We start from the raw sequence: 54542 nt of genomic DNA, 5'->3' as shown, positions 1-54542 counted from the left end.
CCTTCGCCCCGATCGTGGCGCCGTCGCAGGTGCCCTGGGGCATCAAGGCGCTGACCGGCTATCTCGGACCGAACAAGGATACGTGGCGCGGCCATGACACGGTGGCGCTGATCGAGGATGGCGCGAAATACGCAGGCTTCCTGGTCGACGTCGGCGAGGCCGATAATTTCCTGAAGGAGCAGCTTCGTCCCGAACTGCTGCAGGCGGCCTGCAACAAGGCCAACATCCCGCTGACGCTTCGGCGTCAGCCGGGCTACGACCATAGCTACTATTTCATCTCGACGTTCATGAGCGACCATCTGCACTGGCATGCGGAGCGGCTGAAGGGGTAGCTTCTTCCTTCTCCCCCTGTGAGGGCTTTGCACCTACTCCGGCTTGCCGTAATTCGGCGCGAGCAGGCGGTTGCGGATCAGATAGCTCATCGTGCGCGACCAGGATTCGTCGGTGTTGCCGCGCATGTCGGCGCTTGCCGCGGTGATCATGTTGCCGGTCTTCACGTCGCGCAGATAGATGTTCAGATTGATGATCAGGTTCGAGACCTTCTGCACCATGCCGGTGATCTCGAGGTCAGCACCGAGCTCTCCGGCAAGCTTGAGGTCGCAACCGCCGCAGGCCTGCAGATTGGCGTGACTGGCGGCATCCCTCACCGGCGCGATATCGAGCAGCTGGAACCGGCCTGAGTCGGCCAGTTGCTTGCGCAACTGGTCGCTGATATGCGCGAGCCGCGCCTCTTCCGGCCGGGAGCCGTAGAACTCGCCGGGCAGGCTGGTGTCGATCAACTCGAAATCGAACACGGCAAGTTTTGGCGGATCGGCGGCTGCCTGCGAACCCATCAGCAGCAAAGCCGCGAAACATATCAGCGCTCGCATGATCGTGATTCCGCCTGTCGTGTCGCGACGACCAAATGCGGGGTTGCATGCCCGGCCAAATCGGTCATGCTTCAAGAGAGACAATTCTTCACCGACGGTCAAGCCGGGGAGGACGTCAGGAGGAAGCATGATCCGATGGTTGCTCGGCCCGATCGGCCTGTGTCTGGCAGCGATGCAAGCGCTCGCGGCCGACCCGGTCACGATCGGCGTCGGCTATCTCGGTGTCGCCGGCACCAGATCGACGCTCTCGCTGGTCGAGCAGCCCACGGACAATGATGGCGTCGCCGGCGCGAAGCTCGCGATCGAGGACAACAACACCACAGGGAAATTCCTGAACCAGCGCTTCACGCTGGAGGAGCGCCGCATTAGGGAAGGTGAGGACGTGGTCCAGGCCGCGACCGCGCTCGCAGAGCACAACGGCTTCATCATCACCGACCTGCCGGCCGATGCACTGTTGAAGGCCGCCGACGCCTTGCGCGACCGCGGCACGCTGCTGTTCAACGCCGGCGCAATCGACGAGCGGCTACGCGAGGCCGATTGCCGCGCCAATGTGATCCACGCCGCGCCGACACGCTCAATGCTGGCCGACGCGCTCGGCCAGTACCTGGTGTGGAAGCGATGGCCGCGCTGGCTGCTGGTGGTCGGCTCGCATGACAAGGACAAGCTATACGCCGATGCACTCCGTCGCGCCGCCACGCGCTTTGGCGCCAAGATCGTGCAGGAGCGGACCTTCGAGGACACCGGCGGCGCGCGCCGCACGGACTCGGGCGTGACGCTGATCCAGCGGCAGATGCCGGTGTTCACGCAAGCCGCGCCCGCCTACGACGTGCTGGTCGCCGCCGACGAGAGCGAGGTATTCGCAGCCTATCTGCCTTACCGCACCTGGGATCCCCGCCCCGTCGCGGGCTCGGCCGGCCTGGTGCCGCGCAGCTGGGACGCCGCGCAGGACCAATGGGGCGCGACGCAGATGCAGAACCGCTTCATGAAGCTCAATTCGCGGCGCATGACTGCGCTCGACATGCAGGCCTGGACTGCCGTGCGCATGATTGGCGAGGCCACCTCGCGCACCAATTCCGGCGACGTCAAGAAGGTCACCGATTTCATCAAGGGACCGGACTTCTCCGTCGCCGCCTTCAAGGGCACCAAGCTGACGCTGCGCGACTGGAATCTCCAGCTCCGCCAGCCGATCCTGCTGGTCGACGGCCGCATGGTGGTGTCGGTGTCGCCGCAGGAAGGATTTCTGCACCAGGTCTCCGAGCTCGACACGCTCGGCTACGATCGCCCGGAGAGCAAATGCAAGCTGAAATGAGGACACGGATGTTGCGTGTGGGATTGCTGTCCGGATTGGTGCTCGTCGCGGCGCCCGCGCATGCCTTCATCGCCTATGTCTCGAACGAGAAGAGCAACACGGTGTCGGTGATCGACACCGAGAGCTGGGCCGTGACAAAGACCATCAAGGTCGGCCAGCGCCCGCGCGGCATCGAGTTCACGCGCGATGGTAAATTCGTGATGGTCGCGGTCGGCGACGACGATACCATCCAGGTGATCGATGCCAAGACGCAAGCCGTTGTCGACACCCTGCCCTCCGGGCCCGACCCTGAATTGTTCACCCAGGATGCCGCCGGCAAGACACTCTATGTCGCCAACGAGAACGACAATACGGTGACGGTGATTGATCTGGAGAAGCGTGCACGCCTCGGAGACATCCAGGTCGGCGTCGAGCCCGAGGGCATGACCATCAGCCCGGACGGGAAGATTCTGATCAACACGTCCGAGACGACCAACATGGCGCATTTCATCGACACCGCGTCGCGCCAGATCGTTGCCAATGTGCTGGTCGATGCCCGGCCGCGCTTTGCCGAGTTCAAGCACGACGCGTCCGAATTGTGGGTGTCCTCCGAGATCGGCGGCACCGTGTCGATCGTCGACCCGCAGAAGCACGAGGTCATCGGCAAGGTCAATTTCGAGATTCCCGGCTTGAGGAAGGAGGCGATCCAGCCGGTCGGTATCGGCATGACCAAGGATGATAAAACGGCGTTTGTCGCGCTCGGCCCCGCCAACCGAGTCGCCGTGGTCGATGTCGCCACGCGCAAGGTGACGAAATATCTCCTGGTCGGCCAGCGCGTCTGGCACATGGCCTTCACGCCGGATGAAAAATACCTGCTCACCACCAATGGCGTGTCCAACGACGTTTCCGTCATCGACGTCGCCGCGCAAAAGGTGATCAAGACCATTCAGGTGGGCGAACTGCCCTGGGGCATCACGATCGCGCCATGACCAGCCCCGCTCCCATCGCCGAACTTCGCGAGACGCCACGGCCTGATCCGGCCGCGGTGCCCGCGCTGTCGATCGACGGCGTCAGCCATTCCTATGGCCCGCGCCGGGCGCTGATCGACGTCTCTTTCAACGTGCAACCCGCGAGCTTCACCGCCTTGCTCGGCCTCAACGGCGCGGGCAAGAGCACGCTGTTCTCGCTGATCACGCGGCTGTTCGGCATCCAGGCCGGCCGCGCCGGTATTTTCGGCCATGACATCAGCCTTACGCCCGGCGAGGCGCTGCGGCTGCTCGGCGTCGTGTTCCAGCCGCGCACGCTCGATCTCGATCTGTCGCTGACGCAGAACCTGCTCTATCACGCCGCCCTCCACGGCATCAGCCGGCGCGAGGCGGCTGCGCGCAGCGCCGAGCTGCTCGCGCGCATTGGCCTCGCCGATCGCGCCGCCAGCAAGGTGCGCGATCTCTCCGGCGGGCAGATGCGGCGACTGGAGATCGCCCGTGCGCTGCTGCACCGGCCGCGGCTGTTGCTGCTGGACGAACCGACCGTCGGCCTCGACGTCAAGGCACGCGCAGACATCATCAGCCATGTCCGCCAGCTCGTGACGGAGCAAGGCATCGGCGTGCTCTGGGCCACGCATCTGTTCGACGAGATCATGCCCAGTGACGACCTCGTGGTGCTGCACCAGGGCAAGGTGCTGGCACAGGGCCCGATGAGCCGCGTCATGACCGAGGCCGGCGCGCAGGACGTCAACACCGCCTTCATGCGCCTGACCGGTGCGCAAGTGATGCCGGGAGGCGGCGCATGAGCAGCATCACCACGCGCGACGCGCCGCGCGGCTTCTCGGCGTCCGAGTACATGACCTGCCTGACCGGCATCGTCTGGCGCGAGGGGCTGCGCTTCCTGCATCAGCGCGAGCGCTTCGTCTCGGCACTGGTGCGGCCGCTGGTGTGGCTGTTCATCTTTGCCGCCGGGTTCCGCCAGGTGCTCGGCATCTCCATCATCCCGCCCTACGAGACCTACATCCTCTACGAGGTCTTCATCGCGCCGGGACTGATGGCGATGATCCAGCTCTTCAACGGCATGCAGTCCTCGCTCTCGATGGTCTATGACCGCGAGATGGGCAATATGCGCACGCTGCTGGTGAGCCCGCTGCCGCGCGGCTTCCTGCTGTTCTGCAAGCTGCTCGCGGGAACCGCGGTGTCGCTGCTCCAGGTCTATGCGTTCCTGATCATCGCCTGGTTCTGGGACATCACGCCTCCCACGATCGGCTATCTCACCGTCCTGCCGGCGCTGATCCTGTCCGGGCTGATGCTGGGCTCGCTCGGCATGCTGATCTCGTCCGGCATCAAGCAGCTCGAGAACTTTGCCGGCGTCATGAACTTCGTGATCTTCCCGATGTTCTTTGCCTCCTCTGCGCTCTACCCGCTCTGGCGGGTGCAGGAGGGCAGCCCTTATCTCTATTATGTCTGCCAGGCCAATCCGTTCACCCATGCGGTCGAGCTGATCCGCTTCGCGCTGTATGGACAGATCAACTGGATCTCGCTCGCCGTGGTCGGAGCTTGCACAATCGTCTTCATGATCGCCGCGATCTATGCCTATGATCCCTCGCGCGGGCTGGCCCGACGCGGGCCCGCGGGAGGCGAAGGATGATGGTTCGGACACTTGCCGTGGCAGCCATTGCGTTCGCGGTCTCGACCGCCGCCGCACGCGCAGCCGATCCGCGCTATCCCGACTGGCCCTGTTCGCAGGCCAAGGTTCCGGACATCTCGCTCGCCGCCGTCTGGGCCGGTCCTGCGCTCGACGACGCCGAGAGCAAGTGGAAGGACGACAGCAAGGTCAGCGCGCTGGTCTCGAAGCTGGCAGCGCGCAAGACGCCGCTGGACGAGGCCGAGAGGTCGATCAAGGAATTTTTGGGCGGCTCCGCGGCCGACAAGACCGCCAACGCAAAACTGCTGTTCGCCGGCCTGTTCGACACGCTCAACGCCCAGCGCTCGCAAGTCATGAGCGGGCTCGAACGCGTCAGCCGCAAGCAACGCGAGGCCGCCGACAAGATCCGCGAGGAGACCATCCAGCTCCAGGCGCTCCAGGACGCAACGCCGCGCGACGACGCCAAGGTCGATGCCATGAGCAACCAGCTGATCTGGGAGACCCGCATCTTCGAGGATCGCCGCAAGGTGGTGCGCTTCGTCTGCGAGGTTCCGACCGCCATCGATCAGCGCCTGTTTGCGCTCGGCCGCGTGATCCAGCAGGAGATGGAATAGCGTCAGCCCTGCTGGCGGCTTTCACAAAAGTTCCCGCGATTTCAATGCGATCATTAATGTTTGCCACGCTATCTGCCGGAACCAAATCGATCTAGGATGGCTTGTCGATGTGAACATCCAATGCCGGGAGGCCTCGATGGGAACAGCAAGATTCATCCTCGCAGGCGCTGCAGCCATCAGCATGCTCGCGTCCTCCGCTTTTGCCGACGACATGACCGGAATGGTCACCAGCATCAATCGGCTCAACAATACGATCTCGATCCAGCAGACGCAGAAGGGCACGGTCGGCGGCAGTGCCGGCGGCGCCGGCGCGTTGCAGCAGTACAAGGCTAAGGACGCCGCGATGCTGGATACCGTCCATGCCGGCGATCGGGTGACGTATTCCGCGACCGACGCTGATGGCTCCGGCACACTGACGAAGTTGCAGAAGCAGTAGGGCTGGGTTTCGCTGCGGAGGTTGCTCGCCGCGGGTCGATCCGGCTGACGGATGCAATCGGCTTCCACATCGTCGTTGCGAGCGCAGCGAAGCAATCCAGAATCTTTCCGTGGAGGGACTCTGGATTGCTTCGCTGCGCTCGCAATGATGGAGGAATCGAGCCACTCACTGCTCCGGCCGTGGCTCCGGCTGTGCCTCCTCTGTTGGCAGCTTCGCATGCTCCCAGCCGTCGGTGCCCTCGGGATACCAGGCGACGTTGGCATAGCCGTAAGCGAGCGCGCGCTTGGCGGCGTTCCAGGACATCCAGCAATCGGCGAGGCAATAGATCACGAGCAGCGCGGCCTTGTCGCCATGCGACGCTTGCGCGAGACCGCGCTGGAGATAATCGTCCATCGCCGATGGCAACGCGCCGTAGCCGGTATCCGGCAGCCAGATGCTGCCGGGTATGTTTTTCCGGGGTGCATCGCGCCAGACCGTCCCTGCTGGAAGGTTCTTTGGCTTCGGCGCGCGCGGCAGCACGTCGATGAAGACGCCGCTCTTCGCGCGCCAGATCGCCTCGGCCTCCGCCGTCCTCAGCACGCGCGCGCCTTCCAGCGTCGCCGGCACCGGCGCGCGGTAATTGTCGGTGCGATAGCCTTCGGGCTCGAACGGCTCCTGCTGCTGCGCCAAAGCCGGCACCGCCAGGGCGGCGGCGACGAGCGCGCCGGCAAGAGGCCGCCTCATGGCGCCTTCTTGGCCGTCCCCGCACCGAGCGGCCGATCGTTTTCATCCAGCAGCGGCACGCCGAAGTCGAGCAGGATCTTGTTGATCTCGCCCTGGTTCTCCTGAATCAGCTTGTTGAGCTGCCGTTTCCAGTTCTGGTCGACGGCGCGCACGCCCATGCCGATACGGTACACCAGTTTTGGACCGGTGGTTTCCTTCACCAGCGGCGTCACGTGCAGCGAACCGACCTTCTTGGCGTAGTACCCTGCCATCGGTCCCCACAGCACGCCGGCGTCGATCTTACTGGCAGCGAGGTCGTCGATCATGGCCTGCGCCGAATTGTCGTAGCGCGTGTCGATCATCAACGGATAAGGTTTTGCATCGCCCATCAGGCCTGCGATGGCCATGTTGGTCGCGGGTGGCGTGCCGGCGACGATGCCCACATGCTTGCCCTTCAACTTCGGGTCTTCGAGCGTGTCGACGTCCTCCAGCCCGCTGCCCGCTTTCGCAACCAGCGCGTACGATGTGCGATAATACGGATTGGTCCCCTGGACGAGATCGTCGCCTTGCGGGAAGCCCATGATGACGTCGCAGCGATGCGCACCCAGCGTCATGCGCACGAAGCCCGTGGCCTGCGGGAAGAAGACGTAGTCGAGCTTCTTCTGAAGCTTGTCCGCGAACAGCTCGGCGAGCTTGTTCTCGATTCCCTCGCCCTTCTCGTTGGAGAATGGAAGGTTGCGCGGATCGGCGCAGACGCGCAGCACCTTGGGGTCGACCAGCTCGAACGAGAGGTCACCACTATCGGTCGTCTGCGCGCGGGCGACGTCGCCGATCGCACAAGATGCCGCCATCACACACAGTGAAAACAACCAGCGACGATGTCGTCCGGCCTCCATCGCGCTTCCTCCTCATTTCATTCGAATGCTATCCATGCAACGCAGGACGCACCATGTTTGCCAAACTTTGCGTTGGCTTGTTGTGCTGCAGTGCAATGCGGCAAGCCCTGAACTGAGGCGGAAACGTGTCGCATCTCACGTCAAAGATCGCAGCCCTGTCCCTGCTGGGACTCGCGACGGTAGCACGCGCCGGGGCGGCCGAATTGCCTGTGAGCGAAGTCGCACCGGGAATCTTCGTGCACTCCGGGACCATCGCCCTGATGACCCGCGAGAACGAGGGCGATATTGCCAATGTCGGCTTCGTCGTCGGCGAGGATGCGGTGGCCGTGATCGATACCGGTGGCAGCCTTCGTGAAGGCGAGGCGCTGCTGGCCGCGGTGCGAGCCCGCACCAGCAAGCCGATCCGCTACGTCATCAACACCCACGGCCATCCCGACCACGTTTTCGGCAATGCGGCCTTCATCGCGGACGGAACCAGCTTCGTCGGCCACAGCAAGCTGCCGCAGGCGCTGGCGACGCGCGGGCCGTATTATCTCGATAGTTTCCGGCGCATCATGGGCGGCGAACTGATCGATTCCGTGAAGATCGTGCCGCCCACTGTGCTGGTTAAGGACGTCATGGCGCTCGATCTCGGATCGCGCCGGCTGACCTTGCGGGCATGGCCGGCCGCGCACAGCGACAATGACCTGACCGTGTTCGACGAGACGACCAAGACGCTGTTCGCAGGCGATCTGGTCTTTCTCCGCCACATTCCGGTGGTGGATGGCAGCATTCGCGGCTGGCTCGCCCTGCTGAAGGAGCTGGAGGCGGTTCCGGCGGTCCGCGTCGTTCCCGGTCACGGCCCTGTGAGCGACTGGCCAGCGGCTTTGACCGATGAGCGGCGTTATCTCTCGACACTGCTGTCGGACGTCCGTGCCTCGAACAAGAAGGGCGAGCCGATCCGAACCGCCGCCGAAAAAGCAGCCGCGACCGAGCGGTCGCATTGGGAACTGTTCGACGACTACAACGCCCGCAACGCAACCGCAGCATTTTCGGAAATTGAATGGGAGTAGCGGACGCGCTACGTTGTCTCCGGGATCAGCTACGCTGACTCCGAGATCAGCTACGTTGACTCCGAGATAACTGCGTCGTCCGCACAGGACCATCATCATGGGCCATACACTCCGCCTCATCGCCGCACTGGCCGGCATCGCCTTCGCGTTGCCGGCGAGCGCCGAAGAGGCCTACGATCCCTGGCCGGGCCTGGTGCAGGATATCTTCAGCAACCGTCCGATGAACGATGGCAACAATGTCATCGCCATCGAGATGCCCTATCGCGCCGAGGATGCCGCCATCGTGCCGGTGACCCTGCGCAGCAAGCTGTCGCCGGGCGATGCGCGCCGCATCCGATCGATCACGCTGGTGATCGACCGCAACCCAGCGCCGATGGCCGCGAAATTCGAGCTTGGCGCGGATGCCAATATCACCGAGATCTCCACGCGCGTGCGTGTCAACAATTACACGGACGTTCATGCGGTGGCGGAGCTCAGCGACGGCCAGCTTTACGTCTCAAAGACCTATGTGAAGGCGTCGGGCGGCTGCTCGGCGCCGGCGGGAAAGAACGCGGAAGAGGCCCAGAACCGCCTCGGCCAGATGCGCTACCGGCAATTCGCCCGCGAGGAAGCGCCGGCGAGCCGCATCCGTGAAGCGCAGATCATGATCGGCCATCCCAACAATTCCGGCCTGCAGATGGATCAAGTCACGCAGCTCTATATTCCCGCCTTCTTCGTCAACCAGCTGAAGCTGACGCAGGACGACAGCCTTGTGCTGTCGATCGAAGGCGGCATCTCGATCTCGGAAGATCCCAATCTGCGCTTCACTTACGTGTCCAACGGCGCGAAGCGATTCCGCGCGGAGGCCAAGGACACGGATGGGCACATTTTCCGGAATGAGTGGGACGTGGAGAAGCCGGGGACGTAGGTCTCTATCTTCAGCTAGAAACACCTCACCTCAGCCTCAGCCTGCGCCCGCCGCAAATCATTCACGGCCGAATTCGCCTGCTCTGATGTCCGGAATTGGGTGCCGAGATTACCCTGGACCTGAGACATGCTGAGCGCGGTCTCGGCGGTGACATAGCGCTCGTAAGAGACAATCGAGGCGACCACGTCGATCGAGCAGGAGCATTGCTCGATCGCCTGCCGCGTCTCGCCATTGGCTTTCATGCAGCCATAGACATATTCCGCGCGCGCCGACGTCGGATAATCATTGGGCTCCTCGGCCCGCGCCGCGTAGACGGTCGCCGCGAGCACGATCATAGCGGCGACAATCGGTCGTACCTGTCCCGCAAAACTCATGAGCGTCCTCCCACTGGTTGCGATGGAAGCTATGCTATGCGTATTGTCCTGAAAAGCACTCCCTTCGAGGAAATGGCTCACAAGGTGATCAGAGTTTTGGCACGAATATTGGCGCTCGCGATGATGCTGGCACTGACGCTGGGCACCTCGGCTCGTGCCGCGGACACCATCCGCCTGGCGGTGCAAAAGACCGGAACATTCTCCTGGGAACTGGCCACCATGCGCGAGGCCGGGCTCGACAAGGAGGCCAACCTGGCGCTGGAAGTCACCGAGCTTGCGAGCCCCGAGGCCGGCAAGATCGCGCTGCGCGCCGGCAATGCCGACATCATGTTGTCGGACTGGCTCTGGGTGTCGCGCGAGCGCGCGCTCGGCGCCAAGCTCACCTTCTATCCTTATTCCAGCGCGCTCGGCGCGGTGATGGTGCCCGCGGCCTCGCCGATCAAGACGCTTGCCGACCTGAAGGGCCGCAAGCTCGGCGTCGCCGGCGGCCCCATCGACAAGAGCTGGCTGCTGCTGCAGGCACAGATGAAGCAGGACGGCATCGACCTCAAATCGGATGCAACCATCGCCTATGGCGCTCCGCCCCTGATCGCCGCCAAGGCGCTCGACGGCGAGATGGATGCGAGCCTGAATTTCTGGAATTTCTGCGCCCAGCTCGAGGCCAAGGGTTTTCGGCGCCTCGCCGGCATCGAGGAGATTTTGCCGAAACTCGGCGCCAAGGGCGCGGTGTCCGCCGTCGGCTACGTCTTCGACGAGAGCTGGGCCGCGAGCCATCGCGACGCCGTGGCGCGTTTCATCGCCATGGCCCGCAAGGCCAAGCAGCTGCTGGTCACCTCGGATGTGGCCTGGGACAAGATCGCCCCGCTCACCGGCGCGAGCGATCCGGCCATGCTCAAAACCTACCGCGACCGCTATCGTGACGGCATTCCACGCCGGAACATCAACGATGAGGAAGCGGATGCGCGCGTGCTCTATCGCGTGCTGGCCGAGATCGGCGGCCGCGACCTGGTCGGTCCGGCGGCCGAGCTCGATCCCGGCACGTTCTATCACGTAGTGCCCGGAGACTGAGGTGCTGCGCCTTCTCTCCTTCGCCCTGTTTCTCGCGATCTGGTGGACCGCCGCGCTGTTCGTCGGCGGCGCAAAGCTGCCCTCCCCGTCCGCCGTGCTCGATGTCATTATCGCGGAAGCGTCAAGCGGCGCACTGTTCCTGCATCTCGGTGCGACATTGGCACGCGTCGCGCTGGCTTTCGTCCTGGCGATGTCGCTCGGCAGCGCCATCGGCTATCTGATGGGGCGGGTGAAGCTCGCCGACCGGCTCGGCGATCCCTGGCTGATCCTGCTGTTGAACCTGCCGGCGCTGGTGGTGATCGTGCTGGCCTATGTCTGGGCCGGGCTCACCGAGGCCGCGGCGATCGCGGCCATCGCCATCAACAAGCTGCCGACTGCGGTCGTTACCTTACGCGAGGGCACGCGCGCGCTCGACCGTTCGCTCGACGAGATGGCGAGCGTGTTTGCGATGCCGCGCTGGCGCACGTTCCGCCATGTCGTGCTGCCGCAGCTTGCGCCCTATATCGCGGCCTCCGCCCGCTCCGGCCTGTCGCTGGTGTGGAAGATCGTGCTGGTCGCCGAGCTGCTGGGACGGCCGAATGGCGTCGGCTTCGAGATCGGCGTCGCCTTCCAGCTGTTCGACACGCCGCGGCTGCTGGCCTATTCCCTGACCTTTGCCGCGGTCGTGCTCGTGATCGAGACGGCGCTGGTGCAGCCGTTCGAGGCCCGCGCAACGCGGTGGCGCCCCCGTGCGGCTTGAGGTCGAGATCACAGGCAAGACGTTCAAAAGCGCTGCGGGCGGAACGCAGGAGGTGCTGGCGCCGATGAAATTCGCGCTGCAGTCCGGCGAGGTCGGCGTGCTGATCGGCCCGTCCGGCTGCGGTAAAAGCACGATGCTGCGCATCATCCTCGGGCTCGACCGTGACTTCGACGGCCATGTCGCGCGCCCACCGGAGGCGCGGATCGGCATGGTGTTCCAGGAGCCGCGGCTGTTGCCGTGGCGCTCGGTCGAGCAGAATGTGCGGTTGGCGGCACCCGACGTGAGCGACGCAAAACTCGCCGAGCTTTTCAGGATTTTGGAGCTGGAGGCGCATCGCAGCCACTTCCCCGGCGAATTGTCGCTGGGGCTTGCCCGACGGGTTGCGCTGGCCCGCGCCTTTGCGGTCGAGCCCGACGTTCTGGTGCTCGATGAGCCCCTCGCCTCGCTCGACGACGCGCTGGCCGGCCGATTGCGCGACGAGATCGCGACGCTGGTCGCCAGCCGGCCCGTCACGACGCTGCTCGTGACGCACAGCCTGGACGATGCGGTGCGTCTCGGCGACCGCCTGTTCTTCCTGTCGCCCCGCCCGGCGCGCATTCTGGCCGAGGTCCCCATCGGCATCCCTCGCGAGGCACGCAGCGACGCCGCGATTGCCGCGATCAGGGCCGGGCTTGCGCGGCGAGCCCAGGATGAACAAGGCGGCGAACGCGCCGGGCGGGATGTCTCATAGGCAGCCGCACGGTCCGTGTGCTAAACAGGCCGGCAGCGGAGCCTGACGATGAGACGAACCGTTGCTCTGACGACGCTTGGCTTCGCGCTCGTCGCGACCGTGGCGAGCGCCCAGGACATGATGCGTGACGTCGACCTCACCTCACCCGCCATGGTTTCCGCTGAAATGAGCCGGCAGGAGGTCGAGGCCGTGCTGGCCAAAGCGGGCGCCGGCGCGCCCGCGGACTTCACCGGCACGCGCTTGTCGGGGCTCGATCTCTCGGGGCTCGACCTTTCCAGGTCGGTGCTTCGCGCGGCACGGCTCAACAAGACAAAACTCAGCGGCGCCCGTCTTGATCGAGCGATCCTCGATCAGGCGTGGCTTCTCGACGCAGATCTCACGGGCGCGAGCCTGAAGGACGCCAACCTATTCGCCACGCAGATGGCGCGCGCCCACCTAGACGGCGCTGATCTGACCGGCGCGCGCATCGCAGCCGACCTCAGCGGCGCAAGCCTGGTCGGCGCCTCGATCGCCGACGCGCATCTCGGCGCCGACATGCGCAACCAATCGATGGGGCTGATGCGCGCCGTGCTGCGATCGGCCAATCTGGAACGGTTGAACGCGCGCAACGCCGACCTGTCGCGCGTCGATCTCGAGTTTGCTTCCCTCAGGGGAGCCGACCTGACCGGTGCGTCGCTCCGGAACGCCCAGCTCGGCGGCGCCGACCTGAGCGGGGCGACCGTCATCGATACCGATTTCGAGGGCGCCGATCTCGCCTCCGCCAGGCTGATTGCACCGATCGGCCTTGACCGCGCCAAAAATTTCGACAAGGCAAAGAACAGCGAGCGCCTGATCAGGCAATAGCGGCGGCGCTTTGGGAGGACGATTTGATGCGTTGGGGTCTGGTGTTGATCGCGTTGCTGGCGTTTGCCGACGAAGCCGCCGCGCAAAGCAAGGGCAAGGGCATCCGGCTCTGGAATCTGACCACGGAGACCATTTCCGGCTTCCAGCTCTCGCCGGCCGGCAAGACCGAATGGGGCCCGAACCAGACCTTGAACGACAAGGACAAGGAGGTCGACCACGACGAGCGGCTGCGCATCACCGGCGTCGAGCCCGGCCACTACGACGCCAAGGTCAGCTATCCCAATTCACGGCAATGCATCGTCCGCGACATCGAGATCAAGGCCGACGCGGTGTTCTCGATCGCCGACAAGGATTTGAAGGACTGCACGAAGTAGCGCGGCAACTTACGCCTTGTCGCTCGAGTGCGGATATTCGCAGCGCCAGCGCACCGCCTGCCACTTCGGATGCTCGCCGACCCATTGCGCGATATAGGGCGGCGCGGCCATCGCGCATTGCGTCGGCGACCCCGCATAATTGAACACAATATGCTGCTCCTCGCAGGTCGCAGGCGAGAGCACCGCACACACAGTCACCACCAGGTCGATCGGATTCATGCCGGGATCCTCGCGCGGAAGCAGTTCAGGCTAACACAAAGGGATACGTTCCAAGGAGCCGGAAGTTTCAATCCGGCGTGAGAAGTAGGCGGGAACCGCTTTGCTAGAAGTTAATCCCGAACACCAGCCTTGCCTGATGCCGCTCGAAATTGACGAGGTCGAGATTGGCTCCCGCTCCGGCCGGACGGCCCCAGGCCTGCATGCTCCAGCTTAGGGTGAGCCGCGATTGCTCGGAGAGCTGGAAGTAGGCGGTCGGTCCGACGAACAGCGCCTGGCCCGAGAACCCGCCGAGGCCGATGCCCTCATACTGGCGGAAGTAGCGCAGCTCGCCGCCGAGCAGGACATTAGGGCGCACGCGCACCATGCCGGCAAAGGCCGCGCCGATGGTGGAGCTCTTCTCGGACAGCCCGCTCACCTCGAAGCGCGTCCATTCCGGCTGGTAGATCAAATTGAGCGCGCCGATCGCAAAATTCGGGATCAGCTCGCGATCGAAGGCGAGCGTGAAGGCAGTGCCGTACATCCGTCCCTTGGCGCCGCTGACTTCATCGATGCGGTCGCCATGGGTCTCGGTGGCGATCGTCATCCCGAACGGGGCCCTCTCGCGGTCGAGCAGGCGATAACGCAGGTCGAGCGAGAGGCCCTCAAAATTGAACTGGCGGCGGTCGTCGATATCGGGGACGCCGGTGATGTCATGCAGCGTGGCGGTGCCGCCGACCTCGATACGAAAATTCGGCAGCGGCACGATTTCGATCTCGACCTCATGGCCAAGGGCGCGATAGCTGCCACCGCCTTTGCCGAAGCGTCCCGTCGTCTCGGTCTGAAATTCGCGCTCGCCGGGATTGCCGACATCGCTGCCGATCATGAAGCCGAAGATATGCTCGGTGTCGAAGCCCTCTTCGGCCCTGGCGCACATTGGCACGAGCGTGAGCGTACACGCGACCGCCGTCCAGATTGTGTGGGCTCCAATGCGCATCACGAACACTACCACGGCTTCGACGGCATCCGCCATCAAAGCCGCGGCAGGTCGTCAGTCTTACTTGCGCGCAGCGCAGGCGTACATGTTGATTTCCATGCCGACCGGCACTTCCACGATCTTCGGAGCTTTCCAAGCCATTCGGGTCTCCCCAAGTATTGAGCGCGACATCGCGCCGGGCAAAACCTAGGGCTGCCTCAGCAACTGCGCAAGTCTGGAATCGGACCACGAACACAGCGAACTGTCGCGTCACACGCGTACAGTTCACTCTCGGGCAAACCGCCTTCGCTCCCAGTCAAGCGCTTCTGTTCTCAACGCAATAGCCGCAGCAGTGCGCGACCCGCGCGCGAGTTCAGCTCCTTCGCATCCAGCGTCCCATCCTTGTCGGGATTCGCCGCGTTGAAGCGCTGCTCCACCACGGCAAGATATTCGTCGAGCGTCAGCGTCCCGTCGTGATCGGGGTCGGCGGCGGCGAGTTCTTTCGCCGTTAACCGTCCGCGCAATTCACGCACGTCGAGCGTCCCGTCATGGTCGCGATCAAGCTTTGCGAACAGCGCGGCAGCCGCCTTCTTCACCTCGGCCAGATCGAGCGTGCCGTCATTGTCGGTGTCGAACATTTTGACCGCGCCGCCGGATGCCGACCAGGCCGGACCGGAGACCACAGCGAGCGTGAGCGCAAGCGCAACTGAGCGACGCGATATCATTTGGATCTCCCTGACCATAGGCCCCGATTCGCCGGGGATAGCGACAAGATAAGTCCGCAAGCCAGCCCCGGTTCAAGCCGAATTGCGATGCTTCGCCCGGGATGGAAACGGGTTGGGCCAAAATTCTCGCGCTGCGCCAATCTTCGCGCCGTGGAAATTGGTGCAGCGCATCCGCGCAAGACGCGCAACATTTCTCGAGGATTGGCGCATCAAGCCTGGCATCTGGCGTCTAACATATCGGCAGCGTGCTTTCGACTTTCGTATTGACGGGTTTTGCTTTCGGGCGGAGTGTTGCAATCGCAGCGTCAAAAGGCGCGCATATTGGGAGGAACGGATGAAACGCTTTGCGATGGCCGCGAGCCTCGTCATATCCGCATGCTCGGTTGCGAGCGCACAGACGACCGATCAACTGGTCAAAGGCGCAACCGATACGTCGAACGTTCTCAATTACGGGATGGGCTACAATCTCCAGCGCTTTTCGACGCTGAACCAGATCAACAAGGATACCGTCAAGAACCTCGTCCCGGTTTGGAATTATTCCTTTAATGATGATCGCAGCGAGGAATCGCAGCCGCTGGTGTACCAGGGCGTGATCTACGTGACCTCTCACAACGCGACCATGGCGGTCGACGCCAAGACCGGCAAGCAGATCTGGAAATCCAAGATCGAATATCCGGCCGAGACACCGCGCATCGTCTGCTGCGGCATCATCAACCGCGGTGCCGCGCTGTTCGACGGCAAGCTGTTCCGCACCACGCTCGACGCCAACGTGATCGCTATCGACGCCAAGGACGGCAAGGAGCTGTGGCGGCAGAAGGCGGCCGACATCAAGGAAGGCTATTCGATGACGGTGGCCCCGCTGGTCGCCGACGGCGTCGTCATCACCGGCATCTCCGGGGCCGAATTCGGCACCCGCGGCTTCATCGATGGCTGGGATCCGGCAACGGGCAAGCATCTCTGGCGCACCCATTCGGTCCCCTCGCCGGACGAGCCCGGCGGCGACACCTGGAAGGGCGACACCTGGAAGCTCGGCGGCGGCTCGACCTGGATCACGGGCTCCTATGATCCCGAGCTGAACACGGTCTATTGGGGCATCGGCAATCCCGGCCCGTTCAACGCGGCTGTGCGCCCCGGCGACAATCTCTACACCTGCTCCGTGCTGGCGATGGATCCAAAGACCGGCAAGATCAAGTGGCACTACCAGTTCTCGCCGAACAATCCGTTCGACTATGACTCGGTGGCCGAGATGGTCCTCGCCGACATGAACGTCGAGGGCAAGCCGACCAAGGTGCTGATGGATGCCAACCGCAACGGCTTCTTCTACGTGCTCGACCGCACCAACGGAAAGGTGCTCGCGGCCAATCCTTACGTGAAGGTGAATTGGGCAACCGGCGTCGACCTGAAGACCGGCCGTCCGATCGAGACCGACGTCGTCAAGGATGCGCGCGAGGGCAAGAAGGTCGTCGTCTATCCGTCGATCCTCGGCGGCAAGAACTGGGAGCCGATGTCGTTCAACCCGCAGACCGGATTGGCCTACGCCAACACGCTCGCCTTCGGCGGCAGGTACAAGTCGGAGCCGGCCACCTTCAAGCAGGGTGAATGGTATCTCGGCATGGACCTGACCGATCCCTGGGAATGGGGTGACGGCGCGCGCGGCCATCTGAAGGCGATCGATCCGATGACCGGCAAGGCGAAGTGGGAGGCGGCAAGTGACATCCCGCGCTTCTCCGGCGTGCTGTCGACCGCGGGCGGCGTCGTGTTCACGGGCGCGCTGACCGGCGAGTTCGAGGCCTTCGACGCCGACACCGGCAAGAAGCTCTGGCAGTTCCAGACCGGCTCCGGCATCGAGGGACAGCCGGTGACCTGGCAGCAGGACGGCGTGCAGTACATCGCCGTCACGAGCGGCTATGGCGGCGTCTACTCGCTGTTCTCCGGCGACGAGCGGCTGGCCAAGGTGCCGCCCGGCGGCTCGCTGTGGGTCTTTGCGGTGAAGCAGTAACGGCAAGAGACGTTGAGAGACAAGAGACGTTGAGAGACATGGCTCACAAGGCGGTGGCGATCCTTGCCACCGTCGCAGTGCTGACGGTCGCGCTTGCGGCGACCGTTCGTGCCGCGGACGATTCGAACGGCAATCCGCTGCAAGCGCAGATCGACCACGGCAAGTCGACCTATACCGAAAAATGCTCGCACTGCCACGGCCCCAACATGATGAACTCCGGCACCATCACGCCGGACCTGCGCGCCTTTCCCGACGACAGGACGCGCTTCGTCACCACCGTGAAGAACGGCAAGAACAACAAGATGCCGCCATGGGGCGACATTTTGAACGACGACGAGATCGGAAATCTCTGGGCCTTCATCTCCAGCCGGAGGAAGCCATGACAGGCCGGCTGGCAGCGCTCGGTCTCGCCATCATGCTTGCGGCTCCGGCAATGGCGTGGGCGGCAGATCCCCTCGGCATCTGTCTCGACGAGGACCGCCCGCCGCTCTCCGCGCATCACCGCGGCAAGCCGGACTCGGGCTTCGACGTGCTGCTGGCGCAGGCGCTCGCGGAGGGGCTGGGACGCCCGCTCAGGATCCAGTGGTTCGAGAGCAAGCTGGATGAGGATTCGAGTCCGCAGCTCGAGGCCAATGCGCTGCTGTCCGACGGCCGCTGCTCGCTGGTTGGCGGCTACGCGCTGACGACGGATTCCCTCGTCAAACCCGGCCTGAAGACAGCGCGCTTGCCGGATTTCGCCGGCGCCACGCGCGATGACCGGCGCCGCCGCGTTGCGCTCGGCGTGCTCGCCCCGAGCCGGCCTTACGTCTATTCGCCGATGACGGTGGTGCTCGGGCCGAAGGCGCGCGACCGCAAGATCAGCGATATCGGCGACCTCGCCGGCCTGCGCCTCGCGATCGAAAGCGGATCCCTGGGCGACGCCATCCTCATGACCTTCGACAGGGGGCGGTTAGTCGACAACATCACCCATCTCGTGCCCGCCCGCGACGACCTCCTGGGCGCGCTCGATCGCGGCGATTATGATGCGACCCTGATCGATCTCGCGCGCTACGACGCCCATCGCGACGCGCATCCCGACACCGCGATATCAGCCTCCGGCTATTATTATCCGATCGGGGCCAATCGCGGCTATGTCGGGCTTGGCAGCGATCCGGCCTTGATCGAGGCCGTCAACAAAGCGCTGACGGATCTTGCGGCCGAGGGCAAGATCGCCGAATTCGGCAAGCAAGCCGGCCTGACCTATCTGCCGCCGCGCGAGCCGGCGATCCTCGGCGACGTCTGGACGAAGATCATGCAGCGGTGAGCCGAGAACGCCCGCCGCAACCCGTCCGCTGGCCTAGCGGCACCGGCCGCCCTATGATGCCGCCGGAAGCCCTTGCCGTCCCGAACGAGAAAGGCAGCCCTCATGAGACCTGATGCCGTCGCCGTTGCCGCCCTGGTCATCCTGCTTTTCCCGATGGGCTATTTCCTGCTTGCGTCGCCCGCTTTCCTGCTGGTGAAGCTCGACATCCCGCCCGTCACGCAGCTATTGCGCGGGATGTTCAACATCCAGTTCAGGATGGTGAGCGTCGCCGGCGTGATCGGGACAGTAGCTTTCATCTTCGCCGGACGACCGCTGTTCGCGGCAGGCGTCGGCCTGATAGCGGTCGTCGCGATCTGGGGCCGCCCGTGGTTCATGCAACAGATAGACGACCAGCTTAGTGCCAGAGATGCGGGCGATGCGGACGCGGTGCGCCAGCTGCGTCATTTGCATTGGAAAGCAATGCTGTGCAACGCGGCGCTGGTCGCCGCTCTCGTGGCCAGCATTCCCTACGTCGCCATATCGGCGTGAGCTATCGCGTGTCCAGCAAGCCGCTACGAGCAGCAGCGTGAGGCGCGCTTAATTCTGATCCACGGCAACAGCGCCCTGTTGCCCCTTGTGGATCGAGGACGGCACCACACCGAAATATTTCCGGAACACGCGGCTGAAATGCGATGAGCTGGAGAAGCCCCACGAGAACGCGACGTCGGTGATGGTCTTGCCGCCGTGAGCTTCGAGCTCCTGGCGGCAGTTCTGGAGGCGCGCCTGCCAGATGTAATCGCTCACCGTGGTGCCACGCTCTGAGAACAGCATGTGCAGATAGCGCTTGGAGCAGCCGAGCTCGGCGGAGATCTGGTCGATGCACAGATCGGGATCGCGCAGGTGCTCGCGGATGAAAAATTGGGCACGCACATACATCGCCTCGGGCCCGACCCGATCGAACATCGTGTCGGCTTCGCGCAGCGGCAGCAGCAGCAGGTCGATCAGCGAATCGGCAACACCGACCGCGCTGTTGGCCGACAGCTTCGCCGCCTCGTCGAACGTGGCATGGACGAAATCATGGGCGATCCGTCCTGTCCCCGTCTTCGCCGACAGCTTGCAGGCCGGCATGCGCTGCGACGGGAAGCCGCGATCGCGCAGCAGCGCCTTCGGCACGATCACCACGTCGTGGCGCGTGAAGGCGGGACTGACGATCAGATGCGGACATGAGACGTCATAGGCGATGATGTCGCCCGGGTTCAGCTCGATGTGGCGGCCTTCCTGCTCGAAATAGGACACACCATATGTCTGGAAGTGAATTTTGATGTAGGGGTGCTCATTGGCCTTGGCGCGCGCCAGCGTGTGCGCGATGCGATGCTGGCTGACCTCGATCTGACAGAGCTTCAGGCGCGAGACGCTGGTGTAGTCGATGCGTCCCTCGAGCGAGGTTGCTTCCAGCGGATCGACATCGAAGTGCCCGCACAGACTCGTCAGCCCGTCGATCCAGCTCTGGATCTGTCGCTTCGGCGTTAGTCCGGTCGTCGAGAGCGTGTGAATTGTGTCGGACATTAATCCAGCCACTGGTGATACCCGGAGATCCGACGCGAATCGCGGCCAGCGCCTGCTGGAGCCCTCAGCCTTGATTGCGTGACGTTTACCTCAACTTTGGGCGGTCTTTGAAACGAGCGCCATCGTTCCTTTGCTGCCCTTGAAAGTTAATCCTCCGCCTTAGTTGCAACGCCGTCAAGCGGAACCTGAGCGTTGGCGCGCGGCGCCAAGCCGCGCGGAAGCCGCTGAATTCGCTACTGCAAAATCAAAAACTTTGCCTCCGTGCGCTGTCGAGCAAAGCGGCTTCTCTCTTGGGCAAGTTTCCCGATAGCGAAGTCGTTAGGAATTACGGCAGGAACAAAAAAAACGGGCCGCTCCTGCACGCGGACCTGTAGCTCTCATCCTGAGGAGGAAACAGCCCAGCATCGTTTCTGGTCCCCAACGTGACCGCCCTGCACGAGCAGACGCCGGACGAAAAGCCCGGTGATTAAGCAATGCTTCGGAAACAATAAAACGCGACCAACGGAGGAATGACTATGCGCAAGGTGCTACTGGCGACCTTTCTTGGCTCCGCAGCGGCTCTCGCCGTCGGCGGCGCCTCTGCCAATGACGAGCTGAACAAGATGTCGCAGAACCCGAAAGATTGGGTGATGCCGACGGGCGACTATGCCAATACCCGCTACTCCAAGCTCAACCAGATCAACGCACAAAATGTCGGCAAGCTCCAGGTCGCCTGGACCTTCTCGACCGGCGTGCTGCGCGGCCACGAAGGTGGCCCGCTGGTCATCGGCAACATGATGTACGTCCATACGCCGTTCCCGAACAAGGTCTACGCCATTGACCTTTCGCAGGAGAACAAGATCGTCTGGAAGTACGAGCCAAAGCAGGATCCGAACGTCATCCCGGTGATGTGCTGCGATACGGTTAACCGCGGCCTGTCTTACGGTGACGGCAAGATCTTCCTGCATCAGGCCGACACAACCTTGGTTGCGCTCGACGCCAAGTCCGGTCAAGTTGCATGGACCGCCAAGAACGGCGATCCCAGCAAGGGCGAGACCGGCACCTCCGCGCCGATGGTCATCAAGGACAAGGTGCTGGTCGGCATCTCCGGCGGTGAGTTCGGCGTTCAGGCCCACATGACCGCCTACGACATCAAGACCGGCAAGGTCGCCTGGCGCGGCTATTCGGAAGGGCCGGACGACCAGATCCTGGTTGACGACAAAACCACCGCACTCGGCAAGCCGGTCGGCAAGGACTCCAGCCTGAAGACGTGGCAAGGCGATCAGTGGAAGATCGGCGGCGGCGCGACCTGGGGCTGGATCTCCTACGATCCCGAGCTGAACCTCGTCTATTACGGATCGGGCAACCCCTCGACTTGGAATCCGAAGCAGCGTCCCGGCGACAACAAATGGTCGATGACGATCTGGGCACGTAACCCGGACACCGGTGTGGCCAAGTGGGTCTACCAGATGACGCCCCATGACGAATGGGACTATGACGGCGTCAACGAGATGATCCTCTCGGATCAGTCGATCAACGGCCAGCCGCGCAAGCTGCTGACGCATTTCGATCGCAATGGTCTTGGCTACACGCTCGATCGCACCAACGGCGAACTGCTGGTCGCCGAGAAGTACGACCCGAAGGTGAACTGGACCTCCGGCGTCGACATGGACAAGAGCTCCGCCACCTATGGCCGTCCGAAGGTGCTCGACGCAGCTTCGACCGACAAGGCGGGCGAAGATCACAACGTGAAGGGCATCTGCCCGGCGGCGCTCGGCACCAAGGACGAGCAGCCGGCGGCCTACTCGCCCGACACGCAGCTGTTCTATGTTCCGACCAACCACGTCTGCATGGACTACGAGCCGTTCAAGGTCAGCTACACCGCGGGCCAGCCCTATGTGGGCGCGACGCTCTCGATGTATCCGCCGCCAGGTGAAACCAATATGGGTAACTTCATCGCCTGGGACGGCAAGACTGGCAAGATCGTCTGGTCGAACAAGGAGCAGTTCTCGGTCTGGTCGGGTGCGCTCGCAACCGCCGGCGGCGTGGTGTTCTACGGCACGCTCGAAGGCTACCTGAAGGCAGTCGACGCCAAGACCGGCAAGGAGCTCTACAAGTTCAAGACTCCCTCCGGCATCATCGGCAACGTCACCACCTACGAGAACGGCGGCAAGCAGTATGTCGCAGTGCTCTCCGGCGTGGGCGGCTGGGCCGGTATCGGTCTGGCAGCCGGCCTGACCGATCCGACCGCAGGTCTCGGCGCGGTCGGTGGCTACGCGGCGCTCAGTAACTACACGGCACTCGGCGGCACGCTGACCGTGTTCTCGCTGCCGGCGAACTAGCCTCACCTCCGTATCGCTCCGGCGCGTGGATCAACTCCACGCGCCGGCTCGTCTCCACCGAACGCCTTCGAGGAACACCTTTTGCGTAAAATCTGCTCTGTCATTGCTGCGATGATCTTCGTTGCGTCCGGAGGAATTGCTGTCGCGGACGGCTCGGGCGACCCGACCGCCGTCAAGCAGAACGAAACTGGCGAATGGCTCGATAAGGAGGGTAACCCGACCTACAAGATCAACGGCGACTCCGTCGACTGGTACACCTATTCCGGATACCGCCGCTATCACTCGGACTGCCATGTGTGTCATGGCCCGGACGGCATGGGCTCGACCTATGCGCCCGCACTGAAGGATTCGCTCAAGACGATGAACTATGCCGATTTTCTCGGCGTCGTCGCCTCGGGCCGCAAGAACATCTCCACCGCCGCAGAGAACGTGATGCCGGCCTTCGGAGATAACCCGAACGTCGCCTGCTACATGGACGATCTCTACGTCTATCTGCGCGCCCGCTCCGATGAGGCCTGGGGCCGCGCCCGTCCCGGCAAGCATGAGGACAAGAACGACGCCTATACCAAGACTGAAGACTCATGCATGGGCAAGAAGTGAACGTTGCAGCCCGGCCGAGGCTTAAGTCTTGGCATCCTGCGAGAATCTGAGGAGTTACCGATGAAGACACGTGCCGCTGTCGCTTTTGAAGCCAAAAAACCGCTCGAGATCGTCGAAGTCGATCTGGAAGGGCCGAAGGCCGGCGAGGTCCTGGTCGAGATCAAGGCGACGGGCATCTGCCATACCGACGCCTACACGCTCGACGGTCTCGACAGCGAAGGAATCTTCCCGTCGATCCTCGGCCACGAGGGCGCCGGCATCATCCGCGAGATCGGCGCGGGCGTGACCTCAGTGAAGCCCGGCGATCACGTCATTCCGCTCTACACGCCGGAATGCCGTCAGTGCAAAAGCTGTCTGAGCCAGAAGACCAATCTCTGCACCGCGATCCGCGCGACGCAGGGCAAGGGTGTGATGCCTGACGGCACCAGCCGCTTCTCCTACAAGGGCAAGCCGATCTACCACTATATGGGCTGCTCGACCTTTTCCAACTTCACGGTGCTGCCCGAGATCGCGGTGGCGAAGATCCGCGAGGACGCCCCCTTCGACAAGAGCTGCTATATCGGCTGCGGCGTCACCACCGGCGTCGGCGCCGTCGTCAACACCGCGAAGGTCGAGCCGGGCTCCAACGTCGTCGTGTTCGGCCTCGGCGGAATCGGGTTGAACGTGATCCAGGGCGCCAAGATGGCCGGCGCCGACAAGATCATCGGCGTCGACGTCAACGACTCCAAGGAGGAATGGGGCCGCCGGTTTGGCATGACCCACTTCGTCAACCCCAAGAAGATCACCGGCGACATCGTCCCGCATCTGGTGACCCTGACCGACGGCGGTGCCGACTACACCTTCGACTGCACCGGCAACACCACGGTGATGCGCCAGGCGCTGGAAGCCTGCCATCGCGGCTGGGGTACATCGATCATCATCGGCGTCGCCGAAGCCGGCAAGGAGATCGCAACCCGCCCATTCCAGCTCGTCACCGGCCGCAACTGGCGCGGCACCGCCTTCGGCGGCGCCCGCGGCCGCACCGACGTGCCGAAGATCGTCGACTGGTACATGAACGGAAAGATCCAGATTGACCCGATGATCACCCACACGCTCAAGCTCGAAGACATCAACAAGGGCTTCGACCTGATGCACGAGGGTAAATCAATTCGTTCAGTCGTCGTGTTCTAGCTCGCAAGCGTCACCCCCAAGGAGGATCGACCCATGACTGCACTCCATCCCTCGATCGACAACGGTATCAAGCAAGGCACAGGCCACTTCGCCGGCGGCACGCTCGCCTGCAAATGCAAGGACCACCAGGTCAAGGTCGGCGTGAAGGGCGACGTCGCCCACAACCACGCCTGCGGCTGCACCAAGTGCTGGAAGCCGGCGGGTGCGACCTTCTCGGTCGTGGCCGTCGTGCCGCGCCAGAACGTCACCGTGCTCGAGAACGGCGACAAGCTCCAGATCGTCGATCCCTCGGCGGCGATTCAGCGTCACGCCTGCAAAGCGTGCGGCACGCATATGTTCGGCCGCATCGAGAACAAGAACCATCCGTTCTACGGGCTCGACTTTATCCATCCGGAGCTGTTCCAGGAGCAGGGCTCGCAGGCGCCGCAATTCGCCGCCTTCGTCTCCTCGGTGATCGAATCCGGCGTCAAGCCGGAGCAGATGGCCGGCATCCGTTCGCGGCTGAAGGAAATTGGGCTCGAGCCCTATGACTGCCTGTCGCCAGCGCTGATGGATGCGATCGCGACCCACACGGCGAAGGCCAAGGCCGCCTGACAAGGCTGCCAGAACCTTGTCCGTCCCCTCGCTGGTCCCCAGAGAGGGGACGGACAGCTCTCGAATGGTTTGCGGCGAGCTTGCCGCCAGTGCACTTTGCGTATGCGAGCGCGTTCCGCTCCCTCAGTCCTGGTCTCTGAATGACTGCGCAGTGCCGCCCACTTCCTGCTTGAAGTCAGCGTCCCTGCGATTCTCCCTCCCTCGACTGAGGCATACTGCTTCGTCCGCGCAGTCCCTCTGGCGGACGAAGCTTTTTTCACCGCGCCTCAGATTCCGTGATTGTGCGACGCGCGACCTGTTGCCGCGCCCTGCTTTTGACAAACCCCGGATGCAATCTGTTCACGTCGAGAACACCCGGCTGTGAATGCCGGTCCGGCGCGATCTCTGCTACGGTCGCGCCGTCACGATGCCGCGCGAGCTCAATCAATCAAGAACAAAACGGGAGGTATCGAGCACATCCGGACATTGCGATTCGTATTCCAGCTTCATGCCGGGATTTGCCCGCGCAGGACAACCGGCTGGAGTGCGGTTGCGACAGCGCACGGACCATTGTGCCGACAGACATCGGCCAGTCCAACATCGGCAAAGCTTATGAAGAGCGAGGGACGATCATGATCAAGGTGAAGATCAACGGCCAGGAACAGAGCTGGGACGGCGACCCGGATCTCCCGCTACTCTGGTTCCTGCGCGACGAAGCCGGGCTGACCGGCACCAAATTCGGATGTGGCCAGGCCCTGTGCGGCGCCTGCACCGTCATCATCGACAAGGAGGCGGTCCGCTCCTGCATCACCTCGATCAACGACGTGGCGGGGCGCGAGGTCACCACGATCGAGGGGCTGCATCCGGATGGCGATCATCCCGTCCAGAAGGCCTGGCGCGAGGTCAATGTTCCCCAATGCGGCTTCTGCCAGGCCGGCCAGATCATGCAGGCGGCTGCGCTGCTGATGGAGAACCCCAAGCCGTCGCATGACCAGATCCGCGAGGCGATGTCCGGCAACATCTGCCGCTGCGGCTGCTACCAGCGCATCGAGAACGCCGTCCACCTCGCATCAACGGGAGTGTGACATGAATTTCATCGACAATCCGCGGAAGCTTCGTGGCTTCGAAAAGAATCTGAAGGTCGAGAAGATTTCGCGCCGCAGTATCCTGAAGGGGCTCGGCGTCACCGGCGGCTTCGTGCTCGCCGCACCCGTGATGACGCGCCGGGCCTTCGCCTATGAGACCGGCGCCGGCAAGATGCCGCATGGCGTTGTGGTCGATCCGCGCGTGTTCGTCGCGGTCGCGCCTGATGGCACCGTCACCATCCTCGCCCACCGCGCCGAGATGGGCACCGGCGTGCGTACCAGCCTGCCGCTGATCGTGGCCGAGGAGATGGAGGCCGACTGGTCCAAGGTCAAGGTGCAGCAGGCCCATGGTGACGAGGTCAAGTTCGGCAACCAGGACACCGACGGCTCGCGCAGCACGCGGCATTATCTCATCCCGATGCGCCAGATCGGCGCCTCCGCCCGTACCATGCTGGAGCAGGCCGCGGCAAAGCGCTGGGGCGTGCCGGCGACGGAAGTGAAGGCAGTCAATCACGAGGTCGTCCACAGCGCCAGCGGCCGCAAGCTCGGCTTCGGCGAGCTCGCAGCCGACGCCGCCAAGGAATCGGTGCCGAGCATCGAAGGCCTCAAGCTGAAAGACCCCAAGGATTTTCGCTATCTCGGCAAGGGTCAGGTCAGCATCGTCGATCTCCACGACATTACCACCGGCAAGGCGCGCTATGGCGCCGACGTGCGACTGCCCGGGATGAAATACGCCGTGATCGCCCGCCCACCGGTGACCGGCGGCAAGCTCACCTCGTTTGATCCGGACGCTGCACTGAAAGTGCCCGGCGTCGAGAAGGTGATGCAGGTGCGCGGCTGGCCGTGGCCGTCGAAATTCCAGCCGCTCGGCGGCGTCGCGGTGATCGCGCGCAACACCGGCGCTGCGATCAAGGGCCGCGACGCGCTGAAGCTCGTCTGGGACGACGGCGCCAACGGCAAATACGACTCGGTTGCCTATCGCAAGGAGCTCGAGGAGGCCTCGCGCAAGCCGGGCCTCGTCGTGCGCCAGGAGGGCGACGCGGACGCCGCGCTGAAGGCGGCGGACAAGGTCGTGATCGGCGAATATTACCTGCCGCATCTCGCTCATGTCAGCATGGAGCCGCCGGTCGCGGTCGCCGATGTCAAGGGCGACAAGGCGGAGATCTGGGCGCCGGTGCAGAGCCCGGGCGGCACGCGCGAGGACGTCGCCAAGACGCTCGGCATCCCCGAGGGCAATGTCACCGTTAATGTCACGCTGCTCGGCGGCGGTTTCGGCCGCAAGTCGAAATGCGACTTTGCGCTCGAGGCGGCGCTGCTGTCGAAGGAGCTCGGCACGCCGGTCAAGGTGCAGTGGACGCGTGAGGACGACCTCCACCACGACTTCCTGCACACGGTCTCGGTGGAGCGGATCGAGGCGGGGCTGGACAAGGACGGCAAGGTGATCGCCTGGCGCCACCGCAGCGTGGCGCCGACCATCGCCTCGACCTTCGCTGCCGGTGCCAAGCATGCGGCGTCCTTCGAGCTCGGCATGGGCCTCGTCGACATGCCGTTCGAGATCGCCAATATCAGTTGCGAGAACCCGGAGGCAGCCGCATTCACCCGCATCGGCTGGTTCCGCTCGGTCTCGAACATCCCGCGCGCCTTCGCGGTGCAGTCGATGGTCGGCGAGATCGCAAATGCGACCGGACGCGACCAGAAGGAGACGCTGCTCGCACTGATCGGCACACCACGCATCGTCAAGCCCGCCGTCAAGGACATGTGGAACTACGGCGAGCCCTATGACAGCTACCCGATCGACACCGCGCGCCTGCGCAAGGTGGTCGAGCTGGTCGCCGAGAAGGGTGAATGGGGCCGACAGGTCCCGAAGGGCCACGGCCTCGGCATCGCCGTGCACCGCAGCTTCGTCAGCTACATTGCGACCATTGTCGAAGTCGCTGTCGACGACAAGGGCAAGCTGACGGTGCCGCGGGTCGATACCGCGATCGACTGCGGCACCTATGTCAACCCGGAGCGCATCGCCTCGCAGATCGAAGGCGCCGCGATCATGGGCCTGAGTCTCGCCAAATATGGCGCGGTCACTTTCAAGGACGGCAAGGTGGAGCAGAAGAACTTTGACGACTTCCAGGTCATCAGGATGGACGAATCTCCCGTGGTGACCAATGTCTACATCGTCCCGCCCGGACCCGACACGCCGCCGAGCGGCGTCGGCGAGCCCGGCGTGCCGCCGTTCGCGCCTGCACTGATGAACGCGATCTTCGCCGCGACCGGAAAGCGCATCCGCGCATTGCCGATCGGCAAGCAATTGGAGGCTTGACGGAACAGACGCGGCCTCGCGCCGTTTCCATCGATCTGACTGGAGCAGATCGATGACAGACATTCCAAGGGCGCTCGCAGTCTCGCTGCTGTCGAGCGTCTTTCTTTTGACGAATGCAGCCGCGTTCGCCCAGAGCACCGCCACGCCGCCGAGCACGGCGACGCGCCCCACCGCGCCGGAGCAAAACTCGCTTCCCAACGCCAGCGCGCCGCCCGCCTCGACCACCCAGACCACGGGGCAAAGCAGCGCCGATCCGAAGGTTCAGGAGATGAACCAGAAGGAGAAGGACAAGGTGGATCGCCAGGGGAAGTAGCGACGTTCACACACGCAAAATGCGGCGGACGTTGCCGTCCGCCGCATTTGCCCCCACTCGCTCCGCCGTCTTCGATCCGCCTGCGGAGCTTATTTCTTCAGTGCGAACACCCAGATCACGCCGCCTTGCGGCACGTTGGACTCGATGCCGATATTGTTGGTCGCGAGCGCGTCCTGGATGCGCTGCGCGTCCACGCCCCAGCCCGACTGGATCGCGATGTATTGCGTGCCGTCGATCTCATAGGACATCGGCATGCCCATGATGCCGGAGTTGGTCTTCTGCTCCCACAACTGCTCGCCGGTCTTGGCGTTGAAGGCGCGGAAGTTGCGGTCGTTGGTGCCGCCGGCGAAGACGAGATCGCCCGCGGTTGCCGTGACCGAACCGAACATCTGCGATTTCGGGAAGTTGTGCTGCCACACCTTCTTGCCGGTCGCGGGATCCCAGGCCTGGATCTCGCCGAAATGATCGGCGCCCGGCTTGGTCTTCAGGCCGATATCCTCCGGCTTGGTGCCGAGCCAGAGCTCCCCTGGCTTGAGCGCGATCTTCTCGCCGGTGAAGCCGCCGCAGAAATTCTCGTTGGCGGGAACATAGACGAGGCCGGTCTTCTGGCTGTAGGCCGCCGACGGCCAGTCCTTGCCGCCCCACAGTGACGGACAGAACTCGACGCGCTTGCCGACCACCGGCTTGTGCGCGGGATCGAGGATCGGCTTGCCGTTCTCGTCGATGCCCTTCCAGACGTCGGTCGAGACGAACGGCCAGCCGGCAACGTAGTTGATCTTGGTCGGTGTGCGCTCGAGCACCCAGAAGATTGCGTCGCGGCCCGGATGAACCAGGCTCTTGATGCTGCGGCCGTCACGCTGCAGGTCGATCAGCATCGGCGCATCGACCTCGTCCCAGTCCCAGGAATCGTTCTGGTGGTACTGGTGATAGGTCTTGATCTTGCCGTTGCCGGGATCGAGCGCAAGCACCGACGAGGTGTAGAGATTGTCGCCGGGATGCATCTCGCCGGGCCACGGCGCGGCGTTGCCGACGCCCCAATAGACCGTCTTGGTCTCCTTGTCGTAGGTCCCGGTCATCCAGGCCGAGCCGCCGCCATTCTTCCAGTCGTCGCCCTGCCATGTGTCGTGGCCGGGCTCGCCTTCGCCGGGAATGGTGAAGGTCCGCCACAGCTCCTTGCCGTCCTTGGCGTCGAAGGCGGCGACATAGCCGCGCACGCCGAACTCGCCGCCGGAGCCGCCGACGATGACCTTGCCATCGACGACCAGCGGCATCAGGGTCATGTATTGACCCTTCTTGTAATCCTGCACCTTGGTGTCCCACACCACCTTGCCGGTCTTGGCATCGAGCGCGACGACGTGGTCGTCGGTGGTGGCGAGATAGAGCTTGTCCTCCCACAGGCCAACGCCGCGGCTGGTCGGATGCAGCTGGAACAGATCATCCGGGAGCTGCCGCTTGTAGCGCCAGTATTCATCGCCGGTTTTCGCGTTCAGCGCGATCACCTGCCCCATCGGCGTTGCCACGAACATCACGCCATTGTTGACGATCGGCGGCGCCTCATGGCCTTCGACCACGCCGGTGGCAAACGTCCAGACCGGCGCGAGATCCCTAACGTTGGAGGTGTTGATCTGGTCGAGCGGGCTATAGCCCTGCCCGTCATAGGTGCGCCGATAGAGCATCCAGTTGCCTGGCTCCGGATTCTCGAGGCGTTGCTGGGTGACGGGCGCGTAGCTCTCGATCGGTCCGGCGATTGCAGCGGTCGAGACAAGGCACGTGAAGGCGACGAAGCCGGACAGCAGTATTTGCTTCCTGGTGATGGACGTTTTCTTCGACGTTTTCATGGACGTTCCCCTTTTTCATCCGTTTGAATTCTTGTTTTGAATTCTTGTCGTTCGTCCCGACGTCCGCCCCTCGGCGGATGCGGCCTCTTGTGACGCGGGCACGACCCGCACGTCCATCATCCCGGCTGCGCGCCACCTACCTTTCCGATGAATCCACCCGCGACGCTGAGCGAACCGTCAGCGAGCGCAAGCGGCAGCGCGGCGAGCCGCCGCGGCGCCGGCCCGAACACCACCTGCGCGCTGGCGCGGGGATCGTATTCGGAGTTGTGGCACATGCATTTGAACACCTCCTTGTCGCCGACATCGCTCTTGACCCAGGCGGTGACGGGACAGCCGGCATGGGAGCAGATCGCCGAATAGGCGATGATGCCGTCGACGGCACGCGCGCGCGTTTGCTCGTCGAGCTCGGCAGCATCGAGCCGGATGATCAGGATCTCGTTGAGCCGCGAGGCATTGCGCACCACCGATGTCTTGGGATCCTGCGGCCAGGCATGCACCGGCGGGCCGCCAGCCGTCAGATCAGCCGGTTTGATGAGCTTTCCTTCGTGATCGCCTTCGGAGAACACGAGCATGTCGCCCTTCTGCGGACGTTCGTCGGAGCCGGGCGGATCTTCGCCCGCACGCGCTGGCGCGGAACAGCCGAGACAGGCGGTGGTGGCGAGTGCACCGAGCAGCAATGTTCGCCGCGTTTGCTCCGCGCTCACATCGGCTTCGGGTTCCGCAGTGCTGCCGGGGGATGATAAAGTGATATTGAATGATGCGCGCGACATGCACGGTAGCAGGCGCTGGAACTCTGCCGAAATGAAGGCGAAGAATTGGCGCCGCAATGCATCAATATGGCTTTGCTCGCTTTGATTGAACGCGATTGAACGCATTCAAACGGGTTTTTGCCATTTCAACGTCATGCCGCGCGATCGGCATGATCATTTTGCAGATCAGACCGATCATGTTGGAATTGGTGCCAGGCGCTTTTAACAGCGCGACGCAACCAGTCGTGTTCAGGACCTGAGCACGTGACGCGGCGACGCGATGCGGCCGGCGATGGTGGCCGACGCCATTTCAAAACTGTCGGCGATGCGACGCGCCTTGTCGATGAACAGCGCAGCCGCCGGCGGCGGGCAGACTTCGCGCGCGGTTTGTTCGAACAAATCGAGCCAGCGGTCGAAATGATCGCCGACCAGGCTCAGCGGCATATGCGCCCGCATCGGCGAGCCATGGTAGCGGCCGGTCATCAGCACCACCGACGACCAGAACCCCTTGAGCTTGGCGAGATGCTCGTCCCAATTCTGCACGATCGCGAATACCGGTCCGAGCAGCGTGTCCTCGCGGACGCGGCCGTAGAAACGGGTGACGAGTTCCCCGATCATCTCCTCGGTGATCCCGGTGCGCTCGATCGCATTCAGGGTTAGCAGGTTCCGCCGTTCGGCCGCAGCTTCCCGCTCGGCCTTCAGTCGATCCGACATGTCCTTTGTTTTCCGTTTTTTGTTGTTCCCGCGAGCCGCCCGTTCGACATTGTCGGACCAATTGCACGCGGCGTCTTTGTCGCAGCGCAAATTGCGGGAGTGAGCGACGGGTGCTAAGCCCGCCGCCCGCGCCAAATCAGGCGCCGTAAGTGTAAAAGCCCTGCCCGGTCTTGCGGCCGAGATGGCCGGCATCGACCATTTCCTTGAGCAAGGGGGCCGGACGGTATTTAGGGTCGTTGAAGCCCTTATAAAAGACCTCCATCACCGACAGCATGGTGTCGAGCCCGACCAGATCGGCCAGTGCCAGCGGGCCGATCGGATGGTTGCAGCCGAGCTTCATGCCGGCGTCGATTTCCTCCGCGGTCGCGATGCCCTCCTGGAGCGCGAAGATCGCCTCATTGATCATCGGGCACAGGATGCGGTTGACCGCAAAACCCGGGCTGTTCTTGGCCGTGATCGCCACCTTGCCGACGCGCTGGGCGAAATCAAGCGCCTGAGCGTGGGTGTCGTCCGAGGTCTGCAAGCCGCGGATCAGCTCCAGCAGCGCCATCACCGGAACTGGATTGAAGAAGTGCATGCCAATGAAGCGGTCGGGGCGATCGGTGGCGGCGGCAAGCTTGGTGATCGAGATCGACGAGGTGTTGGTCGCAACCAGCGTGCGCGGCGACAGCGCAGCGCAGAGGTCCTTCAGGATCTTGACCTTGAGCTCCTCGTTCTCGGTCGCGGCCTCGATGACGAGATCGCAATCGGAGAGTTTTGCGCGATCGGTCGTGCCGGTGATACGCTTGAGCGTCGCCTCGCGATCGGCCGCCGACATTTTCTCCTTCTTGACCAGGCGCTCGAGGCTGCCGCCGACGGTCGAAATGCCGCGGTTCACTGCCGCATCGGAGATGTCGACCATCACGACCGAAAGCCCGGCCGCGGCGCAGATCTGGGCGATGCCGTTGCCCATGGTGCCTGCTCCGATGATGCCAACGGTATTGATCATAGCCTGACGTCCTTCTCGTTGAGCGAGCCCGCAATCGACTACGGCGTGCCCGGTTTGACCCGACTTTCAATCCGCGGCCGCCAAAGTGCTGCGCCGCATCCAGGCTCTTCCTTAAAGCATCCGTGGCGAGAATAAAGTCGCCTTTCCGCTCGCGAAGGGCATGATTTCGCTGTCTCGCGACCGTTTTGGCCCGAGTTTTGCGGCTCGTTTTCGCCCCCGGGATTGCCGAGGGCGCAGGGAAGGCCGGGCGCCGGCTGGCACCCGCGGTCCGCTGTGCGCGGGTAGCGCAGTGGAGAACTGCACAGCGGCGTACAGGGCAGCCGAGACATCCCGACCTTCCCTGCGCGAGTGGTTTGACGGCTTATGCCGTGCCCTCCCCGGAGCCGAATTCCTTTGGCCTCCGTCGCCTTGCGAAAAGATGGCGACGAGGAGCCGGTTGGCCCGCTGCCGCCTTCCGCAAGGCTTGACTGTAGCGACGACAGTCAGGACCACACGGTTTTGCCGTACGCAGCACGCGCCGTTCGTCACACGCGGCCGAGTGCTCACGAGGTTCGGCTCAATCCTCCGCTCGCCCTGCTCCCGACCCCTGCGTGCCGACGCGCGCCGGCGTCCACCGCAACTCACCCACGTACCGGACGACTCGCGATCCGTCCCTCGTGCCGGGTAAGCTGGAACGATACATACGCCAATTCCGAATTTCGGTAAAGCGGTATATTTTCGTGATACTGGCTTGACAATCGGGAGCTCGCTGTTGGCAGAGTGTTTTGCCCGTCGGAGGAGACCTTGTATTCTCTAACCTGTCGGCACGAACGGCAGGGACCAAGTGTGAAGCAACTTCGCAGCCACGACATCGACCATTCCAGGACATTCGGCCCTGCACCGGGGCATCAGGCCGGATGAACGACTTCGCACGATCCGTCGTTGCTGCCTTCACGCTGATTGGCGAAGCCGATCCCGAGCTGGTCGGCATTGTCGCCCTCTCGGTGCGCGTCAGCCTGACGGCCAGCATCGTCGCACTGCTGATCGGCGCGCCGTTCGGGGCCTTTCTTGCGATCACCCGCTTCCGCGGGCGGCAGGTCGTCATCGTGCTGACCAATGCGCTGCTTGGCCTGCCGCCGGTCGTGGTCGGACTGGCGCTCTATCTTCTGCTGTCGCGATCCGGTCCGCTCGGCGCCGCCGGCCTGCTGTTCACGCCGGCGGCCATGGTGATCGCACAGACGCTGCTGGCGACCCCGATCGTGGTCGCGCTGGTGCACCGGCCGGCGAGCCTGCTGTGGGCGGAATATGGCGACCTTGCGCGGATCGACGGACTATCGACGCTGCGCAGCATCGGCCTACTGTTCGCACTCGGCCGGACCTCGCTGCTGACAGCCTTTCTCGCGGCGTTCGGACGCGCCATCGCCGAAGTGGGCGCCATCATCATTGTTGGCGGCAACATTCGTGGCTTTACCCGCACGATGACCACCGCGATCGCGCTGGAGACCAGCAAGGGCGACCTGCCGCTGGCACTCGGGCTCGGGCTGATCCTGCTCGCGCTCAGCGTGGCGGTCTCGACACTCGCCTTCCTGCTAGTGGGACGCATTGGGGAAAAATAGCTGCTCGCCGCCGACCTTGTAGCCGGCGATCGCGTCCTGCCCCTTGGGCGAGATTAGCCAGTCGATGAAGGCTTGCCCGTCCATCGCCTTCACGTTCGGATGCTTTTCCGGATTGACCAGCATGACGCCGTACTGATTGAACAGCCGCTTGTCGCCCTCGGTCAGGATCGCAAGCTCGCCGCGGTTCTTGAACGACAGCCAGGTGCCGCGGTCCGACAGAAGGTAGGCGCTCGACGACGACGCCATGTTGAGTGCCGGGCCCATGCCCTGGCCGATCTCGCGGTACCAGCCGTCCTTGCCGATCGCGACATCGACGCCGGCCTCCTTCCACAATCTCAGCTCGGCCGCATGCGTGCCGGACTTGTCGCCGCGCGAAATGAACGGCGCCTTTGACGCCGCGATTTTACGCAGGGCCTCAGCGACGTCCTTGCCACCGGCGATTTCTGCGGGATCGCTCCTTGGGCCGACGATGATGAAATCGTTGTACATGACGTCAAAACGCTTCACGCCCTGCCCCTCGGACATGAACTTGTCTTCGGCCGGCCTGTCATGGACGAACACCACATCGGCATCGCCGCGCCGGCCGATGTCCAGCGCCTGGCCGGTGCCGACGGCCACGACCTTGACCTCGATGCCTTCGGCCGTCGAGAACAGCGGCAGCAAATAGCCGAACAGCCCCGACTGCTCCGTCGATGTCGTCGAGGCCACGGTAATGCTGCGGTCTTGCGCCGGTGCACATGTCGACCAGACCAGAACCGCTGCGATGGCGGCAAGCTTTTTCATTGCGTCGTCCTTACGCCCATGGACTTTCAAATTAGTCGGGAAGGATGACGTAGGAAAGCTCGACGTTCGGCGTCGTCGGCAGATCGAGCAGATCGCGCGCCGGACCGGTTCGCGAAGGGAACGCCCTCACGCCTGCCTCACGGCCGCTAAACCTCGCGTGAGTTGCCGCACGATCATGTGGCAACGCGGAATATTGTCCGTTTCGCCCGATCCATTCGATAGAACGGTTTGGAGCGTCCCATGACAAAGACAAGCATCGTCGCGGCCTTGCGGATCATTTTGTCGCTTGCGATCGCCGGCCCGGCGCGGGCCTGGCCCGGACAGTTGTCAAGCCTCGACTGCACGTGGGGCGGCAAGCATGCGGAATGCGAAGCGCTCACCATGGCGCTGGTCCGCAAGCACGCCCTCGCGCATCCGCACATCCGCAAGACCGAGCACGCGGCCATCCGGCTTGTGCCAACGCGCCAGCCCGATCGCAACGAAGATCCACTCGCATCGATGCATTTCGAATGAACGCCGCGGCGCGCGAGACTGTGCAGATGTTCTGCAATTGGTCCCGCCTAGATTGACAGGGGTGTGACGGCCGGGGCAGTTTTTCACATTGCTGGCGAATCAGCGATGGCCTACGGCCTGAGTATCTCTTGGACAACTCCCAGTGCTTTCGAGACTGATATCGTTGCTGAGCCGCATTCCTGCGGTGAAATGGGCGTTCAACCGGCTACGGCCTCTGCCGCACAGCGGCAGTCTCGAGGTGGCGCGTAGCGCTGCGGATGAAGAGTCGGTCATCGAGGAAGAAGCTTCGATCTCTTCGGTTGGTGTTGCGAGCGGGACGGTCGACGCGCCCGAAGTCATCAGCAGTGATCCGCCTGCGGAACACTCGACGGATGTTGAACCCGACGTCGTCGAAGAGGTCCCGGTCTCGACTGTCGAAGTCGAAGCCGTCGAGGCGCCTGAGCCCCTTATCATCAGCGAGGCATCTGCGGAACTTCCGGCCAATGTCGAGCCGGGCCTTGAGGAGCTGGTCTTCATCGCGCCTGTCGCGACGGAGACGGTTTCGGTCGAGCCCTCCGAGCTCGTCACGGAAGACGAACCCGCATCCGTCGCTTCCGTGGAGCCCGAACCGGTTGCCGTCGATGAGACGCCCGTCCCGGCCGTTGTCGCAGAGGAGACGATCGCCGACGCGCCGAAGGCTCGTGCAATGGCCGTGGAGCCCGCCGATCGCGCCGCGCTGATCCGGCAACGTTGGGCCGGGACCGGGATCAGGATGTGGAATCCGCGGCTTCACGGCACCGGCGATGCCACGCTGAACATCCAGGGGCGCATCGGACTGCTGCCGCCAGAGCCCGGCGAGACGATGCCGCGCTACGACAAGCTCGAATTCAGGATGCTCGGCGGCCAGATCGTCTGCGAAGGCGTGATTGTCGAGGCTCCCGTGCATGCCGGCCAGCGCAGCTTCACCCGGCTCGCCGAGCCGCGTGGCGCCGATCGCACCCGCGAGGCGGTGCGGGAACGTCAGGCCGCCCTCGCCTGATCCTTCTGCGATGACTCAAGGGATCGGATAGCCCTTCCAGACCCACTCCAGCGCCGAAGGCAGCGTTTGCGCGATCGTCGGACGATCGACGTGCTTGGCATTGCGCACGAACAGGAACTGGTAGTGGTAACCCTTCGCCGCCAGCACCTTCGCCATCACGGCGTTCGACAAGGTCCAGTCGTGCATGCCGTCGGGAATGGTTGGGTTGGGATAGAACAGGTCCTGGTCGCCGCCGAAATACCAGAAGCGGATCGGCTTGGTCGGCGCGGCGACGATCAGCGGCACGCCAGGCGGTTCGGCCGGCGTCAGCACGCCCGCCTTCGAGATCAGGTTCGGGCCCGCCGGTCCCGCCCACGCGCTGTGATATTCCCAGGCGCCGCCACGCAGTGACGGATCATGCGGCCATTGCTGGTTGACCATGGTCGGCGAGAACGCCAGCACGCGATGATAGAGATCGGGATAGAACCAGGCCATGGTGAAGGCTGCCACGCCGCTCGAGCTCAGCCCCATGGTCGCGCGTCCTTCGGGGTTCCTGGTGAGCTTGACGCCGGCGTTCTGCTCGACGAGCGGCAGCACCTCGCGCTCGACGAACTGCGCGTAGGCCCCCGACACCGCGTCATATTCACGGCCGCGCTGACTGCCCTGCGCATCCTGCCCGCCATTGCCGATCTGGATCGCGATCATCGGCGGCACGCGGCGCTGCGCGATCAGATTGTCGAGTGTGGCCGGGAGATCCTTGTAGGCGGCAGAGCCGCCGTCGCCGATCACAATGAAGGGCGCCTCGGTACCGGGTACGTATTGCGCCGGCACATAGACGTCGATCGTGCGCGACCAGATGCCGGGATGGCTGGTGGTGACGATCATGTTCGACTTGTCGTCCGGCGCGGTCACGGTCGTCATGATCGAGGAATTGGTGCAGCCGGCAACGTCGTCGCGGATCAGGCCGGGATTGTAGATCGTGCTGTCCTTCGACGAGAGCGTGAAGGATTTTGTCGTGCCGCGCGGCACGCCCTCCTTCGCGATGGTCTCGGGCGCGGGATTGTGGGTGGGGCCAATGATGAAATTGCCTTCCGCACCCGGTGGCGGCAGCGTGCCGTCGGGCAGCTCGGTCGCGCGCGGATAGTTGGGATTGGAGGGATCGCGCGTCGGCGGCGTGGTCTTGAAATCGAGGCCGGTGGTGTCGATGAAGAACGGCGCCGCCTTGTCGGTGGTGTTGGCGCCCGGCGGCACGGCCATGTTCTGGGTCACGCAGGCCGGCTGCGCGAAGGCTGTCGAAGCCAAGCAGACGAGGGACATCAGCGCCCCCGTCAGGACGGACAATGATTTGGTCATTTCAGCTCCCGGTGCTGACGAGTCCTTGCTGGCTCGTCTTGAGGCAAAGTATGGCGGCCGGCCCGCACGCGGTCAAACGCGATCGGCGCAGTGCAGCAATCGCCGCCATGCTCAAACCGGACAGCGACCGTTATTCCGCGCATGACGCAGAATTTTTCGAGCATCAGGCCGTTGCTGCCCCACCGCGCAGCATTTAGCGTGCGCCTGGTCGATCCGCGGGCGTCACCTGCGGTCGCAACGACAACAACAACCGGGAGGACAATCCATGAGAAAGCTCGCGGCCGCGCTGTGCGCGCTGGCATTCTTCGCACCTGCCGCGCAGGCCCAGACCATCAAGGACTTCCTGGCGGCGGTCATGGTGAAGTGGACGGCGCCGTTCGAGCCATTCCAGCTCATCGACAACATCTATTATGTCGGCACCGACGGCATCGCCGTCTATGTCATCAAGACGTCGCAGGGCCTGATTCTGATTGACACCGCGATGCCGCAGTCGACCGGCATGATCAAGGACCACATCGCCAAGCTCGGCTTCAAGGTCGCCGACATCAAATACATCCTCAACAGCCACGCCCATCTCGATCACACCGGCGGCTTTGCCGAGATCAAGAAGGACAGCGGCGCGCAGCTTGTCGCGGGCGAACGCGACAAGCCGCTGCTCGAAGGCGGCTACTATCCGGGCGACGAGAAGAACGCGGACCTCGGATTTGCCCCGGTGAAGGTCGATCGCACGGTGAAGGAAGGCGACAAGGTGACGCTCGGCGACACCACGCTGACGGCGCATGAGACACCCGGCCATTCGCCGGGCTGCACCAGCTGGGAGATGACGGTGAAGGACGGCGACCATGACCGCCAGGTGCTGTTCTTCTGCAGCGGCACCGTGGCGCTGAACCGGCTGGTCGGCCAGCCGACCTATCCCGGCATCGTCGACGACTACCGCGCGACCTTCACCAAGGCCAAGGCGATGAAGATCGACGTACTGCTCGGGCCGCATCCCGAGGTCTACGGCATGCAGGACAAGCGCGCGCAGCAGATCAAGAGCGCCACGCCAAATCCGTTCGTCAAGCCCGGAGAGCTCGCGACCTACGCCACAGGCCTGTCGGAGGATTTCGACAAGCAGCTCGCCAAGCAGACGGCCGCGCTTCAAACGGCGAAGTGAAGGCCGCCGCTACTTCGTCAGGCTCGGCAGCTCTAGCCCCTTGTCACGGGCGCAGTCGATCGCGATGTCGTACCCCGCATCCGCATGGCGCATGACGCCGCTGGCCGGATCGTTCCAGAGCACGCGCGCGATGCGCTTGGCGGCCTCCGGCGTGCCGTCGGCGACGATCACCATGCCGGCGTGCTGCGAATAGCCGATGCCGACGCCACCGCCGTGATGCAGCGAGACCCAGGTCGCGCCGCTGGCGCAATTGAGCAGCGCGTTGAGCAAGGGCCAGTCGGACACGGCATCCGATCCGTCCTTCATCGCCTCGGTCTCGCGGTTGGGGCTTGCCACCGAGCCGCTGTCGAGATGGTCGCGGCCGATCACGATCGGCGCCTTCAACTCGCCGCGTGCCACCATCTCGTTGAAGGCAAGGCCGAGGCGATGACGATCGCCGAGACCAACCCAGCAGATCCGCGCCGGCAGCCCCTGGAACTTGATGCGCTCCCTGGCCATGTCGAGCCAATTGTGCAGATGCTTGTCGTCAGGCATCAGCTCCTTGACCTTGGCGTCGGTCCTGAAGATGTCCTCGGGATCGCCCGAGAGCGCGGCCCAGCGGAACGGCCCGACGCCGCGGCAGAACAGGGGACGGATATAGGCGGGAACGAAGCCGGGGAAATCGAAGGCGTTCTTGAGGCCCATGTCCTGCGCCATCTGGCGGATGTTGTTGCCGTAGTCGAGCGTCGGGATTCCCAGCGCGTGGAAATCCAGCATGGCCTGAACGTGCTCGACCATCGATGTCTTCGACGCAAGCTCCACCGACTTCGGATCGGACGCCCGCCTGGCTTCCCAATCGGCCAGCGACCAGCCCTTCGGCAAGTAGCCGTTGATCGGATCATGCGCGCTGGTCTGGTCGGTGACGATGTCGGGCTTGACGCCGCGACGCACCAGCTCCGGAAAAATCTCCGCGGCATTGCCGAGCAGGCCGACCGAGACCGCCTTCTTCGTCTTCGCGGCCTCCGCCATGATCGCCAGCGCTTCGTCGAGCGTTGCGGCCTGACGATCGAGATAGCCGGTACGCAGGCGCATCTCGATGCGGCTCGGCTGGCATTCGACCGCAAGCATCGAAGCGCCGGCCATGGTCGCCGCCAGCGGCTGCGCGCCGCCCATGCCGCCGAGACCGGCGGTGAGAATCCATTTTCCGGCAAGGCTGCCGCCATAATGACGACGGCCGACCTCGACAAAGGTCTCGTAGGTGCCCTGCACGATGCCCTGGCTGCCGATATAGATCCAGGAGCCGGCCGTCATCTGGCCGTACATCATCAGGCCCAGGCGATCGAGCTCGTTGAAATGATCGAGCGTCGCCCAATGCGGCACGATGTTGGAGTTCGCGATCAGCACACGCGGGGCATCGGCATGGGTGCGGAAGACGCCAACCGGCTTGCCGGACTGAACCAGCAGCGTCTGGTCGGCTTCCAGCGTGCGCAACGAAGCAACGATCCGGTCAAAGCTCTCCCAGTCGCGCGCGGCGCGGCCGATGCCGCCATAGACGACGAGCTCGCTCGGGCGCTCGGCGACATCAGGATCGAGATTGTTCATCAGCATGCGGAGCGGTGCTTCCGTCAGCCAGCTCTTGGCACTGATGTCGCTGCCGCGGGGGGCGCGGATGGTGCGGTCATTGTCCAGTCGGCGGTTCATGAAGGCCTCTTCAGACGAGTCTTGTTCAGTCAAGTTTTGGGAACGGATCGGTTGGAAGCGCCGTGAGCGCCGCGGCCGGCAGCGCATCGGCTTCGATCAGCGCGGCGGCCTTGGCGAGATCGCCGGCCATATAGCGGTCGGCACCGAGCGCGGGCACCTGTTCACGCAAGGCCGCGATGACGGCGACGAGCGGCGCGCTGGTCGCATGCGGCGCGCGCAGCGTGATGCCTTGCGCTGCGACCAGAAGCTCGATGCCTAAAATCGCGGCGAGATTGTCGGCCATGTCGGAGAGCCGCCGCGCGGCATGCGCGGCCATGGAGACGTGGTCTTCCTGGTTGGCGCTGGTCGGTGTCGAATCGATCGAGCAGGCCGCCGCGCGCTGCTTGTTCTCGGCGTAGAGCGCGGCGGCCGTCACCTCGGCAATCATGAAGCCGGAATTGATACCGGGATCGGGGGTGAGGAACGGCGGCAGGCCAAAGTTGAGCGCGGGATCAACCAGCGTCGCGATGCGCCGCTCGCTGATCGCGCCAATCTCCGACAGCGCCAGCGCGATCGTATCGGCGGCAAAGGCCACCGGCTCGGCGTGGAAATTGCCGCCGGAGACGATCTCGCCGGTCTCGACCAGCACCAGCGGATTGTCGGTGACGGCGTTGGCCTCGGTGATCAGCGTGCGCGCGGCCTGCGTGATCAGGTCGAGCGCGGCGCCCGCGACCTGCGGCTGGCAGCGCAGGCAATAGGGATCCTGCACGCGCTCGTCGCCCTCGAGATGGGACAGGCGGATATCGCTGCCGTCGAGCAGCGCAGTCAGGGTCGCAGCCGCGGCGATCTGCCCGGGATGACCGCGGAGCGCCTGGATCTCGGGACGGAACGGCGCCGTCGAGGCCATCGCCGCATCGACCGACAGCGCGCCGGTGACAAGGGCGGCGCGCAGCAGGCCAAATGCGCGCAGCACGCCGGCAATGGCATAGGCAGTCGAGAACTGCGTGCCGTTGATCAGCGCGAGGCCCTCCTTGGGGCCGAGCGTCAACGGCGCAAGGCCGGCCGCGGCGAGCGCCTCACTGCCCGGCACCGCCTTGCCGTCGACGATCGCCTGCCCGTCGCCGATCATCACCGCCGTCATGTGGGCAAGCGGCGCGAGATCGCCGGAGGCGCCGACCGAGCCCTGCTGTGGCACCAGCGGATACACGCCCCGCGCCAGCATGGCCTGGAGCTGCTCGATGACCTCGCGGCGTACGCCGGAGGCACCGCGCCCGAGCGAGACGATTTTCAGCGCTATCATCAACCGCACGATCGGCTCCGGCGTCGCCGGGCCGACACCGCAGCAATGCGAGACGATGAGGTTGCGCTGAAGCAGCGCGGTCTGGTCCGGCGGAATCCGCTTCGACGCCAGCTTCCCGAAGCCGGTGTTGATCCCATAGACGGGAGCAGCGGCCTGCGCGGCCTTCGCAACGATCTCCGCGGCCGCCTCGACGCGCGGCCAGAACGCGGCATCGAGTATCACGGGCGCACCTGCCAGCACGCGCGCGAGGTCGTGGAGGCTCACCGTTCCCGGCTTGACGACGATCGCTGCGCGCGGCTCCATCATTGGCCCCTCCACACCCGGCGGTGCAGCGGATTGAAGCCGATGCGGTAGACGAGCTCGGCGGGACGCTCGATGTCCCAGATCGCGAGGTCGCACCATTTGCCGGCCTCAAGCGTGCCGGTCTCATCGAGCACGCCGAGTGCCCGCGCGCCTTCACGGGTGATACCGGCGAGACATTCGGCCACCGTCATCCGGAACAGCGTCGCACCCATGTTCATGGCGAGCAGCAGCGAGGTCAGCGGCGAGCTGCCGGGATTGCAGTCGGTCGCGAGCGCCATGGGAACGCCATGCTTGCGAAAGGCTTCGACCGGCGGCTTTTGCGTCTCGCGGATGAAGTAGAAGGCGCCGGGCAGCAGCACGGCCACCGTTCCGGCCTTCGCCATCGCCGCAGCGCCGGCCTCGTCGGTATGCTCCAGATGATCGGCCGACAGCGCGGAGAATTTTGCAGCGAGCGCAGCGCCGCCGAGGTTCGAGAGCTGATCGGCATGGAGCTTGACCGGCAGCCCAAGCGCCCTCGCCGCCTCGAACACACGTGCCGTGTGCTCCGCCGAGAACGCGATGCCTTCCATGAAGGCATCAACGGCATCGGCAAGGCCCGCCTTTGCGACAGCCGGCAGCATCTCGTTGCAGACGAAATCGATATAGCGATCCTTGTCGCCGTCGGCCTCCACCGGCAGCGCGTGCGCGCCGAGGAAGGAGGTGCGGATCGAGACTCTCCGTTGACGGCCGAGGCTGCGGGCGGCCGCGAGCTGGCGCATCTCGGTCTCGGTGTCGAGCCCATAGCCGGACTTGATCTCGACCGTGGTGGCACCCTCGCCGATCAACGCATCGAGCCGCGGCAGCGCGCTCGCGGCCAGGTCGGCTTCGCTCGCCTTGCGCGTCGCGGCCACCGTCGAGACGATGCCGCCGCCGGCACGCGCGATCTCCTCGTAGCTCGCGCCCTTCAGGCGCAGCTCGAACTCGTGCGCGCGGTTGCCGCCATAGACGAGATGGGTGTGGCAGTCGACGAGGCCCGGCGTGATCCAGCGCCCTTCGCAATCGATCCGCTGGACGGCGTCCGCATCCACCGGAAAGTTTGCGGCCGCGCCCGCATAGACGATGTGGCCGCCGCGTATGGCGATCACGCCATGCTCGATCTCGCAGAGATCGGGACGGTCGGCCCGCATCGTGGCGAGCCGGGCGTTGTGCCAGATCCGGTCGAAGCGCTCTGCCATGCCACTGTCCCTTCGCGAAGTCCCTGCGCCCTGGGATGCTTGACTTATATGTCTAGACATATAATCGTAAGCCGGTTCTGTCCAGCCGGCTTGTCATCATGTCCCGACTGCATTTCACCTCCGCGCTCCTGCCCTCGGGCTGGACCAATGACGTGCAGGTGGTCATCGCCGCCGGCGCGATCGCGGAGGTGACGCCGGGCGTGGCGCCGGCCGCGGGCGACGAGCGCCACGCCATCGCGCTTCCGGGACTTGCGAGCCTGCACAGCCACGCTTTCCAGCGTGGCATGGCGGGACTTGCCGAGCTGCGCGGCGACTCGGCCGATACATTCTGGACCTGGCGCGAGACAATGTATCGCTTTGCGCTAGCGATGACGCCGGACGATGTTGCCGCTGTCGCGACACTGCTTTATGTCGAGATGCTGGAGCAGGGTTTTACCCGCGTCGGCGAGTTCCATTATTTGCATCACGATCGCGACGGCTCGCCCTACGCCGATCCCGCCGAGATGGCCGCGCGCATTGCAGGGGCTGCTGAAGCCTCAAGCATCGGCCTGACACTGCTGCCGAGTTTTTATGCGCACGGCTCCTTCGGCGGCGCCGCGCCTCACGATGGTCAACGCCGCTTCATCTGCTCGGTCGATCGGTTCGCCACACTGATGGCTGCCTCGCGCAAGGCCATTGCGGCATTGCCGGGCGCCAATATCGGCATCGCGCCGCACAGTCTGCGCGCGGTGACGCCGGACGAGCTCGCGGCGATCATTCCGCTCGCCGAAGGCGGGCCGGTACACATTCATGCCGCTGAGCAGGTGAAGGAAGTCGAGGACTGCCTGGCCTGGTCGGGACGACGCCCGGTGCAATGGCTTCTTGAGCATGCCCCGGTCGATCAACGCTGGTGCCTCATTCATGCGACCCACATGACAGATGTAGAAGTCAGCGCATTCGCGAAGACCGGCGCAGTGGCAGGTCTCTGCCCTGTCACCGAGGCGAGCCTCGGCGACGGCATCTTTCCGGCACGCGAATTTCTTGACGCTGGCGGCGCGTTTGGTGTCGGCACCGATTCCAACGTGCTCGTCGGCGTCGCCGACGAGCTGCGCCAGCTTGAATATGGCCAGCGGCTCAAGCATCGCGCGCGCAACGTGCTGTCCGGCGGCGCCGGCCGTTCGACCGGGCGCACGCTGTTCGACGACGCCCTTGCGGGCGGAGCCCGGGCGCTGGCGCAGCCGGCTGCGGGCCTCGCGCCGGGCGCGCGTGCCGATATCGTCACGCTCGACGCCGCGCATCCGTCGCTGGGGGGGCGCGCGCGAGACGCCGTGATCGACGGCTGGATCTTTGCGGCACGCCTCGGCGCGATCGATTGCGTCTGGGCCGGCGGCAACAAGGTCGTTGAAGGCGGGCAGCACAAATTGCGCCGGTCCGCGCGCGAACGCTTCAATGCATCGGTGCGGAGGCTCGTCGCATGACCCTCGCGACTGATGCTGCAGACAAGCCGACGCTCTACAAGCGGATCCGCGCCGATATCGAAAAGCGTATCCTGACCGGCGAATGGCCGCCGGGCCATCGCATTCCCTTCGAGCACGAGCTGGTCGCACGTTACGGCTGCTCGCGCATGACGGTGAACAAGGCGCTGTCGGAGCTGGCGCAGGCCGACCTGATCGAGCGGCGGCGGCGTGCCGGCTCTTTCGTCCGCCGGCCGCAGCATCAGTCGGCCGTGCTCAAGATTGCCGACATCCGCGCCGAGATCACCGCACTCGGGCGCGGTTACGGCTACGAGTTGATCAGCCGCAAGCTGCGCGTCGCGACCGCTGCCGACCGCGAGCGTCTTGGCGTCAAGAAAGCCGGCAAGGTGGTCTCGATCGCGTGCCGTCACAGCGCCGACAATGTGCCCTTTGCGGTCGAGGACCGGCTGATCGATCTCGCCTCTGTGCCGAATGCTGCAACGGCGGATTTCTCGCGCGAGCCGCCGGGCTCGTGGCTGCTTCATCATGTCCCGTGGACAGAGGCCGAGCATACGATCAGCGCCATTGTCGCGGATGATCGCACGGCGGAGGCGCTCGACATCGCCGTCGGCGCGCCCTGTCTCGTGATCGACCGCTATACCTGGCGCAGCGCGCGCACGATCACCGCCGTGCGCCTGCTCTATCCCGGTGACTCTCACCGCCTTGTCGCCCGATTCAAGGGAGGTTGAGAGAACGATGTCGGCACAAATCGTGCAACGCTTCGGGCAACGGTCCCCACAGACCGACGGAGATCAACAGGACGTCAATCCATCGATCGGCAAGAGGACGACAATCATGCGTAGTTCGAAAGTATTTGCGACAATCATTGCGCTTACGGCCGCCACTCCCGTGCTCGCCGACGACGTCAAGGTCGGTGTCGGCATCTCCGGATGGACCGGCTTCGCGCCGCTGACGCTGGCGAAGGAAGCCGGCATCTTCAAGAAGAACGGCCTCGACGTCACCATCAAGAAGATCCCGCAGAAGGACCGCCACCTCGCGATTGCCTCCGGCGACGTGCAGTGCGCGGCGACCACGGTCGAGACCTGGATCTCCTGGAACGCCAACGGCGTCGCGACCAAGCAGATCTTCCAGCTCGACAAGAGCTTTGGCGCCGACGGCATGGCCGTGCGCAACGACGTCACGTCGATCAAGGAGCTGAAGGGCAAGACGGTTGCGGCTTCAGCGCCCGGCACCTCGCCCTATTTCGCGCTGGCCTGGATGCTGAAGAAGAACGGCCTCACGGTGAAGGACGTCACCGTCGTGAACCTCGAGCCGGCCGCGGCCGCGCAGGCCTTCGTCTCCGGCCAGAACGACGCCGCGATGACCTACGAGCCGTATCTGTCGACCGTGCGCGCCGCACCCGACAAGGGCAAGATCATCGCGACCACGCTGGACTACCCGATCGTGATGGACACGTTCGGCTGCACGCCGAAATTCCTTACCGAGAACCCGAAGGCAGCGCAGGCGCTGGCCGACAGTTATTTCGAATCGCTCGAGATGATCGCCAAGGACCAGGCCAAGGCCTATGAGATCATGGGCGCCGACGTGAAGCAGACCGGCGAGGCGTTCGGCAACTCGGCAAAGTACCTGCGTTGGCAGGACAAGGCCGCGAACCAGAAGTTCTTCGCGGGCGACTTCCTCGCCTTCAACAAGGATGCCGCCGAGCTTCTGCTCGAGATCGGCATCATCAAGGCCGCACCGAAGGTCGAAGACCTCTACGACGCGAGCTTCATCAAGTAAGCTTCAACGAGCTGCCGGTCCCGCCGCGAGGCGGGACCGGAGCCTGATCGACCATTCGGATAGATAGTTGATGCGTCCCCTGGATTCCGTGACATCGAAGCAGCGCGTGGCCTACGGCCTCGCGTTCTTCGTGCTGTTCGTCGCCCTCTGGTCCTGGGCGACCTTCGGCGGCCATGTATCGAAGACCTTCCTCGCCAATCCGCTGACCATGGTGCTGGAAGGTTATGACCTCCTGGCCAAGCAAGGCTTCCTTTACGACATCGGCATGACGATCTGGCGCGTTGTCGGCGGCTTTGCGCTGGCCGCGATTATCGCGGTGCCGCTCGGGGTGCTCATGGGCGCCTACAAGCCGGTCGAAGCCTTCCTAGAACCATTCGTCTCCTTTGCGCGCTATCTGCCTGCCTCCGCTTTCATCCCGCTCCTCATCCTGTGGGCCGGGATCGGCGAGTTGCAGAAGCTGCTGGTCATCTTCATCGGCTCGGTGTTCCAAATCATCCTGATGATTGCAGTCACCGTCGGCGCGACGCGGCGCGATCTGGTGGAAGCCGCCTACACGCTCGGCGCCAGCGACCGCGGCATCATCCGCCGCGTGCTGCTGCCCTCCTCCGCCCCTGAGATTGCGGAAATCCTGCGGCTGGTGCTGGGCTGGGCCTGGACCTACGTCATCGTCGCCGAGCTGATCGGCTCGTCCTCCGGCATCGGCCACATGATCACCGACAGCCAGGCGCTTCTCAATACCGGCCAGATCATCTTCGGCATCATCGTGATCGGGCTGATCGGCCTCCTCTCGGACTTCATGTTCAAGGCATTCAACGCCTGGCTGTTTCCATGGAGGCTCGCATGACCACGCTGAAGATCGAGCAGGTCTCGCGAACCTTCCCGGCACGCCACGGCAATGCGCCGACCAGAGCGCTGGAGCCGACCGACCTCATCATCGGCAACAACGACTTCGTCACGATCCTTGGGCCCTCCGGCTGCGGCAAGTCTACGCTGCTTCGCATCGTCGCCGGCCTCGACCGTCCGACCAGCGGGCGCGTCACGCTCGACGGGCGCGAGGTCACCGGCCCAGGCGCCGATCGCGGCATGGTGTTCCAGTCCTACACGCTGTTTCCCTGGCTCACCGTGCGCGCGAACATCGCCTTCGGCCTGCGCGAGCGTGGCGTGTCCGAGGCGGAGCGCAACAAGATCGCCGACGCATTCATCCGCCAGGTCGGACTGTCCGGCTTCGAGAACCATTGGCCGAAGCAGCTCTCGGGCGGCATGCAGCAGCGCACCGCGATTGCACGCGCGCTCGCCAATGATCCAAAGATCCTGCTGCTCGACGAACCCTTCGGCGCGTTGGACAACCAGACCCGCGCCCTGATGCAGGAAATGCTGCTGGGCATCTGGGAGCGCGACCAGAAGACCGTTCTGTTCGTCACCCACGACATCGAGGAGGCGATCTTCCTCGGCAGCCGCGTCATCGTCATGAGTGCGCGTCCCGGCCGGATCAAGGCCGAGATCAATGTGGACCTGCCGCATCCACGCTCCTACAAGATCAAGACCACGCCGGAATTCGTCCAGCTCAAGGAACGTCTGGTCGAGGAGATCCGCACCGAGGCGCTGAAGGTTGCCGAACATGCCTGACACCAAGCCACGCGCCAATGGCGAGCGCGTCCTCGCCGATCTCAATGCGCTGCGTAGCCTGGGCGCCTACAAGACCGGCGTGCACAAGCCGACCTTCTCCGAGCCGCACAAGCAATCGCTGGACTGGCTGGTGCAGAAGCTGCCCGAAGCCGGCCTCACTGGTGCGATCGACGGCATCGGCAATATCCTCGGCACCAGCGCGAAGGCTGGACCGAAGCTGCTGGCGGGCTCGCATCTGGAAAGCCAGAACTATGCCGGCTGGCTCGATGGCCCGCTCGGCGTCGTCTATGCGCTCGAGGCGGCGCGCGTGCTCAACACGGATCCCTCCGTGAAAGGCGCGGTCGAAGTCGCAGCGTGGTGCGACGAGGAAGGTCATTTCGGCAGCTTCCTCGGCTCGCGTTCCTATGTCGGGCAGGTGACCGAGGCGGAGATCGACGCCGCACGCGACCGCACCAGTGGCCGCAGCATGCGCGACGCGCTGGCCGACATGGGGCTTGCCGGACGCGCGCGCATCGCTGCCGAGCCGGGACGGCACGTCGGCTATCTTGAGGCGCATATCGAGCAGGGCGACACGCTCGAGAGCGGCAAGCTCGCGATCGGCGTCGTCACCTCCATCGTCGGCATCTGGCAGTACCGCATCAATTTTGCGGGTGAGCAGAACCACGCCGGCACCACGCGCATGGCCGTGCGCAAGGATGCCGGCCTCGCGCTGGCTAAATTCTGCGTGGCGGTCGACCAGCGTTTCCCGGCTGCGTGCGGACCGCGTACGGTCTGGACTACCGGCCGCATCACGCTCGATCCGGGCGCGCCGAGCATCATTCCCGGCGGTGCCGAAATGCTGTTTCAGATCCGCGATGACAACCCGGCCGTGATCGCGCGGCTGGAAGAACTGCTGCGAACGACGGCGGACGAGGCCAATGCCAAAGGCCCCTGCACCGTGAACGTGGAGCGGATTCGCGTGGGCGCACCCGCCATGATGGACTCCCGCTTCCAGGATGCGATCGAGGCGGCGAGCAAGGCCGTGGCGGACGGACGATCGGTGCGCATGCCGAGCGGCGCCGGCCACGACGCCCAGATGCTCGCGGCCATCATGCCCGCAGGCATGCTGTTCGTGCCCTCGATCGGCGGCATCAGCCACCACTGGACCGAGAACACCGCCGACACCGACGTCGTCACCGGCGCGCAGGTGTTTGTTGATGCATGCCGGCGGATTTTGGCCGGCTAGAACGACGTTCCGCCGCCGAACCTGAACTCCTGCACCACGTCGTATTTGCCCTTGGTGAGCGGCACGGCGTAGTCGAAGCGCAGCGGTCCGAACGGCGAGGCCCAGATCAGGCCGACGCCGACTGACGAGCGCACCACGCTGCTGTCGTCGTATTGCAGTCCACAGGTCGGGCAGGCCTTGGTATTGACCTCGCCGGTGGCCGTCCACGAGGTCGGCCCCTGATAACCCCAGAGCGAGCCGGCATCGGCATAGACCGCGCCCTTCAGGCCGACCTCCTTGGGCAGGAACCAGAACGGCATCTGCAGCTCCATGGACGCGCCCCAGTACTTGGTGCCGCCCAGCGCATCGCCCGTGGCGCCGTAGCTGGCATAGGTGATGTCGCGCGGACCGATGCCGTTGGAGGCGAAGCCGCGCACGAGGTTCGGGCCCATCTGGAAGTGATCCAGCATGCGCAGATCGTTGTCGCCGATCTTGCTGAGGACGCCACCCTGAAGATGGATCACACTGACGATCTCGGAGACCAGCGGCGTGTAATACTTGGTGTCCAGCGCTGTCTTCAGATAGGTGACGTCGCCACCAACGCCGGCAAAATCCTGCTTGAAGTCGACGAGCACGCCGTCGGTCGGGTTCTTGGTGTTGTCGAGCGTGTTGTAGGTCAGCGTGTAGCCCAGCGCCGAGGTCCAGGTCGGGCCGCTCGCCAGTTCTTTTCGGACCGGCAGGCTGGTTTCGCCATCGCCATAGCAACCGTAACCGTAGAGGCCCGAGCTCGTGGAATTCGTCGGATCAACCCCGCCCAGGACATTCTGGATGTAGGCCGGCGTCGGGTTGAAGGCCAGCGATGTGTTGGCTGCGTTGTTATTGCAATTGTTGTAGGCGCTAGCGAGCGTGATGCTCTGCTGATAGAGCGAGTAGCGGAGCTGGAGCGACAGGTCCTCGCGCAACGCGAAGCCCAGGCGCGGCGAGAAGCCCAGCGTCGTCACCCCGTAGCTCGTATAGCTGTTCGACAATTGCTGACGCCAGTAGGTGTCGAATCCGAGCGCGATCCGGTAGTCGAGCAAATAAGGCTCGACAAAGGACAGCGATACCCCGCGGGCATATTGGCCGTAAGTCACCGACGCCTTGCCGAAAAGCCCCTTGCCGAACAGGTTGCGTTCGGAGACCGAGACTTCGGCAAGCGCGCCGTCGGTCGTGGAGTAGCCGCCCGAGACCGAGAAGTCGCCGGTCGACTTCTCCTCCATGTCGACGATCAGGATCAAACGGTCGCTGGACGAGCCGGGCTCCGTGGTGATCTTGACGCTCTTGAAATAGTCGAGGTTCTTCAACCGGCGCTCGGCGCGGTCGACCAGGGCGCGGTTGTAGGCGTCGCCCTCGGAGAGGTCGAACTCGCGACGGATCACGTAGTCACGCGTGCGGGTATTGCCCCGCAGACTGATGCGCTCGATATAGGTGCGCGGCCCTTCGTCGATGTTGAACACCACCGAGACGGTGTGGGATTCGAAATTGCGGTCGCCGCTCGGCCGCACCACGGCAAACGCGTAGCCGCGGCGCGAGGCCTCGATCTGCATCTCCTCGGTAGACTTCTCTACCGATTCGACATTGTAGAGCGAGCCGACATTGACGCGCGAGAAGTTGCGCAGCGTGATCGCGTCGAAATTGGCGATGCTGGAGCGGAAGTCGACCGTGTCGACGCGATATTGCTGGCCTTCCTCGATCTTGAAGCTGACGAGGAAGCCCTTCTTGTCCGGATCATATTCGGTCAGCGCCGCCACGACCTGCGCGTCCGCAAAGCCGTTCTTGAGATAGAAGCGGCGGATCAGGTCGCGGTCGGCCTCGACCCGGTCCGGATCGTAGATGTCTCCGCTGCTGAGGAAGCTCAGCAGATTCGATTCGTGCGTCTTGATCACGTCCCTGAGGCGGTAGGACGAGAACGCGCTGTTGCCGATGAACTCGATCGATTTGACGCCGGTCTTGGCGCCCTCCTCGACCGTGAAGACGAGATCGACGCGGTTGCTCGGCTGCTCGATGATTTCAGGCGTGACGCGGACGTCGTAGCGGCCCGAACGGCGATAGATCTCGGCGATCCGCAGCGTGTCGGACTGCACCATCGCGCGCGAGAAAGTCCCGCGCGGCTTGGACTGGATTTCGGCCGAGAGCTGCTCGTCCTTGATCTTCTTGTTGCCCTCGAACGCAATGCGGCCGATCACGGCGTTTTCCACCACCGACACCACGATATGGCCGCCGGCCCTGATAACCTTCACATCCTGAAACAGGCCGGTCTCGATCAACGCCTTGAGGCCGTCGTCGAGAGCCACCTGGTCGAACTGCCCGTTGGGGCCGGCCTTGAAGTAGGAGCGAACCGTCTCGGCCTCGACGCGGCGATTGCCTTCGACCACGATCGTATCCGTGGCCTGCGCCGCCGCGGCCGGCTGCGGCAACAGCACCAGCGGAAGTGAGGCTGCAATCGACACGCCACCCACGACCACCGCGACAAGCCAGGCCCGCAAAAACGACATTCCACACCTCAAGAGCACCTGACTGCTCTGAAACGGGAAAGCTATGGCCGCGGTGTGGCTTTCAGATTGCTGTACTGTTTCTGCGGATTAAGTTTGATTGAGCCGCAACGTGCGTCTTATATTACGCCCTTCAACCGATCTGCCATGCGCTCAGCGATGGCGACCGTGGTCAAATGAGTGTTGGCGCGCGGCACTTCCGGCATGATCGAGGCATCGATCACGCGCAATCCCGTGCATCCGATCACCCGGCATTCGTGATCGACGACTGAACGTGCATCGTCCGGTGCGCCCATTCTGCAGGTGCCGCTGGCGTGCTGCGCGTCGCTGCACTCGGCGAACAGCCAATCATCCAACTCGGCGTCGCTGAACGGCTCGTCCATGGAGCGTCCGCTGGCGCCATAGTCGACGCGGCCAGCGATATCGGTTACCGCAGGCTGCAGGCAGATATCACGCAGGCGTCGGACGCCGTCGCGCAGGCGTTGGAGATCGCGAGGGTCGGACAGCATGCGCTCCTCGACCGCCGGATCGACCTCGGGGTCCGTCGTGACGATGCGAACGTAACCTTGGCTGAAAGCCTGATAGACGGAAACGGCGATCCGTCCCAGCGTGACATCGGCCATCGATTGCGACGAGCGCGCAAGATTGCCGGCGATCATGATCATGTCGTTGTCGCCGGCGCCTGCGAGGCCGGACGAGTAGCGCAGGCAGCAATTGGTGTGCCGGTGCATCAGCGTGCTGACCTGGCTGCCTTCGCGCAAATGCAGCAGCGCGTTCACGATCGGATGGTCCAGCAAATTCTCGCCCACCGGCAAGTCCGCGCGGATGGGGATGCCGAGCCTCTCCAACAGGGCGGCGGGCCCAATGCCGGAGCGCTGCAGGATGGCCGGCGAATGGATGGCGCCGGCGCAGAGGATAACGTCACGCGTCGCGCGGGGCGCGTAGGATCGATCGTTTACGCGAACCTGGACGCCGTTGGCGTGCAGCCGGTTGCCTTCGAAGGTAATGGTGTCGACCAGCGCGTGACCGACGATGTCGAGATTGGCGCGATCACGCGCCGGCTCCAGATAGCCGTCATTGGTGGAGATTCGTAAGCCGCCCTCGCTGTTGATGGCGTAGGGCGAGACGCCGGTGCCGGTTGGCGCGTTGTGATCCTCGCACCAGCCATAGCCAAGGCCGAGCGCCGACGCGCGCAGTGCGCGGTCGACGTTACCCCAATCCGGGATCGGAGCGCGATACACCGGGATCGGACCGCGATCGCCGTGATAGGGTGCGTCGGGGAAATTCCTGTCCGTTTCGAGCTTGCAAAAATAGGGCAGAAGGTGGTCCCACGACCAGCCAGTGCAGCCTGCAGCCGCCCAGCGGTCGATGTCGTCGGGAACGGCTCGGATTGCGATCTGGCCATTGATCGTCGAGCTGCCGCCCATGGCGCGGCCACGCCAGAGCAACAGCGGCTGCTGCCGCTCGGTGCGTCGCGCCAACAGCTTCGGCCAGCGGAAGTCGTCGTCGCCGATGGCGCGCATGGGGTTCGGGATGCGAATGTGTTCCGGTGTGGTCGCGGTGCGGAGATCCTGCCCCGCCTCGAGCAGCAGCACACGATGCGAGGGATCTTCGCTGAGGCGCGCAGCCAGCGTCGCTCCAGCAGAACCTCCGCCGATGATGATCGTATCGTATTCCTGTTCAATCACGTCCTGTGCGCTCCTATCACGGCCCAATCGGACGTGGCGATCATTCCTTCAAACCCGTTCCAGCCACGCCACGCACGAAATTTCGGCGCATCAGCGAGAAGAATAGCGCGCTGGGAACGAGAGCGAGCGCCGCGGCCGCGCTGAGATGACCGATATCCACCGTGAAGCCGGTCTGAAACAACGCCAGCCCAACTTCGAGCGTATAGGTATCCTTGTTGGTCGTCACGACGAGCGGCCAAGCAAACGCAGTCCAGGCCTGAAAGAACGCCAGCACGGCCAGCGCTCCCAACGGGCCCCGCATCAGCGGGAGCACAATCCGCAGGAAGATCCATCCCTCGCCTGCCCCATCCACCCGCGCGGCCTCCAGCAGCTCGTCGGGAATCGACGTCGTCACATATTGCCGCACCAGGAAGATGCCGAAGCTCATCACGAGATAACCGACCAGGAGTCCCG

Annotated in this window: 57 protein-coding genes (2 of these 57 running past the window's edge); 36 read left to right on the top strand and 21 right to left on the bottom strand. The window is 64.2% G+C overall.

The features are described 5' to 3' along the window. A protein-coding gene (gene fghA, locus ABIC09_RS05700; RefSeq protein WP_354108655.1) for an S-formylglutathione hydrolase crosses the window boundary here: on the top strand, positions 1 to 332 show its 3' end. It extends 514 nt beyond the left edge of the window; 332 of the gene's 846 nt are visible here — the last part of the coding sequence; its start codon lies off the left edge, out of view; it ends in the stop codon at positions 330 to 332. A gap of 33 nt (positions 333 to 365) precedes the next feature. Here fghA and ABIC09_RS05695 read toward each other — a convergent pair whose 3' ends face one another. Further along, positions 366 to 869: a DUF3280 domain-containing protein gene (locus tag ABIC09_RS05695; protein ID WP_354035417.1), complete on the bottom strand. Its 504-nt coding sequence runs from the start codon at positions 867 to 869 to the stop codon at positions 366 to 368. Between the two features lie 127 nt (positions 870 to 996). On the opposite strand from ABIC09_RS05695, the gene ABIC09_RS05690 reads away from it, so the two are divergent. From ABIC09_RS05690 to ABIC09_RS05665, 6 genes are all read left to right on the top strand, one after another. After that, positions 997 to 2178, top strand: a complete 1182-nt coding sequence (locus ABIC09_RS05690; RefSeq protein ID WP_354108654.1) for a lanthanide ABC transporter ABC transporter substrate-binding protein PedA1 — start codon at positions 997 to 999, stop codon at positions 2176 to 2178. After that, positions 2163 to 3146 (top strand): YVTN family beta-propeller repeat protein, encoded by a 984-nt coding sequence (locus ABIC09_RS05685; protein WP_354035415.1) that lies wholly within the window; start codon positions 2163 to 2165, stop codon positions 3144 to 3146. Before ABIC09_RS05690 ends, ABIC09_RS05685 begins: the two co-directional genes overlap by 16 nt. Beyond that, complete coding sequence (locus ABIC09_RS05680) at positions 3143 to 3949, top strand: lanthanide ABC transporter ATP-binding protein PedB/LutE (protein WP_354083296.1); 807 nt, start codon at positions 3143 to 3145, stop codon at positions 3947 to 3949. Before ABIC09_RS05685 ends, ABIC09_RS05680 begins: the two co-directional genes overlap by 4 nt. Next, positions 3946 to 4794 (top strand): lanthanide ABC transporter permease protein PedC, encoded by an 849-nt coding sequence (locus tag ABIC09_RS05675; protein ID WP_354083297.1) that lies wholly within the window; start codon positions 3946 to 3948, stop codon positions 4792 to 4794. The genes ABIC09_RS05680 and ABIC09_RS05675 overlap by 4 nt, the downstream gene beginning before the upstream one ends. Continuing rightward, positions 4791 to 5405 carry a hypothetical protein gene (locus tag ABIC09_RS05670; RefSeq protein ID WP_354083298.1) on the top strand — a complete coding sequence of 205 codons (615 nt, stop codon included), beginning with the start codon at positions 4791 to 4793 and terminating at the stop codon, positions 5403 to 5405. Before ABIC09_RS05675 ends, ABIC09_RS05670 begins: the two co-directional genes overlap by 4 nt. Before the next feature lie 136 nt (positions 5406 to 5541). Next, positions 5542 to 5841 (top strand): copper-binding protein, encoded by a 300-nt coding sequence (locus ABIC09_RS05665; RefSeq protein WP_148756488.1) that lies wholly within the window; start codon positions 5542 to 5544, stop codon positions 5839 to 5841. A gap of 165 nt (positions 5842 to 6006) precedes the next feature. Here ABIC09_RS05665 and ABIC09_RS05660 read toward each other — a convergent pair whose 3' ends face one another. Both ABIC09_RS05660 and ABIC09_RS05655 read right to left on the bottom strand, forming a co-directional pair. After that, positions 6007 to 6564 (bottom strand): PQQ-dependent catabolism-associated CXXCW motif protein, encoded by a 558-nt coding sequence (locus ABIC09_RS05660; RefSeq protein ID WP_354108653.1) that lies wholly within the window; start codon positions 6562 to 6564, stop codon positions 6007 to 6009. Next, entirely contained in the window at positions 6561 to 7439 is an 879-nt protein-coding gene (locus tag ABIC09_RS05655; protein ID WP_502917643.1) for a substrate-binding domain-containing protein, read from the bottom strand. The genes ABIC09_RS05660 and ABIC09_RS05655 overlap by 4 nt, the downstream gene beginning before the upstream one ends. Before the next feature lie 260 nt (positions 7440 to 7699). On the opposite strand from ABIC09_RS05655, the gene ABIC09_RS05650 reads away from it, so the two are divergent. Continuing rightward, complete coding sequence (locus tag ABIC09_RS05650; protein WP_502917646.1) at positions 7700 to 8491, top strand: quinoprotein relay system zinc metallohydrolase 2; 792 nt, start codon at positions 7700 to 7702, stop codon at positions 8489 to 8491. 97 nt (positions 8492 to 8588) lie between these two features. After that, a complete protein-coding gene (locus ABIC09_RS05645) occupies positions 8589 to 9398 on the top strand; it encodes a quinoprotein dehydrogenase-associated SoxYZ-like carrier (RefSeq protein ID WP_354035409.1) in 810 nt (269 codons plus the stop codon). A 14-nt stretch (positions 9399 to 9412) separates the two neighbouring features. Here ABIC09_RS05645 and ABIC09_RS05640 read toward each other — a convergent pair whose 3' ends face one another. Beyond that, positions 9413 to 9772: a hypothetical protein gene (locus tag ABIC09_RS05640; protein ID WP_187435430.1), complete on the bottom strand. Its 360-nt coding sequence runs from the start codon at positions 9770 to 9772 to the stop codon at positions 9413 to 9415. Between the two features lie 120 nt (positions 9773 to 9892). On the opposite strand from ABIC09_RS05640, the gene ABIC09_RS05635 reads away from it, so the two are divergent. The 5 genes from ABIC09_RS05635 to ABIC09_RS05615 are packed head-to-tail and all read left to right on the top strand — an operon-like array spanning position 9893 to position 13526. After that, entirely contained in the window at positions 9893 to 10840 is a 948-nt protein-coding gene (locus ABIC09_RS05635; protein WP_354108692.1) for an ABC transporter substrate-binding protein, read from the top strand. A 1-nt stretch (position 10841) separates the two neighbouring features. After that, positions 10842 to 11579, top strand: a complete 738-nt coding sequence (locus tag ABIC09_RS05630) for an ABC transporter permease (RefSeq protein WP_354108651.1) — start codon at positions 10842 to 10844, stop codon at positions 11577 to 11579. Then, positions 11569 to 12309: an ABC transporter ATP-binding protein gene (locus ABIC09_RS05625; RefSeq protein ID WP_148756040.1), complete on the top strand. Its 741-nt coding sequence runs from the start codon at positions 11569 to 11571 to the stop codon at positions 12307 to 12309. The genes ABIC09_RS05630 and ABIC09_RS05625 overlap by 11 nt, the downstream gene beginning before the upstream one ends. 48 nt (positions 12310 to 12357) lie before the next feature. After that, positions 12358 to 13152, top strand: a complete 795-nt coding sequence (locus ABIC09_RS05620; RefSeq protein WP_354108650.1) for a pentapeptide repeat-containing protein — start codon at positions 12358 to 12360, stop codon at positions 13150 to 13152. A gap of 26 nt (positions 13153 to 13178) precedes the next feature. After that, complete coding sequence (locus ABIC09_RS05615) at positions 13179 to 13526, top strand: hypothetical protein (RefSeq protein WP_148756038.1); 348 nt, start codon at positions 13179 to 13181, stop codon at positions 13524 to 13526. A 9-nt stretch (positions 13527 to 13535) separates the two neighbouring features. On the opposite strand, the gene ABIC09_RS05610 is transcribed toward ABIC09_RS05615, so the two are convergent. From ABIC09_RS05610 to lanM, 4 genes are all read right to left on the bottom strand, one after another. Continuing rightward, the gene (locus ABIC09_RS05610; RefSeq protein WP_148756037.1) at positions 13536 to 13745 is read right to left on the bottom strand and encodes a hypothetical protein; all 210 of its coding nucleotides are present in this window, start codon (positions 13743 to 13745) and stop codon (positions 13536 to 13538) included. A gap of 103 nt (positions 13746 to 13848) precedes the next feature. After that, complete coding sequence (locus ABIC09_RS05605) at positions 13849 to 14754, bottom strand: DUF6662 family protein (protein ID WP_354108649.1); 906 nt, start codon at positions 14752 to 14754, stop codon at positions 13849 to 13851. Between the two features lie 24 nt (positions 14755 to 14778). Continuing rightward, positions 14779 to 14859: a pyrroloquinoline quinone precursor peptide PqqA gene (gene pqqA, locus ABIC09_RS05600; RefSeq protein ID WP_012029362.1), complete on the bottom strand. Its 81-nt coding sequence runs from the start codon at positions 14857 to 14859 to the stop codon at positions 14779 to 14781. A 170-nt stretch (positions 14860 to 15029) separates the two neighbouring features. Beyond that, positions 15030 to 15422: a lanmodulin LanM gene (gene lanM / locus ABIC09_RS05595; RefSeq protein ID WP_148756035.1), complete on the bottom strand. Its 393-nt coding sequence runs from the start codon at positions 15420 to 15422 to the stop codon at positions 15030 to 15032. A gap of 334 nt (positions 15423 to 15756) precedes the next feature. On the opposite strand from lanM, the gene ABIC09_RS05590 reads away from it, so the two are divergent. The 4 genes from ABIC09_RS05590 (at position 15757) to ABIC09_RS05575 (ending at position 19252) form a co-directional block, all read left to right on the top strand. Continuing rightward, the gene (locus ABIC09_RS05590; protein ID WP_148756034.1) at positions 15757 to 17421 is read left to right on the top strand and encodes a methanol/ethanol family PQQ-dependent dehydrogenase; all 1665 of its coding nucleotides are present in this window, start codon (positions 15757 to 15759) and stop codon (positions 17419 to 17421) included. Positions 17422 to 17459: 38 nt separating this feature from the next. Continuing rightward, positions 17460 to 17804, top strand: coding sequence for a c-type cytochrome (locus ABIC09_RS05585; RefSeq protein ID WP_354108648.1), 345 nt, complete (start codon positions 17460 to 17462; stop codon positions 17802 to 17804). Beyond that, positions 17801 to 18724 (top strand): substrate-binding periplasmic protein, encoded by a 924-nt coding sequence (locus ABIC09_RS05580; protein WP_148756032.1) that lies wholly within the window; start codon positions 17801 to 17803, stop codon positions 18722 to 18724. Before ABIC09_RS05585 ends, ABIC09_RS05580 begins: the two co-directional genes overlap by 4 nt. A 102-nt stretch (positions 18725 to 18826) precedes the next feature. Then, the gene (locus ABIC09_RS05575; protein WP_148756031.1) at positions 18827 to 19252 is read left to right on the top strand and encodes a hypothetical protein; all 426 of its coding nucleotides are present in this window, start codon (positions 18827 to 18829) and stop codon (positions 19250 to 19252) included. 48 nt (positions 19253 to 19300) lie between these two features. Here ABIC09_RS05575 and ABIC09_RS05570 read toward each other — a convergent pair whose 3' ends face one another. Next, the gene (locus ABIC09_RS05570; protein ID WP_148756030.1) at positions 19301 to 20269 is read right to left on the bottom strand and encodes a helix-turn-helix domain-containing protein; all 969 of its coding nucleotides are present in this window, start codon (positions 20267 to 20269) and stop codon (positions 19301 to 19303) included. 515 nt (positions 20270 to 20784) lie between these two features. Between ABIC09_RS05570 and xoxF5 the strand changes: the two genes are divergently transcribed. The 7 genes from xoxF5 (at position 20785) to ABIC09_RS05535 (ending at position 28645) form a co-directional block, all read left to right on the top strand. Then, positions 20785 to 22590, top strand: coding sequence for a lanthanide-dependent methanol dehydrogenase XoxF5 (xoxF5, locus tag ABIC09_RS05565; RefSeq protein WP_354035397.1), 1806 nt, complete (start codon positions 20785 to 20787; stop codon positions 22588 to 22590). 111 nt (positions 22591 to 22701) lie between these two features. Next, complete coding sequence (locus ABIC09_RS05560; RefSeq protein ID WP_148756052.1) at positions 22702 to 23190, top strand: c-type cytochrome, methanol metabolism-related; 489 nt, start codon at positions 22702 to 22704, stop codon at positions 23188 to 23190. A gap of 60 nt (positions 23191 to 23250) precedes the next feature. Continuing rightward, on the top strand, positions 23251 to 24360 hold the full coding sequence (locus ABIC09_RS05555) for an S-(hydroxymethyl)glutathione dehydrogenase/class III alcohol dehydrogenase (protein ID WP_354108647.1): 1110 nt from the start codon (positions 23251 to 23253) through the stop codon (positions 24358 to 24360). A 33-nt stretch (positions 24361 to 24393) separates the two neighbouring features. Beyond that, entirely contained in the window at positions 24394 to 24954 is a 561-nt protein-coding gene (gfa, locus tag ABIC09_RS05550) for an S-(hydroxymethyl)glutathione synthase (protein WP_148756027.1), read from the top strand. A gap of 611 nt (positions 24955 to 25565) precedes the next feature. After that, the gene (locus ABIC09_RS05545) at positions 25566 to 26018 is read left to right on the top strand and encodes a (2Fe-2S)-binding protein (protein ID WP_148756026.1); all 453 of its coding nucleotides are present in this window, start codon (positions 25566 to 25568) and stop codon (positions 26016 to 26018) included. 1 nt (position 26019) lies between these two features. Beyond that, positions 26020 to 28332: a xanthine dehydrogenase family protein molybdopterin-binding subunit gene (locus ABIC09_RS05540; protein WP_354108646.1), complete on the top strand. Its 2313-nt coding sequence runs from the start codon at positions 26020 to 26022 to the stop codon at positions 28330 to 28332. Positions 28333 to 28384: 52 nt separating this feature from the next. Then, positions 28385 to 28645, top strand: a complete 261-nt coding sequence (locus tag ABIC09_RS05535; RefSeq protein ID WP_354083308.1) for a hypothetical protein — start codon at positions 28385 to 28387, stop codon at positions 28643 to 28645. 89 nt (positions 28646 to 28734) lie between these two features. Here the strand turns inward: ABIC09_RS05535 and ABIC09_RS05530 are convergent, their stop codons facing one another. From ABIC09_RS05530 to ABIC09_RS05515, 4 genes are all read right to left on the bottom strand, one after another. After that, positions 28735 to 30483 carry a methanol/ethanol family PQQ-dependent dehydrogenase gene (locus ABIC09_RS05530; protein WP_354108645.1) on the bottom strand — a complete coding sequence of 583 codons (1749 nt, stop codon included), beginning with the start codon at positions 30481 to 30483 and terminating at the stop codon, positions 28735 to 28737. A 116-nt stretch (positions 30484 to 30599) separates the two neighbouring features. Further along, positions 30600 to 31253 carry a QcrA and Rieske domain-containing protein gene (locus tag ABIC09_RS05525; RefSeq protein WP_148756022.1) on the bottom strand — a complete coding sequence of 218 codons (654 nt, stop codon included), beginning with the start codon at positions 31251 to 31253 and terminating at the stop codon, positions 30600 to 30602. 228 nt (positions 31254 to 31481) lie between these two features. Continuing rightward, complete coding sequence (locus ABIC09_RS05520) at positions 31482 to 31946, bottom strand: group III truncated hemoglobin (RefSeq protein ID WP_354108644.1); 465 nt, start codon at positions 31944 to 31946, stop codon at positions 31482 to 31484. A gap of 136 nt (positions 31947 to 32082) precedes the next feature. Then, complete coding sequence (locus tag ABIC09_RS05515) at positions 32083 to 32934, bottom strand: 3-hydroxybutyryl-CoA dehydrogenase (RefSeq protein ID WP_354108643.1); 852 nt, start codon at positions 32932 to 32934, stop codon at positions 32083 to 32085. 896 nt (positions 32935 to 33830) lie between these two features. On the opposite strand from ABIC09_RS05515, the gene ABIC09_RS05510 reads away from it, so the two are divergent. Next, a complete protein-coding gene (locus ABIC09_RS05510) occupies positions 33831 to 34529 on the top strand; it encodes an ABC transporter permease (RefSeq protein WP_148756019.1) in 699 nt (232 codons plus the stop codon). Here ABIC09_RS05510 and ABIC09_RS05505 read toward each other — a convergent pair. Then, entirely contained in the window at positions 34503 to 35312 is an 810-nt protein-coding gene (locus ABIC09_RS05505; RefSeq protein ID WP_354108642.1) for an ABC transporter substrate-binding protein, read from the bottom strand. The genes ABIC09_RS05510 and ABIC09_RS05505 overlap by 27 nt on opposite strands. 240 nt (positions 35313 to 35552) lie before the next feature. On the opposite strand from ABIC09_RS05505, the gene ABIC09_RS05500 reads away from it, so the two are divergent. Continuing rightward, on the top strand, positions 35553 to 35825 hold the full coding sequence (locus tag ABIC09_RS05500; RefSeq protein WP_354108641.1) for a hypothetical protein: 273 nt from the start codon (positions 35553 to 35555) through the stop codon (positions 35823 to 35825). A 163-nt stretch (positions 35826 to 35988) separates the two neighbouring features. After that, on the top strand, positions 35989 to 36843 hold the full coding sequence (locus ABIC09_RS05495; RefSeq protein ID WP_354108640.1) for a hypothetical protein: 855 nt from the start codon (positions 35989 to 35991) through the stop codon (positions 36841 to 36843). A 15-nt stretch (positions 36844 to 36858) separates the two neighbouring features. On the opposite strand, the gene ABIC09_RS05490 is transcribed toward ABIC09_RS05495, so the two are convergent. Next, the gene (locus ABIC09_RS05490; RefSeq protein ID WP_354083312.1) at positions 36859 to 38175 is read right to left on the bottom strand and encodes an alpha/beta hydrolase; all 1317 of its coding nucleotides are present in this window, start codon (positions 38173 to 38175) and stop codon (positions 36859 to 36861) included. A 50-nt stretch (positions 38176 to 38225) separates the two neighbouring features. Here ABIC09_RS05490 and ABIC09_RS05485 point away from each other — a divergent pair, with 50 nt between their 5' ends. Beyond that, the gene (locus ABIC09_RS05485; RefSeq protein WP_354035381.1) at positions 38226 to 38372 is read left to right on the top strand and encodes a hypothetical protein; all 147 of its coding nucleotides are present in this window, start codon (positions 38226 to 38228) and stop codon (positions 38370 to 38372) included. 68 nt (positions 38373 to 38440) lie between these two features. Beyond that, the gene (blaBJP, locus tag ABIC09_RS05480) at positions 38441 to 39331 is read left to right on the top strand and encodes a BJP family subclass B3 metallo-beta-lactamase (protein WP_354108639.1); all 891 of its coding nucleotides are present in this window, start codon (positions 38441 to 38443) and stop codon (positions 39329 to 39331) included. Positions 39332 to 39340: 9 nt separating this feature from the next. On the opposite strand, the gene hutU is transcribed toward blaBJP, so the two are convergent. The 3 genes from hutU to hutI are packed head-to-tail and all read right to left on the bottom strand — an operon-like array spanning position 39341 to position 43807. Beyond that, complete coding sequence (hutU, locus tag ABIC09_RS05475) at positions 39341 to 41011, bottom strand: urocanate hydratase (protein WP_354108638.1); 1671 nt, start codon at positions 41009 to 41011, stop codon at positions 39341 to 39343. Positions 41012 to 41036: 25 nt separating this feature from the next. After that, on the bottom strand, positions 41037 to 42596 hold the full coding sequence (gene hutH / locus ABIC09_RS05470; RefSeq protein ID WP_354108637.1) for a histidine ammonia-lyase: 1560 nt from the start codon (positions 42594 to 42596) through the stop codon (positions 41037 to 41039). Then, complete coding sequence (hutI, locus tag ABIC09_RS05465) at positions 42593 to 43807, bottom strand: imidazolonepropionase (RefSeq protein WP_354108636.1); 1215 nt, start codon at positions 43805 to 43807, stop codon at positions 42593 to 42595. Before hutI ends, hutH begins: the two co-directional genes overlap by 4 nt. 98 nt (positions 43808 to 43905) lie before the next feature. Between hutI and ABIC09_RS05460 the strand changes: the two genes are divergently transcribed. The 6 genes from ABIC09_RS05460 (at position 43906) to ABIC09_RS05435 (ending at position 49891) form a co-directional block, all read left to right on the top strand. Continuing rightward, positions 43906 to 45264, top strand: a complete 1359-nt coding sequence (locus ABIC09_RS05460) for a formimidoylglutamate deiminase (RefSeq protein ID WP_354108635.1) — start codon at positions 43906 to 43908, stop codon at positions 45262 to 45264. Continuing rightward, positions 45261 to 45989, top strand: coding sequence for a histidine utilization transcriptional repressor HutC (gene hutC, locus ABIC09_RS05455; RefSeq protein ID WP_354108634.1), 729 nt, complete (start codon positions 45261 to 45263; stop codon positions 45987 to 45989). The genes ABIC09_RS05460 and hutC overlap by 4 nt, the downstream gene beginning before the upstream one ends. Positions 45990 to 46095: 106 nt before the next feature. Further along, positions 46096 to 47040, top strand: a complete 945-nt coding sequence (locus ABIC09_RS05450) for an ABC transporter substrate-binding protein (protein ID WP_148756008.1) — start codon at positions 46096 to 46098, stop codon at positions 47038 to 47040. A gap of 70 nt (positions 47041 to 47110) precedes the next feature. After that, positions 47111 to 47884, top strand: coding sequence for an ABC transporter permease (locus ABIC09_RS05445; RefSeq protein ID WP_354108691.1), 774 nt, complete (start codon positions 47111 to 47113; stop codon positions 47882 to 47884). Further along, positions 47881 to 48666, top strand: coding sequence for an ABC transporter ATP-binding protein (locus ABIC09_RS05440; protein ID WP_354108633.1), 786 nt, complete (start codon positions 47881 to 47883; stop codon positions 48664 to 48666). The genes ABIC09_RS05445 and ABIC09_RS05440 overlap by 4 nt, the downstream gene beginning before the upstream one ends. Beyond that, positions 48659 to 49891, top strand: coding sequence for a Zn-dependent hydrolase (locus ABIC09_RS05435; RefSeq protein ID WP_354108632.1), 1233 nt, complete (start codon positions 48659 to 48661; stop codon positions 49889 to 49891). The genes ABIC09_RS05440 and ABIC09_RS05435 overlap by 8 nt, the downstream gene beginning before the upstream one ends. On the opposite strand, the gene bamA is transcribed toward ABIC09_RS05435, so the two are convergent. From bamA to ABIC09_RS05420, 3 genes are all read right to left on the bottom strand, one after another. Next, complete coding sequence (gene bamA / locus ABIC09_RS05430; protein WP_354108631.1) at positions 49888 to 52404, bottom strand: outer membrane protein assembly factor BamA; 2517 nt, start codon at positions 52402 to 52404, stop codon at positions 49888 to 49890. The genes ABIC09_RS05435 and bamA overlap by 4 nt on opposite strands. A gap of 116 nt (positions 52405 to 52520) precedes the next feature. Then, positions 52521 to 54089, bottom strand: coding sequence for a GMC family oxidoreductase (locus ABIC09_RS05425; protein ID WP_354108630.1), 1569 nt, complete (start codon positions 54087 to 54089; stop codon positions 52521 to 52523). Between the two features lie 40 nt (positions 54090 to 54129). Further along, positions 54130 to 54542: the final stretch of a carbohydrate ABC transporter permease gene (locus ABIC09_RS05420; protein ID WP_354108629.1), read on the bottom strand. 445 nt of this gene lie beyond the right edge of the window; the window shows 413 of its 858 coding nt (coding positions 446–858); its start codon lies beyond the right edge, outside the window; its stop codon occupies positions 54130 to 54132.

Source organism: Bradyrhizobium sp. S3.12.5 (genome assembly GCF_040548225.1).
GTDB lineage: Bacteria > Pseudomonadota > Alphaproteobacteria > Rhizobiales > Xanthobacteraceae > Bradyrhizobium > Bradyrhizobium cytisi.
Note: the sequence above shows the minus strand (reverse complement) of the source record. Positions and strands in the feature narration are given on the sequence as shown.

Excerpts from the sequence above, each read along its gene's own strand:
- ABIC09_RS05695 (WP_354035417.1), bottom strand. The coding sequence starts at position 869 with ATGCGAGCGCTGATATGTTTCGCGGCTTTGCTGCTGATGGGTTCGCAG.
- ABIC09_RS05690 (WP_354108654.1), top strand. The coding sequence starts at position 997 with ATGATCCGATGGTTGCTCGGCCCGATCGGCCTGTGTCTGGCAGCGATG.
- ABIC09_RS05685 (WP_354035415.1), top strand. The coding sequence starts at position 2,163 with ATGCAAGCTGAAATGAGGACACGGATGTTGCGTGTGGGATTGCTGTCC.
- ABIC09_RS05680 (WP_354083296.1), top strand. The coding sequence starts at position 3,143 with ATGACCAGCCCCGCTCCCATCGCCGAACTTCGCGAGACGCCACGGCCT.
- ABIC09_RS05675 (WP_354083297.1), top strand. The coding sequence starts at position 3,946 with ATGAGCAGCATCACCACGCGCGACGCGCCGCGCGGCTTCTCGGCGTCC.
- ABIC09_RS05670 (WP_354083298.1), top strand. The coding sequence starts at position 4,791 with ATGATGGTTCGGACACTTGCCGTGGCAGCCATTGCGTTCGCGGTCTCG.
- ABIC09_RS05665 (WP_148756488.1), top strand. The coding sequence starts at position 5,542 with ATGGGAACAGCAAGATTCATCCTCGCAGGCGCTGCAGCCATCAGCATG.
- ABIC09_RS05660 (WP_354108653.1), bottom strand. The coding sequence starts at position 6,564 with ATGAGGCGGCCTCTTGCCGGCGCGCTCGTCGCCGCCGCCCTGGCGGTG.
- ABIC09_RS05655 (WP_502917643.1), bottom strand. The coding sequence starts at position 7,439 with ATGGAGGCCGGACGACATCGTCGCTGGTTGTTTTCACTGTGTGTGATG.
- ABIC09_RS05650 (WP_502917646.1), top strand. The coding sequence starts at position 7,700 with ATGACCCGCGAGAACGAGGGCGATATTGCCAATGTCGGCTTCGTCGTC.
- ABIC09_RS05645 (WP_354035409.1), top strand. The coding sequence starts at position 8,589 with ATGGGCCATACACTCCGCCTCATCGCCGCACTGGCCGGCATCGCCTTC.
- ABIC09_RS05640 (WP_187435430.1), bottom strand. The coding sequence starts at position 9,772 with ATGAGTTTTGCGGGACAGGTACGACCGATTGTCGCCGCTATGATCGTG.
- ABIC09_RS05635 (WP_354108692.1), top strand. The coding sequence starts at position 9,893 with ATGATGCTGGCACTGACGCTGGGCACCTCGGCTCGTGCCGCGGACACC.
- ABIC09_RS05620 (WP_354108650.1), top strand. The coding sequence starts at position 12,358 with ATGAGACGAACCGTTGCTCTGACGACGCTTGGCTTCGCGCTCGTCGCG.
- ABIC09_RS05615 (WP_148756038.1), top strand. The coding sequence starts at position 13,179 with ATGCGTTGGGGTCTGGTGTTGATCGCGTTGCTGGCGTTTGCCGACGAA.
- ABIC09_RS05610 (WP_148756037.1), bottom strand. The coding sequence starts at position 13,745 with ATGAATCCGATCGACCTGGTGGTGACTGTGTGTGCGGTGCTCTCGCCT.
- ABIC09_RS05605 (WP_354108649.1), bottom strand. The coding sequence starts at position 14,754 with ATGGCGGATGCCGTCGAAGCCGTGGTAGTGTTCGTGATGCGCATTGGA.
- pqqA (WP_012029362.1), bottom strand. The coding sequence starts at position 14,859 with ATGGCTTGGAAAGCTCCGAAGATCGTGGAAGTGCCGGTCGGCATGGAA.
- lanM (WP_148756035.1), bottom strand. The coding sequence starts at position 15,422 with ATGATATCGCGTCGCTCAGTTGCGCTTGCGCTCACGCTCGCTGTGGTC.
- ABIC09_RS05590 (WP_148756034.1), top strand. The coding sequence starts at position 15,757 with ATGAAACGCTTTGCGATGGCCGCGAGCCTCGTCATATCCGCATGCTCG.
- ABIC09_RS05585 (WP_354108648.1), top strand. The coding sequence starts at position 17,460 with ATGGCTCACAAGGCGGTGGCGATCCTTGCCACCGTCGCAGTGCTGACG.
- ABIC09_RS05580 (WP_148756032.1), top strand. The coding sequence starts at position 17,801 with ATGACAGGCCGGCTGGCAGCGCTCGGTCTCGCCATCATGCTTGCGGCT.
- ABIC09_RS05575 (WP_148756031.1), top strand. The coding sequence starts at position 18,827 with ATGAGACCTGATGCCGTCGCCGTTGCCGCCCTGGTCATCCTGCTTTTC.
- ABIC09_RS05570 (WP_148756030.1), bottom strand. The coding sequence starts at position 20,269 with ATGTCCGACACAATTCACACGCTCTCGACGACCGGACTAACGCCGAAG.
- xoxF5 (WP_354035397.1), top strand. The coding sequence starts at position 20,785 with ATGCGCAAGGTGCTACTGGCGACCTTTCTTGGCTCCGCAGCGGCTCTC.
- ABIC09_RS05560 (WP_148756052.1), top strand. The coding sequence starts at position 22,702 with ATGATCTTCGTTGCGTCCGGAGGAATTGCTGTCGCGGACGGCTCGGGC.
- ABIC09_RS05555 (WP_354108647.1), top strand. The coding sequence starts at position 23,251 with ATGAAGACACGTGCCGCTGTCGCTTTTGAAGCCAAAAAACCGCTCGAG.
- gfa (WP_148756027.1), top strand. The coding sequence starts at position 24,394 with ATGACTGCACTCCATCCCTCGATCGACAACGGTATCAAGCAAGGCACA.
- ABIC09_RS05545 (WP_148756026.1), top strand. The coding sequence starts at position 25,566 with ATGATCAAGGTGAAGATCAACGGCCAGGAACAGAGCTGGGACGGCGAC.
- ABIC09_RS05540 (WP_354108646.1), top strand. The coding sequence starts at position 26,020 with ATGAATTTCATCGACAATCCGCGGAAGCTTCGTGGCTTCGAAAAGAAT.
- ABIC09_RS05535 (WP_354083308.1), top strand. The coding sequence starts at position 28,385 with ATGACAGACATTCCAAGGGCGCTCGCAGTCTCGCTGCTGTCGAGCGTC.
- ABIC09_RS05530 (WP_354108645.1), bottom strand. The coding sequence starts at position 30,483 with ATGAAAACGTCGAAGAAAACGTCCATCACCAGGAAGCAAATACTGCTG.
- ABIC09_RS05525 (WP_148756022.1), bottom strand. The coding sequence starts at position 31,253 with ATGTCGCGCGCATCATTCAATATCACTTTATCATCCCCCGGCAGCACT.
- ABIC09_RS05520 (WP_354108644.1), bottom strand. The coding sequence starts at position 31,946 with ATGTCGGATCGACTGAAGGCCGAGCGGGAAGCTGCGGCCGAACGGCGG.
- ABIC09_RS05515 (WP_354108643.1), bottom strand. The coding sequence starts at position 32,934 with ATGATCAATACCGTTGGCATCATCGGAGCAGGCACCATGGGCAACGGC.
- ABIC09_RS05510 (WP_148756019.1), top strand. The coding sequence starts at position 33,831 with ATGAACGACTTCGCACGATCCGTCGTTGCTGCCTTCACGCTGATTGGC.
- ABIC09_RS05505 (WP_354108642.1), bottom strand. The coding sequence starts at position 35,312 with ATGAAAAAGCTTGCCGCCATCGCAGCGGTTCTGGTCTGGTCGACATGT.
- ABIC09_RS05500 (WP_354108641.1), top strand. The coding sequence starts at position 35,553 with ATGACAAAGACAAGCATCGTCGCGGCCTTGCGGATCATTTTGTCGCTT.
- ABIC09_RS05490 (WP_354083312.1), bottom strand. The coding sequence starts at position 38,175 with ATGACCAAATCATTGTCCGTCCTGACGGGGGCGCTGATGTCCCTCGTC.
- ABIC09_RS05485 (WP_354035381.1), top strand. The coding sequence starts at position 38,226 with ATGGCGGCCGGCCCGCACGCGGTCAAACGCGATCGGCGCAGTGCAGCA.
- blaBJP (WP_354108639.1), top strand. The coding sequence starts at position 38,441 with ATGAGAAAGCTCGCGGCCGCGCTGTGCGCGCTGGCATTCTTCGCACCT.
- hutU (WP_354108638.1), bottom strand. The coding sequence starts at position 41,011 with ATGAACCGCCGACTGGACAATGACCGCACCATCCGCGCCCCCCGCGGC.
- hutH (WP_354108637.1), bottom strand. The coding sequence starts at position 42,596 with ATGATGGAGCCGCGCGCAGCGATCGTCGTCAAGCCGGGAACGGTGAGC.
- hutI (WP_354108636.1), bottom strand. The coding sequence starts at position 43,807 with ATGGCAGAGCGCTTCGACCGGATCTGGCACAACGCCCGGCTCGCCACG.
- ABIC09_RS05460 (WP_354108635.1), top strand. The coding sequence starts at position 43,906 with ATGTCCCGACTGCATTTCACCTCCGCGCTCCTGCCCTCGGGCTGGACC.
- hutC (WP_354108634.1), top strand. The coding sequence starts at position 45,261 with ATGACCCTCGCGACTGATGCTGCAGACAAGCCGACGCTCTACAAGCGG.
- ABIC09_RS05450 (WP_148756008.1), top strand. The coding sequence starts at position 46,096 with ATGCGTAGTTCGAAAGTATTTGCGACAATCATTGCGCTTACGGCCGCC.
- ABIC09_RS05445 (WP_354108691.1), top strand. The coding sequence starts at position 47,111 with ATGCGTCCCCTGGATTCCGTGACATCGAAGCAGCGCGTGGCCTACGGC.
- ABIC09_RS05440 (WP_354108633.1), top strand. The coding sequence starts at position 47,881 with ATGACCACGCTGAAGATCGAGCAGGTCTCGCGAACCTTCCCGGCACGC.
- ABIC09_RS05435 (WP_354108632.1), top strand. The coding sequence starts at position 48,659 with ATGCCTGACACCAAGCCACGCGCCAATGGCGAGCGCGTCCTCGCCGAT.
- bamA (WP_354108631.1), bottom strand. The coding sequence starts at position 52,404 with ATGTCGTTTTTGCGGGCCTGGCTTGTCGCGGTGGTCGTGGGTGGCGTG.